This is a genomic window from Photorhabdus hainanensis (assembly GCF_018448965.1).
GTDB lineage: Bacteria > Pseudomonadota > Gammaproteobacteria > Enterobacterales > Enterobacteriaceae > Photorhabdus > Photorhabdus akhurstii.
Genome location: NZ_RCWD01000018.1, coordinates 1 through 57671, shown reverse-complemented (window position 1 = coordinate 57671; position 57671 = coordinate 1). Strand labels below are relative to the sequence as shown.

The window sequence follows — 57671 nt, the reverse complement described above, 5'->3', positions numbered from 1 at the left end:
AGTCTCTTTTAAGCCATTACTGAACTTCCTCGTCACCCCCCTCCGCCAACGCCATATTTAAAGCCTGAACTAAAACAGCTCTATCCTCATTATTCTCCAACATACTAAAATGGTTACCCGAAATTGGAATTAACCGAAGCGAAGAATCAGGCAATATCCGCGCCCAGCCTAACGACATATCCCTGTTTAAAGGCGGTGATTCAACATCCATAACTTTAGTATCCATAGCATTAGTTTCCATAACAACAGATACAGGTGGAGAAGGCTCCATTGCGTAGAATTGATGCAGTGTTATCGCCGATACTTGCGGCTCATAGTTTTTAACTATTTGTGCATAATTTGCTATCTGTTCCCAACGTCTTGCGATTAAATCAGCACGCAGATTTGCCGGATATAACGCCAATTTCTGCGCCATTTCGATAAATTGCACCAAATCTAATTCATCAATTTGTTGGTACAGTGCCGTAATTTCTTCAATATGTCCGTCTTCTGCTTGTCTTGCCAACTCGATAAAAAATTGGAATTTTGGCGGCGTTATCCGCGGCCTGTAATAATGAGGAACTGGCGTATCTATCAGACCAAGGAAATTAACCGCTTCACCAGAATACAGAAGTTGCTGGACAATCGCGTAAGCCAATATGCCACCGGAAGAGTAACCACATATCCGATATGGGCCTTCCGGTTGAACCACTTTCATAAAGTTGATCATTCTTGACGCTTGTTCTTCCATTGTTAACATCCGCTCTTCACTAATGGATGGCCAAGGCAATGCATAAATTGGGTAGCCTGAATGAAGCTGCTGAGACAACCCGAACACATAGGAATAATCACCCATCCCGCTAGGCACAAAGAATAACGGCAGACCTACTCCACCCGATCGCACTGATATTGCACTGTTTCGCGGTTGAGACAACGTATCTGATGTCATTTTTGCTGCCAGTTCAGACAGTACAGGGAATTGAAACAGATCATTCAATGTGCAAAGAAGACCATGATTAGCGGTAAGGTTTATCATCCGCATAGCCAACAGTGAGTGACCGCCCAAGGCAAAGAAATTGTCATACCGGCTGACCTGCTCAACGCTCAGTAATTCATACCAAATAGCCGCCAATACGGTTTCCGTTTCTCCTTGCGGCGCTTCATAAACCTGCCGGGCAAAAGCTTCATTGTTTGGGGCAGGTAGTGCATGACGATCCAATTTACCGTTAGGGGTCAACGGAAAATCATCCAGACGTACAAAAGCCGACGGCACCATATAATCCGGTAAAATGGCACTCAGATAAGTACGCAAGCTATTAGCCAGTCTCTCATCTTGCTGTGCCACAACATAAGCGACCAAACGTTTGTTCTGTCCCTCCCCTGGCACCAACACCACGGCCTCTTGTACCGTTGGGTATTCCACTAATCGAGCCTCAATCTCACCCGGCTCAATGCGGAAGCCGCGGATTTTAATTTGCTGATCGTTACGGCCAAGGAACTCCAAATTACCATCCGGCAGGTAACGGGCTAAATCCCCGGTCCGATACATGCGGGCATCAGGTAAATCACTAAAGGGATCAACAAGGAAGCGTTCAGCCGTCAGTTCAGGACGATTGAGATAACCACACGCTACACCTGCTCCCCCAATATACAACTCCCCTACTACCCCCAGAGGTACCGGCTGACCATAGACATCCAGCAAATAAACCCGCGTGTTAGCTATCGGTCGACCAATGGGGATCTGGGTCATCCCCGATGATAATGCCGTGATGCGGTAGGTAGTGGTAAAAGCGGTCCCCTCACTTGGTCCATAACCATTCAATAACTGTTGAGGCGGGCTATCACGCAGAACCTGCGCAATCACATGCGGGTCCAGTACATCGCCGCCGACAATCAGGATCTTAAGTTGCGCAAGAGCCGGAGCCAACTCTGTCGCCAACCGGTTAAACAGCCCGACACTCAGCCACATCACGGTGATTCGATAAACTTGTAATGCTTGGACAAACTCTTTAGGCGTCAACACAGTCTCGTGATCAATCACCACCAAAGTTCCGCCATTTAGCAATGGCGTCCAAACTTCAAAGGTGCTGGCATCGAAAGCCGGGTTAGCTTCAAACGCCACCCGATCATCCGGCCCGATTTCAGCATACCCATTATTAATAACCAATCGAACCACCGCCTGATGCGGCACCATTACTCCTTTTGGCGTACCGGTCGAGCCGGAGGTATACATGATATAAGCCAGCTCGATATTGGACCGAGGTAAGTTAAGATTGAGGTAATCCTCCTCTTCGATATCACTCATCTCATCAGCAAAGCAATACAGGGGAATATCCAAGTTAACCGGAATATCTGTAAGCAACAATTTGGCTGAACAATCGTTTATCAACCAATGCTGCCGCTCATCCGGCACTCGGGGGTCGATAGGCACATAAACGGCCCCGGCTTTAAGGATTGCCAATTGAGCTACCACCAGTTCGATAGAACGCTCTAACAGCACCGCCACGCGATCGTCTGACCGTATCCCCTGCCTAATTAACCGGCGGGCCAGCCGGTTAGCACGGGCATTTAATACCGCATAGCTGAGAATATGTTCTTCATACATCAGTGCTATCGCATCAGGGGTTTTCTCTGCCTGTTGTTCAAACAACCAGTGAATACAATACTGGTCAGGATATGGCGCCTGAGTCGCATTCCAGGTCTCCAGCAACAGCCGCTTTTCTGCTGCCGGCAAAATATTCAGTAACCGTACTGGAGCCTCCGGCTGCTGTTCAAGCGCCGCTGCCAGACTTTCCAGCGCCTGTTGCATATAACCGCATACCCTCTCCGGATCAATCGGTTGAACGATTTGCGTCGTCAACCCCAGTGCATTACCAAAATCCTCCACCGACAAAACAAACGGATAGTTAGTGCGCTCTTGCCCGCCATGAAATTCAATGCCGCTGATAACTTCATCCGTGGCGATTATTGGCGCATTATGTCGGTAGTTCAATAAAGCACTAAAGAGTGGAATTTCATTTTGTACCCCACTGCAACGTTGGGCCAATGCCAGTGAAGCGTGCTCATGTTCCAGTAATCCAGTCAGCCGGACATGTGCTGCCCGTACACTGTCCTGCACCGAGGTATCATCCATATCCAGTCGTAACGGCAAGGTGTTGATAAACAGTCCCATGCCGCTGTCACCCCCTTCCCCTGCCTGCATTCGCCCAAACAGCACGGTGCCGAATACCACTTTCTCCTGTCCGCTGGTACGTGACAATACCTGCGCCCAAGCCAGATGGCATAATGCAGCCAAACTGACTCCCAGACGCCGAGCCTGACTACGCAAGCGGTCATTCAACATGGCAGGCAACATCCGGTGTGATTGGGCTACCTGCGAACCATCCCGATGTACTTCCATCAATCCGAATGGCAACGTCGGTTGATCCACCTCTGCCAACATATCGGTAAAAAAACGAGTATGTTCAACCTGACTCACCCCCAACCGGGCCTCAGCTATCAGATTGCGGAAAGGAGCCGGAATAGGCAAGCTATCCCCCAGCCCGACGAGGTACGCCTGAACTTCGCGGTTCATCACCTCCATTGCAGTATGGTCACCAATCAAATGATGCTGCAACTGCAATACGATCCAACGACCATCCGTTTCTTGTGCAATAACAACACGTAACAGCGGTGCTTGACCTAAATCAAGACGATGCTGACGCGGATCAAAACGTTGAGCCAGTTGTTCATAAACCGGTCCATCTGCGGACTCCAACGTCAACTCAGTCACTGATAACAGCGCCTTACGCCAGACTACCTGAGCCGGAACTGATAATCCTTGCCAAACAAAGGCAGTACGCAAAATATCATGGCGATCAATCACCTGTTGCACCGCCGTCAAATAACAATCCAGCAACGAACGATCAGCAAAACTCATAGGATAGGCCAGCAGATATGGATCGCCCTTGTTTGCTAATAAATGGTGGAATAGGATGCCATCTTGTAACGGTGACAGGGCATAGATATCCTGAATATTAGCCACTCCCCCCGGTACTTGTTCCACAATATGGTCAATCTCAAGTTGGGTCAGCTCAATTAACGGCAACATCTCAGGCGTGAGTGCTGTAGCCGCCGGAGTGATGACGTTCGCCGGTACCACCACCGCTTGAGACTGTCCTACTGTTTGGGCAAATGCGGACAGCACCGGAGATTGGAACAGATCACGCACCGCCAACGTTAACCCCGCACTACGCAGACGCTCAATCATCTGTATCGCCAACAATGAATGACCACCCAACGCAAAGAAACTGTCATGCCGACTGACTTGTTCAATACCCAACAACTCGCTCCAAATAGCGGCCAATGTGGTTTCTGTCACCCCTTGCGGCGCTTCATAAACCTGCCGGGCAAACGCTTCTTCTTCCGGTGCCGGTAACGCCCGACGATCTAACTTGCCGTTTGGCGTCAGCGGGAAGGAATCCAGACGGACAAACGCTGCCGGCACCATATAATCCGGCAAAATGGCATTCAGATGAGTACGCAAGTGATTAACTAACTCTTCATCCGCTTCTGCCTCCACATAAGCCACCAACCGTTTGTCCTGACCGTCACCTAGTATCAATACAACCGCTTCACTCACCGCCGGATGTTCCATTAGCCGAGCCTCGATTTCCCCCGGCTCAATGCGAAAACCACGGATTTTCACCTGTTGATCATTGCGGCCCAGGAACTCTAAATTGCCATCCGGTAGGTAACGGGCCAAATCCCCGGTTCGATACATGCGAGCATCTAGTTCACCACTAAATGGATCAGGCAGAAAACGTTCTGCGGTCAGTTCAGGACGATTGAGATAGCCACAAGCAACGCCATCTCCACCGATATAAATCTCACCGGTTACTCCCTGTGGCACAGGCTGTCCATAAACATCCAGCAGATAAACTCGCGTATTGGCTATCGGTCGACCAATAGGTATCCGAGTCATTCCCGATGGCAACGTCGTAATACGATAGGTGGTGGTAAAAGTGGTGCCCTCACTCGGTCCATAACCATTCAATAACTGTTGAGGCGGACTATCACGCAGAACCTGCGCCATCACATGGGGATCAAGGACATCACCGCCAACAATCAGAATCTTGATTTGTGGCAACACCGGAGACAACGCTGTCACCAACCGGTTAAACAGCCCGACACTCAACCACAGCACCGTAATACGATAACTCTGTAGTGTTTGGACGAATTCTTTAGGCGTCAGTAAGGTGGCATGATCAATCACCACTAATGAGCCGCCATTTAACAACGGCGCCCAGACCTCAAAAGTGCTGGCATCAAAAACTGGGTTAGACTCAAACGCCACCCGATCATCCGGCCCGATTTCCGCGTACCCATTATTAATCACCAGCCTAACCACAGCACGATGCGGCACCATCACCCCTTTAGGCGTGCCGGTCGAGCCGGAGGTATACATGATATAAGCCAGCTTGGTACTGGAACGAGGTAAGTCTGGATTGTGGTAATCCTCCGCCCTGATAATGCCCATCTCATCAGCAAGACAATACTGGGGAATAGTCAAATCAACCGGGATATCAGTGAGCAATAATCTGGCTGAACAATCGTTTATCAACCAGTTTTTCCGTTCGTCCGGTATGCGGGGATCGATCGGCACATAAACAGCCCCGGCTTTGAGAATAGCCAACTGAGCCACAACCAGCTCAATAGAGCGTTCTAACAGCACTGCAACTCGATCATCCGACCGTATCCCCTGTTCGATTAACTGGCGGGCCAGCCAGTTGGCACGGGCATTTAATTCCACATAGCTGAGAATCTGTTCTTCATACACCAGTGCTACTGCATCAGGGGTTTTCTCTACCTGTTGCTCAAACAGCCGGTGAATGCATAACTGGTCAGGATACGGCACCTGGGTTGCATTCCAGGTTTCCAGTAACAGCTTGCGTTCCGCCTCGGTCAGGATATTAATTTTCCCGACCGGCTGTTGTGGGTTAGCTGCCATCTCTCTCAGTACGGTATGGAGATATCCCACCTGTCGCTCAATGGTGAGTTGATCAAACAGGGCAGTGGCATAATTCAGATAACCGACAATTCTGCCATCCATCTCGGATAAACTCAGCTCAAGATCAAACTTAGCCCCATCAAAAGTTTGTCCAACAGGTGAAACGTCCAGTCCGGGTAACGTCCAACCCTTGTTTTCATTGCTCTGCCAAGCAAACATCACTTGGAACAATGGGGTATGCGCCAGTTGACGCAGTGGTTGTACGATTTCCACCACCTGTTCAAACGGCAGATCCTGATGCTCCTGTGCCGCCAGCGCGGTTTGCCGCACACGAGCCAACAATTCCGTTACATTGGGTGCACCGGATAAATCCATCCGCAACGCCAGCGTATTCACAAAGAAACCGATCAACGATTCCACTTCCTGTCGACTGCGGCCTGCACTTGGTGTACCGATAACCAAATCTTCCTGACCGGACAAACGAGATAGAACTGTCGCCCAGGCAGCCAACAGGGTCATAAATAGCGTGACACCCTGCTGTTCACTCAGGAGTTTGAGGGATTGGGTTAACTCCGTATTCAGACTGACGGGCAATAAAGCCCCGGCAAACGACTGCTGAGGCGGACGTGGCCGGTCAGTAGGTAAATCCAACAGTACCGGCGCATCAGCCAGCCTTGTGCGCCAATAGTCAGATTGGGACTGTATGCGTTCAGCCGACAGCCACTGATGCTGCCAAGCGGCGTAATCAGGATATTGAATCGTTAACGGTGGCAATGGATCTGATTGCCCCGCCAGAAAAGCGGTGTAAAAGGTGTTCAATTCACGCATCAACACGCTGACAGACCAGCCATCGAAAACAATATGATGTAGAGTCAGCAAGAAAACGTGGTCATCGTCGGCCAGTTGTACCAGACTAGCGCGAATTAATGGGCCGCAAGCAAGATCAAACGGCGCCTCGGCTTCCTGAGTAGACAGAAACGCAAGCTGCGCATCCCTATCAGGTGTATCCCGCAGATCATATTTTTTCATCAGTAAGCCTGATTCCGCCGGCAACAACTCCACCTGTGGCTGACCATCAACAGCAACGAAGATAGAGCGTAACGCTTCGTGGCGGGCAAACAGCGTATTAAGCGCTTGCTGCCAAGCAGCGATGTCCAGCCGACCACGTAAACGCAATGCCACCGGAATATGGTAAGTTTCACTCACTCCTTCAAACTGAGCCAGGAACCACAGACGCTGTTGCGCAAATGACAACGGCAATTTACCCTCACGGGATAGCGGGATAATAGCTGGTAATTTGCTGCTCTGCTCATCAAATCGAGTATTCATCGCTTCAGCAAAATCGGCTAAGGTCGGGAATTTAAACAACGTAGACAGCGGTAATTCAATCCCCAACGCCGCTATCCGGTTCATCATCCGCACTGCCAACAGCGAATGGCCGCCTAAAGCGAAAAAGTTGTCATACCGGCTAATCCGATTAACACCGAGTAATTCACGCCAGATAACCGCCAATGTGGTTTCCATCTCTCCTAACGGCTCAGCGTAAATCTGCCGGGCAAAAGCCTCTTCCCCCGGTATCGGTAATGCCAGACGATCTAGCTTACCGTTTGGGGTCAGCGGGAAGGCACTCAGACGTACAAAAGCCACCGGCACCATATAATCCGGTAAAATTGCGCTCAAGTGTGTTTGCAGACGATTAACTAGCTCCTCATCCGCTTCTGCCACCACATAAGCCACCAACCGTTTGTCCTGCTCATCACCTAGCGCCAACACGACAGCCTCTTGCACAGTTGGGTATTCCATCAGGCGGGCTTCAATTTCCCCCGGTTCAATACGGAAACCACGTATTTTGACCTGTTGGTCATTGCGGCCCAAGAATTCCAGATTGCCGTCTGGCAGATAACGGGCCAAATCCCCGGTCCGATACATCCGCGCATTAGGCATCTCACTAAATGGGTCAGCTAAGAAGCGTTCAGCCGTCAGTTCAGGACGATTAAGGTAGCCACGCGCCACCCCCGCACCACCCACATACAATTCACCCACAGCCCCCAATGGCACTGGCTGGCCGTAGGCATCCAACAGATAAATCTGGGTGTTAGCCGTCGGATGGCCGATAGGCACTAACGTATCCATGTAGTCTGGCGGACAACGCCAGGTCGTCGCACACACCGTGATTTCTGTCGGGCCATAGGCATTAAACACCGTCGCCCGACGACTCAGTGCCTGAAGCAGCATTGCGCTAGGCGCCTCACCACCGAGTATCACCGTAGGTCTTATCGACATTTCCGGTAAATCGAGCCTTTCCCGGAGCAAGGCCGGGGTCAGACAGGCATGGGTCACTGCCTGTTGCTCCAGATAATGCCAGAGACGAAGCGGGTCCTGACGGACGATATCGACAGCAATCACCAGACAAGCCCCACTCCCCAACGCCATCATGATTTCCCAAACACTGGCATCAAAACTCAATGAGGCAAACTGCAACATCCGGCTACCCGAGTGAATATCAAACTGGGCGATTTTATCCTGAACAAGATTGACCAGCCCACGATGCTCAACCATCACGCCTTTTGGCGTGCCAGTTGAACCGGAGGTATAAATCACATACGCCAAATGCTGTGCAGTCAGTGCGGTCACTTGCGGGTTACTGTCCGGTTGATCAGGCAAAATATTCGGGTCCAGCACAGTGAGTCCTGCCAGTGCCTCCTCACCTAGTGCGATACATCCGACATTATCCGCCAGCACAATAGCCGGTGCCGCATCAGTCAAAATATGTGCCAAACGTTCCCCCGGATAAGACGGGTCCAATGGTACATAGGCTCCACCCGCTTTCAACACCGCCAGCAAGCCCACGACCATCGTCAGTGAACGTGTAACACAAATCGCTACTCGCTGGTCTGGCGCAATACCCAGCGCAATCAGTTGATGGGCCAGTCGGTTAGCTCGGGTATTCAGTTCCGCATAGCTGAACGTCTGTTCTTCATACACCAGTGCCGTAGCATCAGGATTTTTCTCCACCTGTTGTTCAAATAATTGATGGATACATAACTGCTCAAAGTAGACAGTTTCAGTCGCATTCCAAGTTCTTAGCAACAACCGGCGTTCCACTTCTGGCAGAATATTCAATGTCCGTGTTGGTGTTTCCGGCGCCTGTTCAAGTGCTTCCGCCAAACTCTCCAGCGCCTGTTGCATATAGCCGCATATCCGTTCCGGCTCAAATGGTCGTACTACTTGAGCCGTCAGCCCCAGAGCATCACTAAAATCTTCCACCGACAAAACAAACGGATAGTTGGTACGCTCCTGTGCGCCAAGAAACTCAATACCGTTCAGAGTTTCATCCGGGGCTGCTGGCAACGCATTATGCCGGTAGTTAAGCAACGCATTGAACAACGGTGTACCACTGGCAACCCCACTGCAACGTTGAGCCAGCGCCAGTGAAGCGTGTTCATGCTCTAGCAATCCGGCTAACTGGGTATGGGCTAATCGTACACTGTCCTGCACCGGGGTATCATCCATATCCAGCCGTAACGGCAAAGTATTGATAAACAACCCCATGCCGCTGTCAGCCCCTTGTCCTGCCTGCATCCGCCCAAACAATACGGTACCGAATACCACTTTCTCTTGTCCGCTGGTACGCGACAATACCTGTGCCCAAGCCAAATGGCACAAAGTCGCCAAACTGACGCCCAAACGCCGGGCCTGACTACGCAAGCGGTTATTCAATATGGCAGGCAACATCCGGTGTAACTCTGTCACCTGCGAACCATCTCGATGTACCTCTGTCAATCCGAATGGCAACGTCGGTTGATCCACCTCGGCCAACATATCGGTAAAAAAGCGGATATGCTCGGTTTGACTCACTCCCAATCGAACCTGAGCCACCAGATTGCGGAAAGGGATCGGCGCAGACAATCTGTCTTCTTGCCCAGTAAGATACGCCTGAACTTCGCGGTGCATTACTTCCATTGCGGTATGATCGCCTATCAGATGATGCTGCAATTGCAATGCAATCCAGCGACCATCCGTTTCCTGCGCTACCATAAAGCGCAGCAAGGGAGCCTGACTTAAGTCGAGGCAATGCTGACGCGGACCAAAACGTTGAAGCAATTGTTCATAAATCGGTCCATCAACGATATCCAACGTCAATTCAGTCACTGATAGCGGCACCTGACGCCAAACCACCTGAACCGGTGCGGATAATCCTTGCCAGATAAAAGCAGTACGCAAGATGTCATGGCGGTTAACCACCTGTTGCACTGCCGCCAAATAACTGTCCAACAGAGATCGGTCAGCGAAGGACATCTGACTGACCAATAGGTACGGGTCCCCCTTATTCGCCAACAAATGATGGAACAGAATACCGTCCTGTAACGGCGACGGGGCATAAATATCCTGAATATTAGCCACTCCGCCCGGCACTTGTTCGACGATATGGTCAATCTCAGACTGAGTTAGATCAGTCAATGGCAACATATCAGGTGTGATTGCCGTGGTTGCCGGGGTGATGACATTCGTCGGCACTACCACCGCTTGTGACTGTCCCACTGTTTGAGCAAATGCGGACAACACCGGGAATTGGAAAAGGTCACGCACCGCTAGTGTTAACCCCGCGTTACGTAGACGTTCAATCATCCGCACCGCCAGCAATGAATGACCGCCCAGGGCAAAGAAACTGTCATGCCGACTGATCTGTTTAATGCCTAACAACTCACTCCAGATAGCGGCCAATAGGGCTTCTGTCTCCCCTTTCGGCGCGGCATACATCTGGCGTGCAAAGGCATCTTCCCCCGGTGCCGGTAGCGCACGGCGATCCAGTTTACCGTTCGGTGTCAACGGGAAGGCATCCAGACGCACAAAAGCAGCAGGCACCATATAATCCGGTAAAACCGTACTTAAGTGAATACGCAGGCGATTAATTAACTCCTCATCCATTTCGGCCACCACATAAGCCACCAGCCGTTTATCCTGACCATCATCTAACGCCATCACAACCGCTTCACTCACCGCCGGGTATTCCATCAGCCGGGCTTCGACTTCCCCCGGCTCAATGCGGAAACCTCGGATTTTCACCTGTTGGTCATTTCGGCCCAGGAACTCCAGATTGCCGTCCGGCAGATAGCGGGCCAAATCCCCAGTGCGGTACATCCGGGCATCTGGAATATGACTAAACGGGTCTGCTAAGAAACGTTCCGCCGTCAGCTCAGAACGATTGAGATAACCCCGTGCCACGCCGGCCCCGCCAATATATAACTCACCTACAGCGCCTAACGGTACTGGCTGACCATACTTATCCAATAAATAAAGGGTTAAGTCCGGGATACGCGTACCAATAGGACTGGTTGTCTGTTCTGCATCATAACGGCCCAGCGCCCGGTAAGTGACGTGAACCGTGGTCTCGGTGATACCGTACATATTCACCAACCGAGGCAACGTCTCCTCACGCAGAGCGTACCACGGCTTCAAAATACTCGGATCGAGGGCTTCCCCGCCAAAGATGACATAGCGCAAACAGTCCGGTAACGGATTGGCGACATAACTGGCAATAAAGGCTTTGAAGGCACTGGGGGTCTGATTCAACACCGTGATGCCGTGCTGACACACGAATTGATGCAGCTCCTCGGGTGAACGGGCAATCGCGTGCGGAACCAGCACCAGTTTAGCGCCGTAGCGTAACGCTCCCCATAATTCCCACACCGAGAAGTCAAACGCAATGGAATGGAACAGGCACCAAATATCTTGCCGGTTAAAGTGATACCAGGATTCAGTCGCGTCAAACAAACGCAGGATATGACGATGTTCGACCATTACCCCTTTCGGCGTACCGGTCGAACCCGAGGTGTAAATCACATAGGCCAGATGCTGTGCCGTCAATTCTGGCGCTTCCGGGTTACTGTCCGGCTGATCTGGCAAATTATTCGGGTCAAGTACCGTCAGCCCTGCCAGCGTACTCTCTCCCAGCGCATCACGCCCGATCTTATCCGCCAGCAAAATAGCGGGGGCAGCATCGGTCAGGATATGTGCCAAACGCTCACCGGTATACACCGGGTCCAGCGGCACATAGGCGCCTCCGGCTTTCAACACCGCTAATACCCCCACCACCATTGCCGGTGAACGTGACACGCAAACCGCCACCCGTTGGTCCGGAGTGACCCCCAACGTTATCAGTTGATGCGCCAGACGGTTGGCGCGGGCATTGAGCTCGGCATAGCTGAGGATCTGTTCTTCATACACCACAGCCGTCTCATTAGGCGCATTCTCCACCTGTTGTTCAAATAATTGATGAATACATAACTGATTAGAATATGTTGTTTCAATTACATTCCAGGTTTCGAGCAATAGTCTGCGCTCTGTCACTGTCAGAATATCGATTTTTCCGACCGGTTGTTGAAGGTTAGTCACCATCCCTCGCAGTACGGTATGGAGATATTGCATATGCCGTTCAATGGTCGGTTGGTCAAACAGTGCGGTGGCATAATTCAGATAACCGACAATCCTGCCCTCTATCTCAGACAAGTTCAGCTCAAGATCGAACTTAACCACATCAAAAGCTTGCTCGACAGGTGAAACTACCAGTCCCGGCAACCGCCATTCCGTGTTCTCATTGTTCTGCCAGGCAAACATCACTTGGAACAATGGGGTATGCGCCAGTCGGCGTGGCGGTTGCACGATTTCCACCACCTGTTCAAACGGCAGATCTTGATGTTCCTGTGCCGCTAACGCGGTTTGTCTTACCCGCGCCAGTAATTCCGCCACATTGGGTTCACCGGATAAATCCATCCGCAACGCCAGCGTATTCACAAAAAAGCCGATCAAGGATTCCACTTCTTGCCGACTGCGACCGGCACTCGGCGTACCGATAACCAGATCTTCCTGACCTGACAAACGCGATAGAACCGTTGCCCAAGCCGCCAACAGAGTCATAAATAACGTGACGCCCTGTTGCTCACTCAGGCGTTTAAGGGATTGGGTTAACTCCGCATCCAGACTGACAGGCAAGATATTTCCGACAAATGACTGCTGAGATGGACGTGGCCGGTCAGTAGGCAAATCCAACAGAACCGGCGCATCAACCAGATTGGTACGCCAATAGTCAGATTGGGACTGTATCTGTTCTGCCGACAGCCATTGGCACTGCCAGGCGGCGTAATCAGGATACTGAATCGTCAACGGTGGCAATGGATCCGGCTGTTGGTTCAAATAAGCCGAATAAAGCGTCTCTAGCTCTGATTTCAATACCCCTAAAGACCAACCATCGGAAACAATATGGTGCTGAGTCAGTAAGAAAACGTGATCATCATCAGCCAGTTGTACCAGACTGGAACGAATTAATGGGCCACAAGCAAGGTCAAACTGTGCCCCGGCTTCCTGAGCAGAGAGAGAGGCAAGTTGGGCATCTACATCCGGTACGTCACGTAGATCATATTTCTTCATCGGCAGCCCTAATGCCGCCGGCAACAATTCCACCTGCGGCTGGCCGTCAACAGCAACAAAAACAGAACGCAACGCTTCATGACGGGCAAACAGCATATTAAGCGCCTCCTGCCAAGCCACAATATCCAACTGACCATATAAACGCAGGGCCAGCGGAATATGATAGGTCTCACTCACCCCCTCAAACTGCGCCAGGAACCACAGGCGCTGTTGCGCAAATGACAACGGCAATTGGCCCTCATGAGACAGCGGAATAATAGCGGGCAATACCTCGCCTGATTCATCAAACCGGGCACGCATCGCCTCAGCAAAGGCCATCAAAGACGGGAATCTAAACAGCGTGGACAGCGGTAATTCAATCCCTAACGCCGCTATCCGGTTCATCATCCGCACCGCCAATAGCGAATGGCCGCCCAGTGCGAAAAAGTTGTCATACCGGCTAATCCGCTCAACACCCAGTAACTCACGCCAGATAGCGGCCAATGTGGTTTCCATCTCCCCTGATGGCGCGGCGTAAATTTGCCGGGCAATAGCCTCTTCCCCCGGCGCTGGTAGCGCCCGGCGGTCCAGTTTACCGTTCGAGGTCAGCGGGAAGGCATCCAGACGGACAAACGCGGCCGGCACCATATAATCCGGTAACACCGCACTTAAGTGAGTACGCAGACGATTGACCAACTCTTCATTCACTTCTGCCACCACATAAGCCACCAGCCGTTTGTCCTGCCCATCGTCCAGCACCAGCACAGCAACCTCATTCACCGCCGGGTGTTCCATTAATCGGGCTTCGATTTCCCCCGGCTCAATGCGGAAACCACGGATTTTCACCTGTTGGTCATTACGACCCAGAAATTCCAGATTGCCATCCGGCAGATAGCGAGCCAAATCCCCGGTCCGGTACATCCGGGCACCCGGTTCATCATTGAACGGATCCGGCAGGAAACGTTCAACGGTCAATTCAGGGCGATTAAGATAGCCACAGGCAACTCCATCTCCGCCAATATAAATTTCCCCTTCCGCCCCCAACGGTACTAACTGACCATTGGCATCCAACAGATAAACCCGCGTATTGGCTATCGGTCGGCCAATGGGAATTCTCGCCACTCCCGACGGTAACGCGGTAATACGGTAGGTAGTGGTAAAGGTGGCGCCCTCACTCGGTCCATAGCCATTTAATAACTGTTGCGGCGGGCTATCACGCAGAACTTGCGCCATCACATGCGGGTCAAGCACATCGCCGCCGACAATCAGGATTTTGAGCTGCGAGAGAGCCAGAGACAACTCTGCCGCCAGTCGGTTAAATAGCCCGACACTCAGCCACAGTACGGTAATGCGATAAGTCTGTAATGCCTGGGCAAACTCTTTGGGCGTTAGCACAGTAGCGTGATCAATCACCACCAGCGTACCGCCATTCAACAAAGGCGCCCAAACTTCAAAGGTGCTGGCATCAAAAGCCGGGTTAGCTTCAAACGCCACCCGATCATCCGACCCGATTTCAGCGTAGCCGTTATTGATGACCAATCTAACCACAGCCCGATGCGGCACCATTACCCCTTTAGGCGTGCCAGTCGAGCCGGAGGTATACATAATATAAGCCAGCTCAGTACTGGTGCGGGACAAGTCAGGATTAAGGTAATCTTCCGCCTTGATAGCGCCGCTCTCATCGGCCAGGTCAACCGGGATATCGGTAAGCAATAATTTGGCTGAACAGTCGGTTATCAGCCAGTGCTTCCGCTCATCCGGCACTCGAGGATCGATCGGCACATAAACGGCCCCGGCCTTGAGGATAGCCAACTGAGCCACCACCAGTTCAATAGAGCGTTCTAACTGCACAGCGACCCGGTTATTCGGCAATATCCCCTGTCCAATTAACCAGTGAGCCAACCGGTTGGCGCGAGCATTTAATTCCGCATAGTTGAGAATGTGTTCTCCATACACCAGCGCTACCGCATGCGGGGTGCTTTCTGCCTGTTGTTCAAACAGCCGGTGAATACAACACTGGTCAGGATATGGCGCCTGGGTCGCATTCCAACTCTCCAGCAACAGCCTTTTTTCCGCTGCCGGCAAAATATTCAGTAACCGTATTGGAGCTTCCGGCTGCTGCTCAAGCGCTTGTATCAGACTTTCCAGCGCTTGTTGCATATAACCACATATCCGCTCCGGATCAATCGGTTGAACGATTTGTGCCGTCAACCCCAAAGAGTGACCAAAATCCTCCACTGAGAGCACCAACGGATAGTTCGTGCGCTCTTGCCCGCCCAAGAATTCAATGCCGCTGATGATTGCATCCGTGGTTATCGCCGGCGCATTATGCCGGTAGTTCAACAAAGCGCTAAAGAGAGGAATTTCATCTTGCACCCGACTGCAACGTTGAGCCAGCGCCAGTGACGCATGTTCATGCTCCAACAATCCGGCTAACCGGGTATGCGCTAACCGTACACTCTCCTGCACCGGGGTATCATCTATATCCAACCGTAACGGCAGAGTGTTGACAAACAATCCCATGCCGCTGTCAGCCCCTTCTCCTGCCTGCATCCGGCCAAACAGCACGGTGCCAAACACCACTTTCGTCTGTCCGCTGATACGTGACAACACCTGTGCCCAGGCCAGATGGCATAACGCAGCCAAACTGACATCCAGACGCCGGGCCTGGCTACGCAAGCGGTCATTCAGATCAGGCGTCAACATCCGGTGCGATTCCGCCATTTGTGAACCATCCCGATGCACTTCCGTCAACCCGAATGGTAACGTCGGTTCATCTACTTCAACCAACATGTCAGTAAAGAAACGGGTATGCTCGGCCTGACTCACCCCCAACCGGACTTGTGCCACCAAATTGCGGAAAGGGACCGGCGCGGGCAAGCTCTCTTCCTGTCCGGCAAGATAAGCCTGAACTTCACGGTTCATCACTTCCAACGTCGTATGGTCGCCAATCAAATGATGCAACAATTGCAATACACACCAGCGGCCATCACTCTCCTGAGCTATTACAAAATGCAGCAAAGGCGCTCGTTGCAGATCAATACGATAGAGGCTCGGATCAAAACGTTGAGCTAACTGGTCACGGACCGACCCATCAATCGGGTTCAATGTCAGTTCGGTGATTAATAATTGAGCCTGACGCCAAACCACCTGAACCGGCGTGGGTAATCCCTGCCAGATAAAAGCCGTACGCAGAATGTCATGACGGTCAATCACCTGTTGCATGGCCGCCAAATAGCAGTCCAACAGAGCGCGGTCAGCAAAGACCATCTGACCGGCCAGCAAATATGGATCGCCTTTATTCGCCAGCAAATGGTGAAACAGGATGCCGTCCTGCAACGGTGACAGGGCATAGATATCCTGAATATTAGCCATTCCACCCGGCACTTGTTCCACAATATAGCCAATCTCAAGCTGGGTCAGCTCAATCAACGGCAACATCTCAGGTGTGAGCGCCGTGGTCGCCGGGGTAATGACATTTGCCGGCACTATCACCACCTGTGATTGCCCTACTGTTTGGGCAAATTCAGATAACACGGGGGATTGAAATAAATCACGTACCGCCAGGGTTAACCCGGCATTACGCAGACGTTCAACCATCCGCACCGCCAGCAACGAATGACCGCCTAGGGCAAAGAAGCTGTCATGCCGGCTAATCTGTTCAATACCCAATAATTCGCTCCAGACTGCGGCTAATAGGGTTTCTGTCTCCCCTTGCGGCGCTGCATAAACCTGACGGGCAAAAGCTCCCTCCCCCGGCGCAGGCAACGCCCGACGATCCAGCTTGCCGTTCGGCGTCACCGGGAAAGCATCCAGACGCACAAAGGCCGCCGGTATCATGTAATCCGGCAAAATGGCTCTTAGATGAGCATGCAAGCTGTTAACCAACCGGTCATCCGCTTCTGCCGCCACATAAGCCACCAGTCGTTTATCCTGATCGTCACCCAACGCCAGCACCAGTGCTTCGCTCACCGACGGATATTCCATTAGTCGGGCTTCGATTTCCCCCGGTTCAATACGGAAACCGCGGATTTTCACCTGCTGGTCATTACGGCCCAGAAATTCCAGATTGCCATCCAGCCGATAGCGGGCCAAATCCCCGGTCCGGTACAAACGGGCATCAGGTTCACCACTAAACGGATCGGCCAGAAAACGCTCCGCCGTCAAGTCAAGCCGGTTGAGATAGCCTCGCGCAACACCCACGCCGCCAATATACATCTCTCCAACCGCGCCTAACGGCACCGGCTGGCCGTTAATATTTAGCAAATAAATTCGTGTGTTAGCTGTCGGACGCCCAATCGCAATGACGCCCTCAGTGTAGTCTGACGGACAACGCCAGGTAGCCGCACACACTGTAATTTCTGTTGGTCCATAGGCATTAAACACCGTTGCCCGACGACTCAGGGCCTGAATCAGCGCCGCGCTGGGCGCCTCACCACCGAGTATCAACGTCGGTCTTATTGTCATCTCCGGCAGATCGACCCCCTCCCGGAGCAAGGCTGGGGTCAAACAAGCATGGGTTATCGCCTGTTCTTCCAGATAATGCCAGAGATAACGAGGTTCCTGACGAATCATGTCGGCCGGGATCGCCAAAGCGGCCCCACTGCACAACGCCATCAGGGTTTCCCAGACACTGGCATCAAAGCCAAATGAGGCAAACTGCAACATCCAGCTCCCCGGATGAATATCAAACTGAACAATTTTTTCCTGAATCAGGTTAACCAGCCCACGATGTTCGACCATCACTCCTTTGGGTATACCGGTCGAACCGGAGGTATAAATCACATACGCCAGATGGCGTGGAGTTAATGCCGATATCTGCGGGTTGCTATCTGTCTGGTCAGGCAATGAATTCGGATCCAACACGGTCAGTGCCGCCAGTACTTTTTCGCCTAACGCGGCACGTCCAGCATCATCCGCCAGTACAATAGCTGGCGCAGAATCGGTTAAAATATAAACCAGACGTTCCCCCGGATAAGCCGGGTCTAGCGGTACATAAGCACCACCCGCTTTCAGTACTGCCAGCAGCCCCACTATCCGCGCCGGCGAACTCGCGACACAGATTGCCACCCGCTGATCCGGTACCACTCCTAACATAATCAGTTGATGCGCCAACCGATTAGCACGGGCATTTAATTCGACATAACTGAGGACTTGCCCTGCATACATCAGCGCCGTGGCATCCGGAGTTCTCTCTGCCTGTTGCTCAAACAGCCGGTGAATACAACAGTGAGCAGAATACGGCATTCCAGTTGCATTCCAGGATTCCAATAACAGCTTGCGCTCCGCCACAGTCAGGATATTAATTTCCCTGACCGGCTGTTGAGGGTTAGCCGCCATCGCCCACAATACGGTATAGAGATAGCCCACCTGCCGCTCAATGGTCGCTTGATCAAATAGAGCGGTGGCATAGTTCAAATAACCAACAATCTGGCCTTCAACTTCAAACAAATTTAGCTCAAGATCGAACTTAACCACATCAAAAGCTTGCTTGACCGGTGAAACCTCCAGTCCCGGCAGTTGCCATTCCGTGTTCTCGTTGTTCTGCCAGGCAAACATCACCTGAAACAGCGGAGTGTGCGCCAGTCGGCGCGGCGGTTGCACAATTTCCACCACTTGTTCAAATGGCAGATCCTGATGCTCCTGTGCCGCCAACGCGGTTTGTCGCATCTGCGCCAGCAATTCCGTCACATTCAGCCCACCGGATAAATCTATCCGCAACGCCAACGTATTCACAAAGAAACCAATCAAGGATTCCACTTCCTGCCGACCACGACCGGCACTTGGCGTACCGATAACCAGATCTTCCTGACCTGACAGGCGTGATAGCACAACTGCCCAGGCAGCTAATACAGTCATAAATAACGTGACGCCCTGTTGCTCACTCAGGCGTTTAAGAGATTGAGTTAACTCCACATCCAGACTGACGGGCAATAAGGCCCCGATAAATGACTGCTGAGGCGGACGTGGCCGGTCAGTAGGCAAATCCAGCAGAACCGGCGCATCGACCAGTCTCGTGCGCCAATAATCAGACTGGGACTGTACGCGTTCAGCCGACAACCATTGATGCTGCCAGGCGGCGTAATCAGGATACTGAATCATCAGCGATGGTAGCGGATCTGACTGCCCCGCCAGAAACGCGGTATAAAGAGTGCTCAATTCACGCATCAACACGCTGACAGACCAACCATCGAAAACAATATGATGCAGGGTCAACAAGAAAACGTGATCATCATCAGCCAGTTGTATCAGACTGGCACGAATTAATGGACCACGGGCAAGATCAAACGGTGTTTCAACTTCCTGAGCAGAGAGAGACGCAAACTGCGCCTCCACATCAGGCGTGTCACGCAGATCATATTTTCTCATCGGCAAGCCTGATGCCGCTGGCAACAACTCCACCTGCGGTTGACCATCGACAGCAACAAAGACAGAGCGCAACGCTTCATGGCGGGCAAACAGTGTATCAAGCGCCTGTTGCCAGGCGGCGATATTCAACCGACCATGTAGACGTAAAGCCAGCGGAATATGATAGGTCTCACTCACCCCGTCAAACTGGGTCAAGAACCACAGACGCTGTTGCGCAAATGACAACGGCAATTTACCCTCACGGGATAGCGGAACGATAGCGGGCAATACCTCGTCTGACTCATCAAACCGGGTGCGCATCACTTCAGCAAAAGCCATCAAAGACGGGAATTTAAACAGCGTGGACAATGGCAATTCAATCCCCAGTGCCGCTATCCGGTTCATCATTCGTATTGCCAACAGCGAATGACCGCCTAAAGCGAAAAAGTTGTCATACCGGCTAATCCGCTCGACACCCAGTAATTCACGCCAGAGAGTCGCCAATGTGGTTTCCATCTCTCCTAACGGCGCAGCGTAAATCTGCCGGGCAAAATCTTCTTCCCCCGGCACCGGTAATGCCCGCCGATCCAGTTTGCCGTTCGGCGTCAATGGGAAGGCATCCAGACGCACAAAAGCAGCCGGCACCATATAATCCGGTAAAATCGTACTTAAGTGAGTACGCAGACAATTGACCAATCCCTCATCCACTTCCGCCGCCACATAAGCCACCAGCCGTTTATCCTGACCGTCATCCATCACCCGCACAACAGCTTCACTCACTGCCGGGTGTTCCAGCAATCGGGCTTCGATTTCCCCCGGCTCAATGCGGAAACCACGGATTTTTACCTGCTGGTCATTTCGGCCCAGGAACTCCAGATTGCCATCCGGCAGGTAACGGGCTAAATCCCCAGTGCGGTACAAGCGGGCATCGGGTTCATCACTGAATGGGTCCGGCAGGAAACGTTCCTTCGTCAGTTCAGGACGATTAAGATAGCCACAAGCAACGCCATCTCCGCCGATATAAATCTCACCGGTTGCTCCCTGCGGTACCGGCTGACCATAAGCATCCAACAGATAAACCCGCGTATTAGATATTGGTCGACCAATGGGGATTCTCGCCACTTCTGGCGATAATGCCGTGATCCGATAGGTGGTGGTAAAGGTAGCGCCCTCACTCGGTCCATAGCCATTCAACAACTGTTGTGGTGGGTTATCGCGCAGAATTTGCCTAATCACATGTGGATCTAGCACATCGCCGCCAACAATCAGGATTTTGAGCTGCGAGAGAGCCGGAAGCAACTCTGCCGCCAGCCGGTTAAATAGCCCGACACTTAGCCATAGCACGGTAATGCGATAAGCCTGTAATGCCTGAACAAACTCTTTAGGCATCAGCAACGTGGCGTGATCAATCACCACCAGTACGCCACCATTGAGCAACGGCGACCAAACTTCAAAGGTACTGGCATCGAAAGCCGGGTTAGCTTCAAACGCTACCCGATCATCCGGCCCGATTTCGGCGTACCCATTATTAATCACCAGCCGAACTACTGCCCGATGCGGTACCATCACTCCTTTAGGCGTGCCAGTCGAGCCAGAGGTATACATAATATAGGCCAGTTCAGTACTGGAGCGTGGCAAGTCAGGATTACGGTTATCTTCCTGCCTGATAGCACCCATCTCATCGGCCAGACAAAACCGGGGGATCGCCAAATCAATCGGGATATCGGTAAGCAATAACTTAGCTGAACAGTCGCTTATCAGCCAATGCTTCCGCTCATCCGGTACCCGGGGATCAATCGGCACATAAACGGCCCCGGCTTTGAGGATAGCCAATTGAGCCACTATCAGCTCAATAGAACGCTCTAACAGCACAGCGACCCGGTTATCCGGCTGCACCCCTTGCCCAGTTAACCAGTGAGCTAATTGGTTGGCGCGAGCATTTAATTCCGCATAGTTGAGAATGTGTTCTCCATACACCAGCGCTATCGCATTAGGAGTATTTTCTGCCTGTTGTTCAAACAATTGGTGAATACAATTCTGGTCAGGATATGGTGCCTGAGTCGTGTTCAAAGTTGCCAATAACAGTTTCTTCTCTGCTTCTGACAAGATATTCAGTGCCCGTACTGGTGTCTCCGGCCGTTGCTCAAGCGCCTCTGCCAGACTTTCCAACGCCTGTTGCATATAACCGCACACGCGTTTCGGATCAATCGGTTGAACAATTTGCGCTGTCAGCCCCAGTGCGTGACCAAAATCCTCCACCGACAAGACAAAAGGATAGTTAGTACGCTCTTGTCCGCTAAGGAATTCAATACCGCCGATGGTTGCATCCGTGGTAACCGGCTGCGCACTATGCCGGTAGTTCAGTAACGCGCTAAAGAGGGGCATTTCCCCCGGCACCTCACTGCAACGTTGAGCCAGCGCCAGTGAAGCATGTTCATGCTCCAGCAATCCGGCTAACCGAGTATGGGCTAATCGTACACTGTCTCGCACCGGGGTATCATCTATATCCAGTCGCAACGGCAAAGTATTGGTAAACAGCCCCATTCCATTGTCAGCCCCTTGTCCTGCCTGCATCCGTCCGAACAGCACGGTGCCGAACACCACTTTTACCTGTCCGCTGGCACGCGACAACACCTGTGCCCAAGCCAGATGGCATAAAGTCGCTAAACTGACGCCCAGACGCCGGGCCTGACTACGTAGACGATCATTCAGTTCAGGCGTTAACATCTGGTGCGATTCCATCACCTGTGAACCATCCCGATGGACTTCCGTCAACCCGAACGGCAGTGTCGGTTCATCCACTTCAGACAACATGTCAGTAAAGAAGCGGGTATGTTCGGCCTGACTCATCCCCAACCGGACTTGAGCCACCAGATTGCGGAAAGGGACCGGCGCAGGTAAGTTCTCTTCCTGTCCGGCAAGATAAGCCTGAATCTCGCCATGCATCACTTCCATTGTGGTATGGTCGCCAATCAGATGATGCTGCAATTGCAGTACGCTCCAACGGCCATCGTCCTCCTGCGCCACCGCAAAGTGCAACAGTGGCGCTCGTTGCAGATCAATACGATAGCGACGCGGATCAAAATGTTGAGCTAACTGGTCATAGACTGGCCCATCAACCGAGTCTAGTGTCAGTTCAGTGACTAACAATTGAGCCTGACGCCAAACCACCTGAACCGGCGCTGATAATCCTTGCCAGATAAAAGCGGTACGCAAAATATCATGGCGATTAACCACTTGTTGTACTGCCGCCAAATAGTTGTCTAATAAGACACGGTTAGCAAAAACTATCTGACCAGCCAGCAGATACGGATCGCCTTTATCCGCCAGTAAATGGTGGAACAGAATACCGTCCTGCAACGGTGATAAACCATAGATATCCTGAATATTGGCAACCCCACCCGGTATTTGAGTAATAATATGGTCAATCTCAGATTGAGTCAGATCAGCCAACGGCAACATATCAGGTGTGAGTACCGTGGTCGCCGGGGTAATGACATTCGTCGGCACCACCACCGCCGGTGATTGCCCTACTGTTTGGGCAAATGCCGATAACACCGGGGATTGGAATAAATCACGCACTGCCAGCGTTAACCCCGCGTTACGCAAACGTTCAATCATCCGAACCGCCAACAGCGAATGTCCTCCCAGTGCAAAGAAGCTATCATGCCGACTGATCTGTTTAATGCCTAACAACTCGCTCCAAATCGCGGCTAGCAGCGTTTCTGTCTCCCCTTGCGGCTCGGCATAAACCTGACGGGCAAAGGCATCTTCCCCCGGTGCTGGTAACGCCCGCCGATCCAGTTTTCCGTTCGGTGTCAACGGGAAGGCATCCATACAAACAAAAGCGGCTGGCACCATATAATCCGGTAAAATCGCACTTAAGTGAGTACGCAGACGATTAATTAACTCCTCATCCATTTCTGCCACCACATAAGCCACCAACCGTTTCTCCTGACCATCATCTAGCGCCAGCACAACCGCTTCACTCACCGCCGGGTGTTCTATCAGCCGGGCTTCGATTTCCCCCGGCTCAATGCGGAAACCACGGATTTTCACCTGCTGGTCATTACGGCCCAGGAACTCCAGATTGCCATCCGGCAGGTAACGAGCCAAATCCCCGGTGCGGTACATCCGGGCATCTGGAATATGACTAAACGGGTCTGCTAAGAAACGTTCCTCGGTCAGCTCAGGACGATTGAGATAACCCCGTGCCACGCCGGCCCCGCCAATATATAACTCACCTACAGCGCCTAACGGTACTGGCTGACCATACTTATCCAATAAATAAAGGGTTAAGTCCGGGATACGCGTACCAATAGGACTGGTTGTCTGTTCTGCATCATAACGGCCCAGCGCCCGGTAAGTGACGTGAACCGTGGTCTCGGTGATACCGTACATATTCACCAACCGAGGCAACGTCTCTTCACGCAGGGCATACCACGGCTTTAAAATACTCGGATCAAGGGCTTCCCCGCCAAAGATGATATAGCGCAAACAGTCCGGTAACGGATTGGCGGCATAACTGGCAATAAAGGCTTTGAAGGCACTGGGGGTTTGATTCAACACCGTGATGCCGTGCTGACACACGAATTGATGCAGCTCTTGAGGTGAACGGGCAATCGCGTGTGGAACCAGCACCAGTTTAGCGCCGTAGCGTAACGCTCCCCATAATTCCCACACCGAGAAGTCAAAGGCGATAGAATGGAACAGGCACCAAACATCTTGTCGATTAAAGTGGTACCAGGATTCAGTCGCGTCAAACAAACGCAGGATATGACGATGTTCCACCATTACCCCTTTCGGCGTACCGGTCGAACCCGAGGTGTAAATGACATACGCCAGATGCCGTGCCGTCAATGCCGGCACTTGCGGGTTACTGTCCGGCTGATCTGGCAGACTATTCGGGTCAAGTACCTTCAACCCTGCCAGCATATCCTCTCCCAACGCATCACACCCGACATTATCCGCCAGCAAAATAACGGGGGCCGCATCAGTCAGGATATGTGCCAGGCGCTCACCGGTATAGATCGGGTCCAGCGGCACATAGGCGCCGCCGGCTTTCAACACCGCTAATACCCCCACCACCATCGCCGGTGAACGTGACACGCAAACCGCTACCCGTTGGTCCGGCTTAACGCCCAACGCTATCAGTTGGTGCGCCAGACGGTTGGCGCGAGCATTAAGCTCGGCATAGCTGAGGACCTGTTCTTCATACACCAGCGCTACGGCATCCGGACTTTTCTCTGCCCATTGTTCAAACAGTCGGTGAACACAATCGTGATCTGGATATGACGTTTCGGTTGCATTCCAGGTTTCCAGCAACAGTTTTCTCTCCGCTGCCGGCAAGATATTCAGTGTTCGTACCGGTGTCTCCGGACGCTGTTCAAGGACCTCTGCCAGACTCTCCAGCGCCTGTTGCATATAATCACATATCCGTTCCGGATCAATCGGTTGAACAATTTGCGCTGTCAATCCTAAAGCGTGACCAACATCCTCCACCGACAAGACAAACGGATAGTTAGTGCGTTCTTGCCCGCCCAGAAATTCAATACCGCTGATAATTGCATCCGTGGTAACCGACTGCTCACTATGTCGGTAGTTCAACAAAGCGCTAAAGAGGGGCGCTTCCCCCGGTACTCCACTGCAACGTTGAGCCAGCGCCAGTGAGGCGTGCTCATGCTCCAGCAATCCAGCTAACCGGGCATGCGCTGCCCGTACACTCTCCTGCGCCGAGGTGTCATCCATATCCAGTCGCAACGGCAAAGTATTGATAAACAGCCCCATGCCGCTGTCACTTCCTTGCCCTGCCTGCATTCGTCCAAACAGCACGGTGCCGAATACCACTTTCGTCTGTCCGCTGGTACGTGACAAGACTTGCGCCCAAGCCAGATGGCACAAAGTCGCCAAACTGACGCCCAGACGCCGGGCTTGACTGCGCAGACGATCATTCAACTTAGTGGGTAACATCCGGTGCGATTCCGTCACCTGCGAACCATCCCGATGTACCTCCGTGAACCCAAATGGTAGTGTTGGTTCATCCACCTCAGCCAACATATCGGTAAAGAAACGGGTATGTTCAGCCTGACTTACCCCCAGACGCGCCTGAGCCACCAAATTGCGGAAAGGGAGCGGCGCTGGCAAGTTCTCTTCTCGTCCGGCAAGATAAGCCTGAACTTCGCCATGCATCACTTCCATTGCGGTATGATCGCCAATCAGATGATGCAGTAATTGCAGTACGCTCCAACGGCCATCGTCCTCCTGAGCCACCACAAAGTGCAACAGTGAAGCTCGTTGCAGATCAATACGATAGCGACGTGGATCAAAATGTTGAGCTAACTGGTCACGGATCGGCCCATCAACCGAGTCCAATGTCAGTTCAATGATTGACAATTGAGCCTGACGCCAAACCACCTGAACCGGCGCTGATAATCCTTGCCAAACAAAGGCGGTACGCAGAATATCGTGGCGATTAACCACCTGTTGCACCGCCGCCAGATAACGATCCAACAATGAACGATCAGCAAAAACCATTTGGCTGGCTAATAGATACGGGTCACCTTCACTCGCCAACAGATGGTGGAACAGAATACCGTCCTGCAACGGTGACAAGGCATAGATATCCTGAATATTAACCACCCCACCCGGTACTTGTTCCACGATATGGTCAATTTCAAGTTGGGTCAGCTCAATCAGCGGCAACATCTCAGGTGTGAGTGCCGTGGTCGCCGGAGTAATGACATTCGCCGGCACCACCACTGCCGGTGATTGCCCTACTGTTTGGGCGAATGCCGACAACACCGGGAATTGAAACAGCTCACGCACCGCCAGCGTTAGTCCGGCATGGCGCAGACGTTCAATCATCCGCACTGCAAGCAGAGAATGACCGCCCAAGGCAAAGAAACTGTCGTGCCGACTGATCTGTTTAATACCCAACAATTCGCTCCAGATAGCAGCCAATAGGGTTTCTGTTTCTCCCTGCGGTGCTTCATAAACCTGTCGGGCAAACGCTTCCTCCCCCGGCACCGGTAATGCCCGCCGATCCAATTTGCCGTTTGGCGTCAACGGGAAAGTATCCAGACGTACAAAGACCGCCGGCACCATATAATCCGGTAAAATGGTACTCAGGTGGGTATGCAGACGGTTAACTAACTCCTCACTGGCTTCTGATACCACATAAGCCACCAACCGTTTATCCTGACCGTCGCCCAGCACTTGCACAACCGCTTCATGCACTGCCGGGTGCTCCAGCAATCGGGCTTCGATTTCCCCTAGTTCAATCCGGAAACCGCGGATTTTCACCTGCTGGTCATTACGACCCAAGAACTCCAAATTGCCGTCTGGCAGGTAACGGGCCAAATCCCCGCTCCGATACAGGCGGGCATCCGGCTTATCACTAAACGGATCTGGCAGAAAACGCTCCGCAGTTAGTTCAGGGCGATTGAGATAACCACAAGCAATCCCATCTCCACCAATATAAATCTCACCAATTACCCCCTGCGGCACTAGCTGACCATAGGCATCCAACAGATAAACTCGCGTATTGGCTATCGGTCGACCAATAGGGATTCGAGTTATTTCTGGCGATAATTCTGCAATAAGGTAGGTGGTGGTAAAGGTCGTCCCTTCACTTGGCCCATAACCATTCAATAACTGTTGCGGCGGGCTATCACGCAGAACCTGCGCCATCACATGGGGATCAAGGACATCACCGCCAACAATGAGAATTTTGATTTGCGGCAACACCGGAGACAACTCCGCGGCCAGCCGGTTAAACAACCCGACACTCAACCACAGCGCCGTAATGCGATAAGTCTGTAATGCCTGAACGAATTCTTTAGGCGTCAGTAACGTGGTGCGATCAATCACCACCAGCGTACCGCCATTGAGCAATGGCGCCCAGACTTCAAAGGTACTGGCATCGAAAGCTGGGTTGGCCTCAAACGCCACCCGATCATCCGGCCCGATTTCCGCGTACCCGTTATTGATGACCAGTCGAGCCACAGCACGATGCGGTACCATTACCCCTTTTGGCGTGCCGGTCGAGCCGGAAGTGTACATAATATAAGCCAACTCGATACTGGACCTAGGCAAGTCAAGATTACGGTAATCCCCCTCCCTGATAGTACCCATCTCATCAGCAAGGCAATACGTGGGAATAGCCAGATCAATCGGGATATCAGTGAGCAATAATTTGGCTGAACAATCGCTTATCAGCCAGTTTTTCCGCTCATCTGGCACACGGGGATCGATTGGCACATACACGGCCCCGGCTTTGAGAATTGCCAATTGAGCCACGACCAGCTCAATAGATCGTTCTAACAACACCACAATCCGATCATCCAACTGTACCCCTCGCTTAATTAACTGGCGGGCCAGTCGGTTGGCACGAGCATTTAATTCGGTATAACTGAGAATGTGCTCTTCATACACCAGCGCTACCGCATCAGGGATTTTCTCCGCCTGCTGTTCAAACAACCGATGAATGCATGTCTGGTCAGGATATCGCGTCTGGGTTGCATTCCAAGTTTCCAGTAACAGCTTGCGCTCCACCACGGTCAGGATATCGATTTTCCCAACTGGCTGTTGAGGGTTAGTCGCCATCTCTCGTAGTACGGTATGGAGATAGCCCATCTGCCGCTCAATGGTAAGTTGATCAAATAGCGCAGTGGAATAATTCAGATAACCGACAATTCGACCATCCACCTCAGACAGGCTCAACTCAAGATCAAATTTAACAATATCAATGTATTGATCGGCCGGTGAAACCGTCAGTCCCGGCATCCGCCATTCCATGCCTTCATTGTTTTGCCAGGCAAACATCACTTGGAACAGCGGAGTATGCGCCAGGTGACGTGGTGGTTGTACGATTTCCACTACCTGTTCAAACGGTAGATCCTGATGCTCCTGTGCCGCCAGCGCAGTTTGTCTCACACGCTCCAGCAATTCTGCCACATTGGGGACGCCGGATAAGTCCATACGCAACGCCAATGTATTCACAAAAAAGCCGATCAGGGATTCCACTTCCTGCCGACTACGACCGGCACTTGGCGTACCGATAACCAGATCTTCCTGACCTGATAGGCGTGATAAGACTGTTGCCCAAGCAGCCAGCAACGTCATAAATAACGTGACGCCCTGTTGCTCACTCAAACGTTTAAGAGATTGGGTTAATTCCGCATCCAGATTAACGGGTAATAAAGCCCCGGCAAACGACTGCTGAGATGGACGTGATCGATCAGTAGGCAAATCCAGTAGAACAGGCGCGTCTGCCAGACTCATTCTCCAATAGTCAGATTGGATTTGTAACCGCTCCGCCGACAGCCACTGACGCTGCCAGGCGGCATAATCAGGATACTGAATTGCCAGTGGCGGCAACGGATCTGGCAGCCCCATTGAAAAAGCGGTATAGAGGGCGCTTAATTCGCGCATCAATACGCCAGCCGACCAGCCGTCTGACACAATATGATGCTGAGTCAGCAAAAAGACGTAATCATCGTCAGCCCGTTGTATCAGACCCGCTCGGATTAACGGACCACCAGCAAGATCAAACGGCGCCTCCGCTTCCTGTACACATAAACGCTCAAACTGTTTATCTGCATCAGACACTTTGCGCAAATCGTGTTTGCTCATCGGCAAACCCAATTCAGCCGGCAACAATTCGACTTTAGGCTGACCATCCACCGAGATAAAGATGGAACGCAAAGCCTCGTGACGGGCAAACAAGCGATTCAGCGCCTGCTGCCAGGCGACGATATCCAACTGACCATGTAAACGCAGGGCCATTGGGACATGATAGGTCTCGCTAACCCCCTCAAATTGCGCCAGGAACCATAGACGCTGTTGAGCAAATGACAAAGGTAATGCGCCGCCCTCGCGGGATATCGGTACCATAGCAGACACGCTATTGTTCTGTTCACCAAGCTGAATCCCCATTACCTCAGCAAAGGCTGCCAATGTCGGTGATTTAAACAACGTGGTCAGCGGCAATTCAATGCCTAAAGCCGCTATTCGGTTCATCATTCGCACCGCCAACAACGAATGGCCTCCTAGGGCAAAGAAGCTGTCATACCGCCCCACCTGTTCAATCCCCAATAATTCACACCAGATAGCCGCCAGCGCTATCTCTGTTTCGCCTTGTGGTGCTTCGTAAATCTGACGGGAAAATGCTTCTTCGTCCGGTGCCGGCAACGCTAGACGGTCCAGTTTTCCATTTGGCGTCAACGGCAGTGTATCCAAACGGACAAAAGCCGCCGGCATCATATAATCCGGCAAAACTGTGCTCAGATGAGTACGCAGGCTATTCGCCAACTCATCGTTTTCTTCTGCCGCCACCCAGGCTACCAAACGCTTATCGTGCCCCTGACCCAGCGCTAATACCACCGCTTCACGTACCGCCGGGTACTCTATTAATCGGGTCTCAATTTCACCCGGTTCAATCCGGAAGCCCCGAATTTTAATCTGCTGGTCATTACGACCAACAAATACTAAATTGCCATCTGGCAGATAACGGGCCAAATCCCCGGTCCGATACATCCGCGCATCCGGCATCTCACTAAACGGGTCATCTAAGAAGCGTTCAGTCGTCAGTTCAGGACGATTAAGGTAGCCACGCGCCACCCCCGCACCACTGACATACAACTCACCCACAACCCCCAATGGCACAAGCTGGCGGTAGGTGTCCAACAAATAAATCTGGGTGTTCGCCGTCGGATAGCCGATAGGCACTAACGTATCCGTGTAGTCTGGCGGACAACGCCAGCTCGTCGCACACACTGTGATTTCTGTCGGGCCATAGGCATTAAACACCGTCGCCCGACGACAAAGTGTCTGAAATAGTGCAGCACTAGGTGCTTCACCGCCTAATATCACTGTCGGTGTTATCGTCAGCGCAGGTAAATCTCCCCCATCCCGAAGCAAAGCCGGGGTCAAACAGGCATGGGTCACTGCCTGTTGTTCCAGATAATGCCAGAGGCGAAGCGGGTCCTGACGGACGATATCGACAGCAATAACCAGACAGGCCCCACTTCCCAACGCCATCATGATTTCCCAAACACTGGCATCAAAACTCAACGAGGCAAACTGCAACATCCGGCTATCCGAGTGAATGCCAAACTGAGTGATTTTATCCCGGATAAGATTGATTAGCCCACGATGCTCAACCATCACACCTTTTGGTGTGCCAGTTGAACCCGAGGTGTAAATCACATACGCCAGATGCTGCGCAGTCAGTGCGGTCACTTGCGGGTTACTATCCGGCTTATCCGGCAAAGTATTCGGATCCAGTACAGTGAGTCCTGCAAGCGCTTTCTCACCCAGTGCGATACATCCGGCATTATCCGCCAGCACAATAGCCGGTGCTGCATCAGTCAAAATATGTGCCAAACGTTCCCTCGGATAGGCCGGGTCCAATGGAACATAGGCTCCCCCCGCTTTCAATACAGCCAACAAGCCCATGACCATCGTCGGTGAACGTGTAACACAAATCGCCACTCGTTGGTCTGGCGCAATACCCAGCGCAATCAATTGATGGGCCAGGCGGTTAGCGCGAGTATTCAATTCCGCATAGCTGTACCTTTGTTCTTCATACACCAGTGCCGTGGCATCCGATTTTTTCTCCACTTGTTGTTCAAATAATTGATGGATATACAACGGATCAGAATAGGCAGTTTCAGTCGCATTCCAGGTTTTTAATAACAATGCGCGTTCAGACTCGGGCAAAATTTCCAATGTCCGTACCGGCGTTTCCGGGGCCAGCTCAAGTATTTCTGCCAAACTTTCCAGCGCTTGTTGCATATAACCGCACACCCGTTCCGGATCAAATGGCTGAACAATTTGCGCTGTTAGCCCCAGCGCATTACCAAAATCCTCCACCGATAGAGTCAGCGGATAGTTGGTACGTTCCTGCGCGCCAAGAAATTCAACGCCATTCATGATTTCATTCGAAGTCGCGGATAACGCACTGTGCCGGTAGTTCAACAAAGCACTAAAGAGTGGAACTTCACCTTGTACCCCACTGCAACGTTGAGCCAGCGCCAGTGAAGCGTGTTCATGCTCCAGTAATTCGGCTAACCGGGCATGTGCCGCCTGTACACTCCCCCGTACTGGGGTATTATTCATATCCAGCCGTAACGGCAAGGTATTGATAAATAGCCCCATACCGCTGTCAGCTCCTTGCCCTGTCTGCATCCGCCCAAACAATACGGTGCCGAATACCACTTTCTCCTGTCCGCTGGTACGCGACAATACCTGCGCCCAAGCCAGATGGCACAGCGCCGCCAGACTGACCCCCAAACGCCGAGCCTGACTACGCAAGCGGTTGTTCAGTATCGCGGGCAACATTCGGTACGATTGGGTCATCTGAGAACCATCCCGATGTACTTCCGTCAATCCGAACGGCAACGTCGGTTCATCCACATTTGCCAACATGTCAGTAAAGAAACGGGTATGCTCTGCCTGATTCACCCCAAGACGAACCTGAGCCACCAGATTGCGGAAAGGGACCGGTGCCGGTAAGCTCTCTTCCTGCCCGGCAAGGTACGCCTGAACTTCGCGGCTCATCACTTCCAATGCGGTATGATCGCCAATCAGATGATGCTGTAATTGCAGCGCAATCCAGCGACCATCCGTTTCCTGTGCAATAACAAAACGTAACAGTGGCGCCTGGCCCAGATCGAGACGATGCTGACGCGGATCAAAACGTTGAGCCAATTGCTCATAAACCGGCCCGTCAGCAGGATCTAATATCAGTTCCACAACTGATAACGGCGCCTGACGCCAGACTACCTGAACCGGCGCAGATAATCCTTGCCAGATAAAAGCAGTACGTAGAGTATCGTGGCGATTAACCACCTGTTGCACTGCCGCCAGATAACGATCCAACAATGAACGATCAGCAAAGACCATCTGGCTGACCAATAGATATGGATCGCCTTCATTACTTAATAAGTGGTGGAACAGAATCCCGTCCTGCAACGGTGACAAAGCATAGATATCCTGAATATTAGTCATCCCACATGGTACTTGTGCAATGATATGGTCAATCTCAGTTTGGGTCAGCTCAACCAACGGCAACATTTCAGGTGTGAGTGCCGTGGTGGCCGGTGTGATGACATTCTCCGGCACCACCACCGCTTGTGACTGCCCTACTGTTTGGGCAAATGCGGACAACACCGGAGATTGGAACAGATCATACACCGCCAGCGTTAATCCCGCGTTACGCAGACGTTCAATCATTCGCACCGCAAGCAGAGAATGGCCGCCCAAGGCAAAGAAACTGTCATGCCGACTGATCTGTTCGATACCCAACAACTCGCCCCAGATAGCGGCCAATAAGGTTTCTGTTTCCCCTTCCGGCGCTGCATAAACCTGACGAGCAAAGGCATCCGCCCCCGGCGCTGGCAGTGCTCGGCGATCCAGCTTACCGCTTGGGGTCAGAGGGAAGGCATTCAGGCGTACAAAAGCGGCCGGCACCATATAATCAGGCAAAATGGCGCTCAGATATTCACGCAGGCTCGCCGTCAATCCGTCATCGGGCTCTGCCACCACATAAGCCACCAGCCGCTTGTCCTGCCCGTCACTTAACGCCAGCACCAACGCGCCACTTACCGCAGGATGCTCCGTCAGCCGCGTTTCAATTTCTTCCGGCTCAATACGGAACCCCCTGATTTTAACCTGCTGATCGTTACGGCCAACGAATACCAGATTGCCGTCCGGCAGGTAACGGGCTAAATCCCCGGTGCGATACTGGCGGGCATCAGGTTCATTACTAAACGGATCTGTTAGGAAACGTTCAGCGGTCAACTCAGGACGATTGAGATAACCACGAGCAACACCCACGCCACCGATATACAATTCCCCCACTGCCCCCAACGGTACCGGCTGACCATAAGCATCCAGCAGATAAACCCGTGTGTTGGTTGTTGGGCGTCCAATAGGAACCCATGCATCCGTATAGTCTGATGGGCAAGACCAAGAGGTGGCGCAAACCGTAATTTCCGTCGGGCCATAATCATTGAATAAATTTGCCCGATCACACAACGTCCGGAACAGGGTTGAACCTGGCGCTTCTCCTGCAAATATTAACGTAGGCTTTATCGTTATTACCGGTAAATCGCTCTCTTCCCGGAACAGAGCCGGTGGCAGGAAAACGTGCGTTACTGCTTGTTTTTCGAGATAAGACCAAAGACGACGCGGATCATGACGGATGATATCGGTAGGAATAACCAGACAGGCCCCGCCACTTAACGCGGTCATGATTTCCGAAACACTGGCATCAAAACCCGATGAAGCAAATTGCAATATCCGACTGGTTTCATTAACGCTAAATCGGGTAATTTGAGCCAGAGCCAAGTTAACTACCCCGCGATGTTCGACCATCACCCCTTTCGGCGTGCCGGTCGAACCTGAGGTGTAAACCACATAGGCCAAATGTCGTTCAGTCAATTCAGGTATCTGCGGATTACTGTCCGCCTGGTCAAACTGAATATTCGGATCGAGCATAATCAGGTCTGCAAGCGCTTTCTCACCCAACGCAGCACGTCCGGTATTATCCGCCAACAAAATAGCCGGCTCGGCATCAGCCAGAATATGCCCCAGACGCTCGCCAGAATAAGTCGGATCCAGTGGCACATAGGCGCCCCCGGCTTTCAGCACCGCTAACAACCCGATTATCATTGCTGGCGAACGTGCCACACAAATCGCCACTCGCTGATCCGGCATTACACCCAACGTAATCAGTTGATGCGCCAGCCGATTAGCACGCGCATTTAATTCAGTATAACTGAGGATGTGCCGCTCATAGACTAGCGCCGTGGCATCCGGATTTTTCTCTGCCCATTGCTCAAACAGTCGGTGAATACAACTGTGATCTGGATACGACATTTCGGTCGTGTTCCAAGTTTCCAATAACAGTTTGCGTTCCGCCACGGTCAGGATATCGATTTTCCCGACCGGCTGTTGAGGGTTAGCCGCCATCGCCCGCAGTACGGTATGGAGATAGCCCACCTGCCGCTCAATAGTCGCTTGATCAAATAGCGCGGCGGCATAATTCAGATAACCGACAATTTGGCCGTCCACCTCAGACAGGCTCAATTCAAGATCAAATTTAGCGATATCGATGAGTTGCTCGACAGGTGAAACCGTCAATCCCGGCAGCCGCCATTCCGTGTTCTCATTATTCTGCCAGGCAAACATCACCTGAAACAGCGGGGTATGCGCCAGTCGACGTGGCGGTTGCACGATTTCCACCACCTGCTCAAAAGGCAGGTCCTGATATTCCTGTGCCGCCAGCGCGGTTTGTCTCACCCGCGCCAGCAATTCCGCCACATTCAGCGCACCGGATAAATCCATACGCAACGCCAGAGTATTCACAAAGAAACCAATCAGAGATTCCACTTCCTGCCGACTACGACCGGCACTCGGCGTACCGATAACCAGATCTTCCTGGCCTGATAGACGCGACAGAACCGTCGCCCAAGCCGCTAACAGGGTCATAAATAACGTGACGCCCTGCTGCTCACTCAAACGTTTAAGGGATTGAGTTAACTCCGCATCCAGACTGACGGGCAAGATATTTCCGGCAAATGACTGCTGAGGCGGACGTGGCCGATCAGTAGGCAAATCCAAGAGAATCGGTGCATCGATCAGTCTCGCACGCCAATAATCAGATTGGGACTGTATACGTTCAGCCGATAGCCATTGACGCTGCCAAGCAGCGTAATCAGGATACTGAATCGTCAACGGAGACAATGGGTCCGGTTGCCCGGTAAGAAAAGCGGTGTAAAGGGTGTTCAATTCACGCATCAATACGCTGACAGACCAGCCATCGAAAATAATATGATGCTGAGTCAGCAGGAAAACGTGTTCATCATTAGCCAGTTGTACCAGAGCGGAACGAATTAACGGGCCACGAGCAAGATCAAACGGCGTACCAATTTCCTGAACAGAGAAAGACGCAAGCTGCGCCTCCACATCAGGTGTGTTACGCAGATCATATTGCTTCATCGGCAAGCACAATGCCGCCGACAACAATTCCACCTGCGGCTGGCCGTCAACAGCAACAAAAACAGAACGCAACGCTTCGTGACGGGCAAACAGCGTATCAAGCGCCCGTTGCCAAGCGGCGATATCCAGGCGACCCTGCAAACGCAAAGCTAGCGGAATATGATAAGTCTCACTCACCCCCTCAAACTGCGCCAAGAACCACAGACGCTGTTGCGCAAATGACAACGGCAATTGGCCTTCACGGGACAGCGGAATGATAGCAGGCAATGCCTCGCCTGATGCATCAAACCGGGCACGCATCGCCTCAGCAAAGGCCATCAACGACGGGAATCTAAACAGCGTGGACAGCGGTAATTCAATCCCTAACGCCGCTAGCCGGTTTATCATTCGCACCGCCAACAGCGAATGGCCGCCCAGTGCGAAAAAGTTGTCATACCGGCTAATCCGCTCAACACCCAGTAATTCACGCCAGATAGCGGCCAGTGTGGTTTCCATCTCCCCTGACGGCTCGGCGTAAATTTGCCGGGCAAAATCTTCTTCCCCCGGTACCGGTAGCGCCCGACGATCCAGCTTGCCATTCGGCGTCAGCGGGAAAGCATCCAGGCGGACAAAAGCGGCCGGCACCATATAATCCGGTAACACCGCACTTAAGTGAGTACGCAGACGATTGACCAACTCTTCATTCGCTTCTGCCGCCACATAAGCCACCAACCGTTTGTCCTGACCATCGCCCAACACCAGAACAACGGCTTCACTCACCACCGGATGTTCCATCAGCCGGGCTTCAATTTCCCCCGGTTCAATGCGGAAACCACGAATTTTCACCTGCTGGTCATTACGGCCCAGGAATTCCAGATTGCCGTCCGGCAGGTAACGGGCCAAATCCCCGGTGCGGTACAGGCTGGCATCGGGTTTATCACTAAACGGATCAGCCAGGAAGCGCTCTGCGGTCAGTTCAGGACGATTAAGATAGCCACAGGCAACCCCATCTCCACCGATATAAATTTCCCCTTCCGCACCCAACGGTACTGGTTGACCACTTGTATCCAACAGATAAATTCGCGTATTGGCTATCGGTCGACCAATAGGGATTCTCACCACTTCCGACGGTAACACGGTAATACGGTAGGTGCTGGTAAAGGTGGTCCCTTCACTTGGTCCATAAGCATTCAATAATTGTTGAGGTGGGTTATTACGCAGAACCTGCTTAATCACATGTGGCTCCAACACATCGCCGCCGACCATCAGGATTTTGAGCTGCGGGAGAGCCGGGGACAACTCTGCCGCCAGCTGGTTAAACAGCCCGACACTCAGCCACAGTACGGTAATGCGGTAAGTCTGTAATGCCTGAGCAAACTCTTTAGACGTCAACAAAGTCGCATGATCAATCACCACCAGCGTACCGCCATTGAGCAACGGCGACCAAACCTCAAAGGTGCTGGCATCGAAAGCTGGATTAGCTTCAAACGCCACCCGATCATCCGGCCCAATTTCGGCGTACCCGTTATTGATGACCAGTCTAACTACCGCCCGATGCGGTACCATTACCCCTTTGGGTGTACCAGTCGAGCCGGAGGTATACATAATATAAGCCGGCTCAGTACTGGAGCGGGGTAAGTCAGGATTGCGGTAATCCTCCGTCCTGATAGCGCCGCTCTCATCGGCCAGGTCAACCGGGATATCGGTAAGCAATAATTTGGCTGAACAGTCGGTTATCAGCCAGTGTTTTCGCTCATCCGGCACTCGGGGATCGATCGGCACATAAACGGCCCCGGCCTTGAGGATAGCCAACTGAGCCACCACCAGTTCAATAGAGCGTTCTAACTGCACAGCGACCCGGTTATCGGGCTGGACCCCCTGCCCAATTAACCAGTGAGCCACCCGGTTGGCGCGAGCATTTAATTCGGCATAGTTGAGAATGTGTTCTCCATACACCAGCGCTATCGCATCCGGGGTGTTTTCTGCCTGTTGTTCAAACAGCCGGTGAATACAACACTGGTCAGGATATGGCGCCTGGGTCGCATTCCACGTCTCCAGCAACAGCCTTTTTTCTGCTGCCGGCAAGATATTCAACAACCGTACTGGAGCCTCCGGCTGCCGCTCAAGCGCCTCCGCCAGACTTTCCAGCGCCTGTTGCATATAACCACATATCCGCTCTGGATCAATCGGTTGAACGATTTGCGCCGTCAATCCCAGTGCGTGACCAAAATCCTCCACCGACAAGACAAACGGATAGTTCGTGCGCTCTTGCTCGCTAAGGACTTCAATACCACTGATGATTGCGTCTGTGGTAATTGGCTGCGCACTATGCCGGTAGTTCAGTAACGCGCTAAAGAGAGGAACTTCCCCCGATACCCCACTGCAACGTTGAGCCAGCGCCAATGACGCATGCTCATGCGCCAGCAACCCAGCTAACCGGGTATGGGCTAACCGCACACTCTCCTGCACCGGGGTATCATCCATATCCAGCCGCAACGGCAAGGTATTGATAAACAGCCCCATGCCGCTGTCAGCCCCTTGCCCTGCCTGCATCCGCCCAAACAGCACGGTGCCGAACACCACTTTCGTCTGTCCGCTGGTACGTGACAACACCTGCGCCCAAGCTAGATGGCATAACGCAGCCAAACTGACGCCCAGACACCGGGCCTGACTGCGTAGACGATCACTTAACGTAATGGGTAACATCCGGTGCGATTCCGTCACTTGCGAACCATCCCGATGCACTTCCGTCAACTCGAACGGCAGCGTTGGCTCGTCCACTTCAACCAACATGTCAGCAAAGAAGCGGGTATGTTCAGCCTGGCTCACCCCCAACCGGGCCTGAGCCACCAAATTACGGAAAGGAACCGGCGCGGGCAAGCTCTCTTCCTGTCCGGCAAGATAAGCCTGAACCTCACGGTTCATCACTTCCAGCGTCGTATGGTCGCCAATCAGATGATGCAGCAATTGCAGTACGCACCAGCGGCCATCCTCCTCCTGCGCTACCGCGAAGCGCAACAAAGGTGCTTGGTTCAGGTCGAGACGATGATGACGCGGGTCAAAATGTTGTGCCAACTGGTCACGGACCGGCCCATCAACCGGGTTCAATGTCAGTTCAATGACTGACAATTGAGCCTGACGCCATACCACCTGAGCCGGAACCGATAACCCTTGCCAAACAAAGGCGGTACGTAGAACATCGTGACGATTAATCACCTGTTGCACTGCCGCCAGATAACGATCCAACAAAGAACGATCAGCAAAGATCATTTGGCTGATCAATAGATACGGATCTCCTTTATTCACCAACAAATGGTGAAACAGGATGCCGTCCTGCAACGGTGACAGGGCATAGATATCCTGAATATTGGCAACCCCACCCGGTACTTGTTCAATGATATGGTCAATTTCAAGCTGAGTTAGATCAATCAACGGCAACATTTCGGGTGTAAATACTTTGATCTCCGGGGTAATGACATTTGCCGGCACTATCACCGTCTGTGATTGCCCTACTGTTTGGGCAAATTCAGATAACACGGGGGATTGGAATAAATCACGGACCGCCAGGGTTAACCCGGCATTACGCAGACGTTCAACCATCCGTACCGCCAGCAACGAATGACCGCCCAGAGCAAAGAAGCTGTCATGCCGACTGATCTGTTCAATACCCAACAACTCGCTCCAGACAGCGGCCAATAAGGTTTCTGTCTCTCCTTGCGGCGCGGCATAAACCTGACGGGCAAAGGCTTCCTCCCCCGGCGCTGGCAACGCTCGGCGATCCAGTTTGCCATTTGGCGTCAACGGCAAGGTATCCAAGCGTACAAAGGCCGCCGGTACCATATAATCCGGCAAAATGGCGCTCAGATAGGCACGTAAGCTGTTAACCAACCGGTTATCTGTTTCTGCCGCCACATAAGCCACCAACCGTTTATCCTGATCGTCACCCAAAGCCAGCACTAGCGCTTCACTTACCGCCGGGTGCTCCAGCAATCGGGCTTCGATTTCCTCCGGTTCAATACGGAAACCGCGGATTTTCACCTGCTGGTCATTACGGCCCAGGAATTCCAGATTGCCATCCGGCCGATAGCGGGCCAAATCCCCAGTGCGATACAGGCGGGCATCTGGCTCACCACTAAACGGATCGGCCAGAAAACGTTCTGTCGTCAAATCAGGGCGGTTGAGATAACCTCGTGCTACCCCCACACCGCCAATATACATCTCTCCAACCGCGCCTAACGGCACCGGCTGGCCGTTAGTATTTAGCAAATAAATTCGTGTGTTAGCTGTCGGACGCCCAATAGCAATGACGCCCTCAGTGTAGTCCGACGGACAACGCCAGGTAGCCGCACACACCGTGATTTCTGTTGGTCCATAGGCATTAAACACCGTTGCCCGACGACTCAACGCCTGAAGCAGTGTTGCACTCGGCGCCTCACCACCGAGTATCAACGTCGGTCTTATTGTCATCTCCGGCACATCACTCCCTTCCCGGAGCAAAGCAGGAGTCAGGCAAGCATGGGTTATCGCCTGTTCTTCCAGATAATGCCAGAGATAGCGAGGCTCCTGGCGAACCATGTCAGCAGGGATAGTCAAAGCGGCCCCACTGCACAATGCCATCAGGGTTTCCCAGACACTGGCATCAAAGCCAAATGAGGCAAACTGCAACATTCGGCTCCCCGGATGAATATCAAACTGAACAATTTTTTCCTGAATCAGGTTAACCAACCCACGATGTTCGACCATCACTCCCTTTGGTATGCCGGTCGAACCGGAGGTATAAATCACATACGCCAGATGGCGTGGGGTTAATGCCGGTACCTGCGGGTTGCTCTCCGGGTAGTTGGGCAATGAATTTGGGTCCAGTACAGTTAACGCCGCCAGTACTTTTTCGCCTAACGCGGCACGTCCAGCATCATCCGCCAGCACAATGGCCGGCGCCGAATCGGTTAAAATATGAACCAGACGTTCCCCCGGATAAGCCGGGTCTAGCGGTACATAAGCACCACCCGCTTTCAGTACTGCCAGCAGCCCCACTATCCGCGCCGACGAACTCGCGACACAGATTGCCACCCGCTTATCCGGTACCACTCCTAACGTAATCAGTTGATGCGCCAGCCGATTAGCACGGGCATTTAATTCGACATAACTGAGGGCTTGTCCTGCATACACCAACGCTGTGGCATTCGGATTTCTCTCCACCCATTGTTCAAACAATCGGTGAATACAACCGTGATCTGGATACGACATTTCGGTCGCGTTCCAAATTTTCAATAACAACTTGCGTTCCGCCACGGTCAGGATATCGATTTTCCCGACCGGCTGTTGAGGGTTAGTCGCCATCGCCCGCAATACGGTATGGAGATAGCCCACCTGCCGCTCAATGGTCGCTTGATCAAATAGAGCGGTGGCATAGTTCAGATAACCGACAATTCGGCCGTCCGCCTCAGACAGGCTCAATTCAAGATCAAATTTAGCGATATCGATGAGCTGATCGGCAGGTGAAACCGCCAGTCCCGGTAGTTGCCATTCCGTGTTCTCGTTGTTCTGCCAGGCAAATATCACTTGGAACAGCGGAGTGTGCGCCAGTCGGCGCGGCGGTTGCACAATTTCCACCACCTGTTCAAATGGCAGGTCCTGATGCTCCTGTGCCGCCAACGCGGTTTGCCGTACCTGCGCCAGCAATTCCGTCACATTCAGCCCACCGGATAAATCTATCCGCAACGCCAGCGTATTCACAAAGAAACCAATCAAGGATTCCACTTCCTGCCGACCGCGACCGGCACTTGGCGTACCGATAACCAGATCTTCCAGACCTGACAGGCGTGACAGTACTACTGCCCAGGCCGCTAACACGGTCATAAATAGCGTAACGCCCTGTTGCTCACTCAGGCGTTTAAGAGATTGGGTTAATTCCGCATCCAGACTGACGGGCAATAAGGCCCCGGCAAATGACTGCTGAGGCGGACGTGGCCGGTCAGTAGGCAAATCCAATAGAACCGGCGCATCAATCAGTCGCGTACGCCAATAATCAGACTGGGACTGTACGCGTTCAGCCGACAACCATTGATGCTGCCAGGCGGCGTAATCAGGATACTGAATCATCAGCGGTGGTAGCGGATCTGACTGCCCCGCCAGAAACGCGGTATAAAGGGTGCTTAATTCACGCATCAACACGCTGACAGACCAACCATCGAAAACAATATGATGCAGGGTCAACAAGAAAACGTGATCATCATCAGCCAGTTGTATCAGACTGGCACGAATTAATGGACCACGAGCAAGATCAAACGGTGTTTCAACTTCCTGAGCAGAGAGAGACGCAAGCTGCGCCTCCACATCAGGCGTGTCACGCAGATCATATTTTCTCATCGGCAAGCCTGATGCCGCCGACAACAACTCCACCTGCGGTTGACCATCGACAGCAATGAAGACAGAGCGCAACCCTTCATGACGGGCAAACAGTGTATCAAGCGCCTGTTGCCAGGCGGCGATATTCAGCCGACCACGCAAACGCAGGGCCAACGGAATATGATAGGTCTCACTCACCCCGTCAAACTGGGCCAAGAACCACAGACGCTGTTGCGCAAATGACAACGGCAATTTACCCTCACGGGATAGCGGAACGATAGCGGGCAATACCTCGCCTGACTCATCAAACCGGGTACGCATCGCCTCAGCAAAGGCCATCAAAGACGGGAATCTAAACAGCGTGGACAATGGCAATTCAATCCCCAACGCCGCTAGCCGGTTCATCATCCGCACTGCCAACAACGAATGACCGCCTAAAGCGAAAAAGTTGTCATACCGGCTAATCCGCTCGACACCCAGTAATTCACGCCAGAGAGTCGCCAATGTGGTTTCCATCTCTCCTAACGGCGCAGCGTAAATCTGCCGGGCAAAATCTTCTTCCCCCGGCACCGGTAATGCCCGCCGATCCAGTTTGCCGTTCGGCGTCAACGGGAAGGTATCCAGACGCACAAAAGCAGCCGGCACCATATAATCCGGTAAAATCGTACTTAAGTGAGTATGCAGACGGTTAACCAATGCTTCATCCGTTTCGGCCACCACATAAGCCACCAGCCGTTTATCCTGACCATCATCTAACGCCAGCACAACCGCTTCACTCACCGCCGGGTGTTCCATCAGCCGGGCTTCGATTTCCCCCGGCTCAATGCGGAAACCTCGGATTTTCACCTGTTGGTCATTTCGGCCCAGGAACTCCAGATTGCCATCCGGCAGGTAACGAGCCAAATCCCCGGCGCGGTACATCCGGGCATCTGGAATATGACTAAACCGATCTATTAAGAAACGTTCCGCAGTCAGCTCAGGACGATTGAGATAACCCCGTGCCACGCCGGCCCCGCCAATATATAACTCACCTACAGCGCCTAACGGTACTGGCTGACCATACTTATCCAATAAATAAAGGGTTAAGTCCGGGATGCGCGTACCAATAGGACTGGTTGTCTGTTCTGCATCATAACGGCCCAGCGCCCGGTAAGTGACGTGAACCGTGGTCTCGGTGATACCGTACATATTCACCAACTGAGGCAACGTCTCCTCACGCAGAGCGTACCACGGCTTCAAAATACTCGGATCAAGGGCTTCCCCGCCAAAGATGACATAGCGCAAACAGTCCGGTAACGGATTGGCGACATAACTGGCAATAAAGGCTTTGAAGGCACTGGGGGTCTGATTCAACACCGTGATGCCGTGCTGACACACGAATTGATGCAGCTCCTGGGGTGAACGGGCAATCGCGTGCGGAACCAGCACCAGTTTAGCGCCGTAGCGTAACGCTCCCCATAATTCCCATACCGAGAAGTCAAACGCAATGGAATGGAACAGGCACCAAATATCTTGCCGGTTAAAGTGATACCAGAATTTGGTCGCGTCAAACAAGCGCAGGATATGACGATGTTCGACCATTACCCCTTTCGGCGTACCGGTCGAACCCGAGGTGTAAATCACATAGGCCAGATGCTGTGCCGTCAATGCCGGCACTTGCGGGTTACTGTCCGGCTGATCAGGCAAGCTATTCGGATCAAGTACCGTCAGCCCTTCCAGTGCGTCCTCTCCCAACGCATCGCACCCGACGTTATCCGCCAGCAAAATAGCGGGGGCCGCGTCGGTCAGGATATGCGCCAGGCGCTCACTGGTATAGACCGGGTCCAGCGGCACATAGGCGCCGCCGGCTTTCAACACCGCTAATACCCCCACCACCATTGCCGGTGAACGTGACACGCAAACCGCCACCCGTTGGTCCGGTGTAACGCCCAACGTTATCAGTTGGTGCGCCAGACGGTTGGCTCGAGCATTGAGTTCAGCATAGCTGAGGATCTGTTCTTCATACACCAGTGCTGTGGCATCTGGACTTTTCTCTGCCCATTGCTCAAACAGTCGGTGAATACAACCGTGATCTGGATACGACGTTTCAGTTGTATTCCAGGTTTCCAACAACAGCTTTTTTTCCGCTGTCGGCAAGATATTCAGTGCTCGTACCGGCATCTCCGGATACTGTTCAAGCGCCGCGGCCAGACTTTCCAGCGCCTGTTGCATATAACCGCATACACGTTCTGATTCAAATGGCCGCACCACCTGAGCGGTCAATCCCAACGTAGAACCGCCGTCCTCTACTGACAGCACAAACGGATAGTTAGTTCGCTCCTGTGCGCCCAAGAATTCAATACCCGGTACTACTTTATTTGGGAGCGTCGGTTGATCATTATGTCGATAGTTCAGTAAGGCACTAAAAAGCGGAGTTTCTCCTGGTACTCCACTGCAACGCTGAGCCAATGCCAGTGAGGCATGTTCATGATCCAACAATTCCGCCAGCCGGGTATGCGCAGCATGTACACTGTCCTGTACCGAAGCATCATTTATATCCAGTCGTAACGGCAATGTATTGATAAACAGCCCCATACCGCTGTCAGCGCCTTGCCCCGCTTGCATCCGACCAAACAATACGGTACCGAACACCACTTTCGTCTGTCCGCTGGTATGTGACAACACCTGTGCCCAGGCCAGATGGCACAAAGTCGCCAAACTGACGCCCAGACGCCGGGCCTGGCTGCGCAGGCGGTCATTCAACTTAGTGGATAACATCCGGTGCGATTCCGTCACCTGCGAACCATCCCGATGCACCTCCGTCAACCCGAATGGCAGCGTCGGTTGATCCACCTCATCCAACATGTCAGTAAAGAAGCGGGTATGTTCAGCCTCACTCATCCCCAATCGGGCCTGAGCCACTAGATTACGGAAAGGGATCGGCACAGGTAAGTTCCCTTCCTGCCCGGCAAGATAAGCCTGAATTTCACCATTCATCACTTCCAGCGTCGTATGGTCGCCAATCAGATGATGCAGCAATTGCAGTACGCTCCAACGACCATCCTCTTCCTGCGCTACCGCAAAGTGCAATAAGGGTGCTTGGTTCAAATCAAGGCGATAATGTTGTAAGTCAAAATGTTGAGCTAACTGATCACGGACCGGTCCATCAATCGGGTCTAGCGTCAGTTCAGTGACTGATAATTGAGCCTGACGCCAAACCACCTGAACCGGCGCTGATAATCCTTGCCAAACAAAGGCGGTACGCAGAATATCGTGACGGTTAACCACCTGTTGCACTGCCACTAAATAACTGTCCAACAGGGCGCGGTCAGCAAAGATCATCTGGCTAACAAATAGATACGGGTCACCCTTATTCGCCAGCAGATGATGGAACAAAATACCGTCCTGCAATGGTGACAGGGCATAAATATCCTGAATATTGGCAACCCCACCCGGTACCTGGGCCACAATATGGTCAATCTCAGTCTGAGTTAGATCAATCAACGGCAACATTTCGGGTGTAAGTACCGAGGTTGCCGGGGTAATAACATTCGCCAGCACCAATAGCGCCGGTGATTGCCCTACTGTTTGGGCAAATTCAGATAGCACCGGGGATTGGAATAAATCACGTACTGCCAGTGTTAACCCCACATTACGCAGACGTTCAATCATTCGTACCGCCAGCAACGAATGACCACCCAAGGCAAAGAAACTGTCGTGCCGACTGACCTGTTCAATGCCCAACAACTCACTCCAGACAGCAGCTAACAGAGTTTCTATCTCCCCTTGCGGCGCGGCATAAACCTGACGGGCGAAGGCTTCCGCCCCTGGCGCGGGCAACGCTCGGCGATCCAGTTTGCCGTTTGGCGTCAACGGAAAGGTATCCAAGCGTACAAAGGCTGCTGGTACCATATAATCCGGCAAAATGGCGCTCAGATAGGCACGCAAGCTGTTAACTAGCCCGTCATCTGCTTCTGCCGCCACATAAGCCGCCAGCCGTTTATCCTGACCATCGTCCAGAGCCAGCACCAGTGCTTCGTTCACCGCCGGGTGTTCCAGCAATCGAGCTTCAATTTCCCCCGGTTCAATACGGAAACCACGGATTTTCACCTGCTGGTCATTTCGGCCCAAAAATTCCAGATTGCCATCCGGCAGGTAGCGGGCCAAATCCCCGGTCCGGTACAGACGGGCATTGGGTTCACCACTAAACGGATCGGCCAGAAAACGTTCCGCTGTCAAATCAGGGCGGTTGAGATAGCCTCGTGCTACCCCCACACCGCCAATATACAGCTCACCGACCGCGCCTAACGGCACTGGCTGGCCGTCAGTATTCAACAAATAAATCTGTGTGTTAGCTGTCGGACGTCCAATCGCAATGACGCCCTCAGTGTAGTCTGACGGACAACGCCAGGTAGCCGCACACACCGTGATTTCCGTTGGACCATACGCATTAAACACCGTTGCCCGACGACTCAGTGCCTGAATCAGCGCCGCGCTAGGCGCCTCACCACCGAGTATCAACGTCGGTCTTATTGTCATCTCCGGCAGATCGACCCCCTCCCGGAGCAAGGCTGGGGTCAAACAAGCATGGGTTATCGCCTGTTCTTCCAGATAATGCCAGAGATAACGAGGTTCCTGACGAATCATGTCGGCCGGGATCGCCAAAGCAGCCCCACTGCACAATGCCATCAGGATTTCCCAGACACTCGCATCAAAACCAAATGAGGCAAACTGCAACATCCGGCTCCCCGGATGAATATCAAACTGAACAATTTTTTCCTGAATCAGATTAACCAGCCCATGATGTTCGACCATCACTCCCTTTGGTATGCCGGTCGAACCGGAGGTATAAATCACATACGCCAGATGGCGTGGGGTTAATGCCGGTACCTGCGGGTTGCTCTCCGGGTAGTTGGGCAATGAATTCGGATCCAACACGGTCAGTGCCGCCAGTACTTTTTCGCCTAACGCGGCACGTCCAGTATCATCTGCCAGTACAATAGCTGGCGCAGAATCGGTTAAAATATGAACCAGACGTTCCCCCGGATAAGCCGGATCTAGCGGTACATAGGCGCCTCCGGCTTTCAGTACTGCCAGCAGACCCACTATCCGCGCCGACGAACTCGCGACACAAATTGCCACCCGCTGCTCTGGTGAGACTCCCAACGTAATCAGTTGATGCGCCAGCCGATTGGCGCGGGCATTTAATTCGGCATAGTTGAGAACGCGTTCTTCATACATCAGCGCTATAGCGTCAGGAGCTTTCTCCACCTGTAGTTCAAACAGCCGATGAATACATAACCGGTTAGGATATACCGTTTCAGTCGCGTTCCAGGTTTCCAGCAGCAGCGTGCGTTCAGCGTCAGGCAACAAATTAAGTTGCCAGATGGGAATGTCATTCCGTTCTTCTGCCGATAATGCCAACACCTGTAAATGTTCACTCATCCGCTGAACCACTTCCGCACTCAAACGGTTTATATCGTAAATCCAGCGAAAACCACCCTGAGTATTTATCTGGAGTGTCAGCAATTCACCTAATGCATTCTGCTGCCACGGTTTGTCATCCGGCATGAAAGAGACGGCAATTCGCCACGGGCGACTTGTTGTTAATGCCGGGATAACACACAGGGAAGGAGAACGAGAAAGGAGATCACGGCAAAATGTACGATGCTGCGTCAGCCGTACAAGCTCATCCTCCATCCAATTCGCTACCGCATACCACGGTTGATCAAACTCCACCTTAACAGTCATTGGCACCACTGGCGCCAAAACAGACAACACATCCGATTCATCTTTTACCCTATCCACACACCAGCCGATTTGGAACTCGGTTTGATGCGTCAAGCGTGCAAGATAGATAGCAAATGTCTGTAACAGTGTCTGCAATGGTCTTTTTTCACCATTTTCTAACTTTTCACCATTTTCCAACAACGGAGATTGCCAGGCACTTAATGCCCAGTCCGGTGCTACCGACTTCCCGGCAGTTTCGAAAGGTAATTGAAGCGGCAGAAAAGAGGCAAGACACTCACGCCAGAATGATTCACTAGGCGCAAGCGCCTGGAGGATATCTTTTACATTCTCAGTCTGTTGCGAAGAAAATAGAGGCAACTGCTTGCCGGGCCTGAGTTCTGATATATCGGCAAGTTCCCCGGCGGAAAGTAATTTACCTTCAAGTGTGGCAAACCCTCCGATCCTAACATCCTCACTTCCGGTTGTTACCTGCCAGGCATCCTCCTCTACAGCAATCAACGTACCGGGCGCCCCTTCAGAATAGTGATTCATCCGTTGAAGCCAGGAAATTCGTACTGTGCCCCATTTCAGTAACAATTTCGGGCAACCCAGTGGATTTAAATAATTTTCGCCAAAATCTAATGCCCGTACTAAAGCTGAAAGTGCTTCACCCGGCTGCTGCCAACACAGATACCCCCCACCATCTGGACGACGAGATTGAGCATAAAAACTCCGTTGTGTCAGATCCTGCGGATAAGTCGCCAACTTTTCCTGCTCAAGATCCCGAAGCAATTTGATAAACCCTTCCTGAGCTGCCTGATAACATTTCAGATTCAATGAAAATGCATTATCGTGCTCCTCAATAGATACCGGCCATTGCACCGCTATATCACCAGTGTCCACCCCCGCCTCAATACAATGCCACGAAATGGCGTAATGCGCCTCCCGCGCTAACAGTGCCCAAGAAGTTGCATGACTGCCTGCATAACGTGGCAAGGGGCTATTGTGATAGTTAAAAGCACCGCAGCGAATTTGCCCAATCAGCGACATAGGCAGGATAATCGGATTAACAATTGAGAAAAGCCAATCCACAGGGTGTTGTGCAATTTGCTCTTGTAATGCCTCGACAGAGTTCACACAAATAATCCCTTGCCGGGTAGCCCATGTTTGCAGAACGGTATCGGTAGTCAGTATTGCTTGTATCGTATGCCCGGCTGCTTGAATTTGTTCAGCACAGAATATTGCAAGGGTCGTTCCCCCGACCACGACGCAACTACGTGACAGAGAAGGTATATTCTTTACGTTATTGGTTATATTTTCTGATGTCTGAGAAAGAAGTTCGGCTTTAAAGATACTTTCCGCTTTTTTAGTAATGTTATCTTTCATTTACTACCTCAATAAATCTGTTAGATATTTGGCAACTATCATTCTTGGCAATCATCACAAGCGTTTTTTTATTTTTGCCCCACTTATCCTGGGCGGAATAAAAATGGGTATGTTAAACATCAACTAAAATACTCAGGCAATGTTTTCTCTCTGGAATTGAATATAAATAACTTATTTATTAGCAATTCTGTGATGATAACTTTCCTAAAACCTAGAAATGGTCATTTATGAAACGTAAATATATGTTCTATTTCATCCTTATTTTTTTGATAAGAAATTTTGGTTGATACTTAATTCAATTGTTAGCACGAAAAAACTTCGATAATTTATTGAAAAATAACGCCTCACCTTTTTAAACAAGGAGCGGGTAAAATGCCACATCGAATACAACCCATTAAACATTCACAAATATACCCTGTATATTTAATTACTTTAAAATATAATATATTGACAAAATTAATATTATTACATAATAATAATCTTATTAAATTAATATGAAGATTTACTATCTTTATATTCATAAGAAAATAATTTACAATTAAGATCAATATTAGTGTAATACCGTATTGTTCATAAGAAACATAAGATATGAATTATCGGATATCAGATGATATTTACCATCGCATGATGTAAATTGAAATGAAGTCTTATACCGTTTAACTTGTAAACACTAGTGAACACATATATTAAAATCCCCTCCTCCACAAGTACCAAAGGAGGGATCATTTTATTTCCCAGAATCCACTACAGATTAAGACAAGCCCTTCACAGTTAAATGTAGCAAAAACCGCCGAAAACCTTCGTCCAATGCAAGGCTGTCGCAAATGGAATCGTCATTTTTATCAGCAACTCAATCTGCCATTACTAACGAATGATAAGCCTTTTTTACCTTCCATAAATAGCGTGGAGCCTGAGGTGCTGGATGATTATCCTGAACATACTGATAAAATTCATCCGGCGTCATGCGGTTTATTTTATTAACGGCTAATTGACGATCCACACTAAAAGTACGCAAAAGAGCACCCGCACCATTTACGTAGGCAACAATAGTGGCATAGTAGAGGGTCTCAGGGTTATCAATACCTGCCAGATGTCGCTCTTTCAGAATACTGATATAAGCAGTGCCAAGATCGATATTAGTTTTAGGATCTTTCAACTCACTAGTTGTCGGCTGACCAAGACGCCCCTTCTGTCGATACACATCCCGCCCTGCTGTCGATGCTTTAATCTGCATAAGACCAATCGCATTCGATTTACTGACCGCATCAGGGCGAAAACCGGATTCAACTTGAATAATCGCTCTGATTAACGTTTCATCAACGCCGTACCGATTGGATGCCTGTTGAATAAATGTGTCAAAAGGCGTTGGCGGGAAAGAAGAAATTCTAGCTGCGTTAGCAGTATTGCCACTAAGCATACGTTGCTGACCGGACTGTTTACCCGCATTTGTTTGCTGAACATTTCTCTCAGCGCAACCGACTAACAGCACGATCAGTGCCATAAAGCTCAGTCTTAATTTCACCCTATAATCCTCTGGATCAAATTTTACTAAAGCGCAGCATATACAATTTCGTTTACAATCTAAAAATATTTTTACTTAACTTTTCACTGTATTCGTGTTCATATTCATATGGAATAACTATCACAACAATCACTGTTCCCAAATTTTATAATCTTGACTTTACTTAGATGATATTGATAATCGTTATCATATATATACTTATAACAAGTAAGGTTTGAATTGATGAAGAAAAAACTTTCTCTGCTTTTACTTTCCCCTTCTGTTCTGGGAATTATGTTGATTCTCTTATCCACAATTTTATTTAGCCATCAGGTAGCTGCCGCCAAACAATTTAAAGTCGTCACTACCTTCACTATCATTCAAGATATCGCACAAAACGTAGCAGGTGATGCGGCGATTGTTGAATCAATTACTAAACCTGGCGCCGAAATCCATGATTACCAACCTACCCCCAAAGATATTATAAAATCTCAACACGCAGATTTGATCCTTTGGAATGGGCTAAATCTAGAACGCTGGTTTGAACGCTTCTTTGAAAACCTTAAAGATGTACCTGCCGTTGTTATTACTGACGGCATTGAACCACTACCTATCCGTGAAGGACCATACAACGGGAACCCTAATCCTCACGCCTGGATGTCACCCACAAATGCTTTGGTCTATATCGAAAATATCCGCCATGCGTTTGTGAAATACGATCCTGAAAATGCAGAAATTTATAATAGGAATGCCAAAGCCTACGCTGAAAAAATCGCCCAACTAGATTCTCCACTGCGAGAACGTCTTTCCCGGATTCCACAGGATCAACGTTGGTTAGTCACCAGTGAAGGGGCTTTTAGCTATTTGGCTAAAGATTACCAATTCAAGGAAGTTTATCTATGGCCGATTAATGCGGAAGAACAGGGTTCACCACAACAAGTTCGTCATGTCATTGATACTGTAAGGGCAAACAAAATCCCAGTTGTATTTAGCGAAAGTACAATTTCAGATAAACCAGCCAAACAAGTCAGTAAAGAAACAGATGCCCGTTATGGTGGCGTTCTTTATGTAGATTCACTCTCCGGCAGTGACGGCCCAGTACCAACTTATATTGATTTACTGAACAAAACTGTAGATACAATCGCAAAAGGATTTAATCAATGAATAGCAATATGCTGTTTGAACGTCCTCATCTAGTCGTCGATGACGCCACTGTGACTTATAACAACGGTCACACAGCTATTTATGATGCAAGTTTTTCTATCACCGGTGGAACTATCTGTGCGTTGGTGGGCATTAACGGTAGTGGTAAATCCACACTGTTTAAGACCATCATGGGGCTGGTAAGCCCATCTCAGGGAAAAGTAACTCTGAGTGATATGCCAGTCAAAAATGCTTTGAAGAAAAATATTATTGCATATGTCCCTCAAACAGAAGAAGTCGACTGGAACTTTCCCGTATTGGTTTCTGATGTTGTTATGATGGGCCGCTATGGGAAAATGGGATTCCTGAGAATCCCAAGTAAAAAAGATCACCAAGCTGTTGATAAAGCACTTGAACGTGTCGGCTTAACAGCCCTACGCAACCGGCAAATTGGGGAACTCTCCGGCGGGCAAAAAAAACGGGTTTTTCTTGCAAGAGCTTTAGCTCAGGAAGGTAAAGTCCTATTGCTGGATGAACCTTTCACTGGTGTTGATGTAAAAACAGAAAATGCCATCATTGACCTACTATGTGATTTACGTGATGAGGGCCATCTGGTTCTGGTTTCCACACATAACCTTGGTAGCGTGCCTGAATTCTGCGACCATGTTATCTTAATCAACCGGACTGTTCTGGCAAGCGGCCCAACAGAAACAACGTTCACCCAAAAAAATTTAGAGATGACTTTTGGTGGAGTGCTTCGCCATATTAATCTATCCGGCCGGGAATTACATGACGATGATGACCCACGCTCCTTGACGGTTATTACTGATGATGAACGCGCAGCCGTATTTTATGGTCATGATCACCATGTTCCGCCGCGGCAGAGTCAGCATAAGGAGAAGCGCCAATCATGACAGAACTTTTGCTGCAACCTTTTCACTACAATTACATGGTAAAAGCCATCTGGGTTAGTGCTATCGTCGGTGCCGTCTGTGCTTTCCTTTCCTCCTACCTGATGCTAAAAGGCTGGTCATTGATGGGAGATGCTCTTTCTCACTCAGTTGTACCTGGCGTCGCTGGTGCTTACGCACTGGGTCTCCCTTATGCAGGTGGTGCTTTTTTTACCGGAATGCTGGCAGCTCTGTCTATGACCTTGGTTCGTCATATCACTCGTTTACGCGAAGATGCGGTGATTGGGTTCATTTTTTCCACTTTCTTTGCAGCCGGCTTATTAATCGTTTCTCTCAATCCTACTTCCGTTAACGTACAAACCATTATTTTCGGCAATATCCTTGGCATCGCTGATGAAGATGTTCTCCAAGTTGAAATCATTATCGCAATTTCATTTATCGTACTCATGTTTATCTGGAAAGATTTGCTCGTTGTCTTTTTTGATGAAACGCACGCACGCTCTATCGGCTTATCTCCCTTGCGGATGAAAATCATTTTTTTTACTTTGTTGAGTGCTTGTACTGTCGCAGCCTTACAAACTGTCGGCGCTATTCTGGTGATTGCAATGGTAGTCACTCCAGGCGCGACAGCTTACTTATTAACCGATCGTTTTAAGCATCTGCTGATCATTGCCGTCGCTATTGGTTCTCTGACCAGTGCATTTGGAGCTTACCTAAGTTTCTTCCTTAACGGCGCTACTGGTGGTGTCATTGTCACACTGCAAACCGTTATTTTCCTACTGGCATTCTTCTTTGCGCCAAAACATGGGCTATTCGCTTCACGTATACGCGCCAAAAAAGAATCCTCAGCATTGGCTCAGGAGACACAACCATGAATGAGTTAATACAGTTTCTCACTGAGCCGTTTATGTTTCCATTTATGCAACGAGCGATATTCGCCGCGATTGTAACAGGTGCGGTATGTGCAATGCTTTCTTGTTATCTGGTTCTTAAAGGCTGGTCGTTAATGGGAGACGCCATTTCTCACGCTGTATTGCCAGGTATTGTGCTGGCTTTCGCCGCCGGTATACCGCTCGCGATTGGCGCATTCCTTTCCGGTATTTTTTGTGCTGTTGCAACGGGATATCTGAAAGAACATAGCCGGATAAAAGAAGATACTGTCATGGGAATTGTCTTTTCAGGCATGTTTGCCTTCGGTTTAGTTCTTTTTGCCCGTATGGATACCGACCAACATCTCACTCATATTCTGTTCGGAAATATACTAGGGATCACTAAAGATGAGTTGAACCAAACATTATGGATTACCAGTATCACTATGGCGGTGGTACTGCTAAAGCGCAAAGACTTTATGCTTTACTGCTTCGATCCGAACCAAGCACGCGTTGTGGGATTACCTGTTAAGCTTTTACATTATGGTTTGCTTTGCCTGCTGTCCATGACCATCGTCGCTTCCCTGCAAGCAGTGGGAATGATTTTAGTTATTGCAATGTTGATATCACCAGGCATTATCGCTTTCATGCTATGCCGCAGTTTTGACCGAATGTTAATTGTCGCTATCATTGCATCGGTCAGTTCCTGCGTCCTGGGTACTCTGATCAGTTTCCACATTGATGGCGCAACGGGGCCATGCATTGTTATTGTTCAGGCTATCTTCTTTACACTAGCACTGGCTTACAATCAGATAAAACTTGTAAGAACAAAATCTAAACGTAAAACGTATCAAGCTGCTCTACAAATCTCTAACGAACCCAACCAATAACAAAAAGGGTTATATCTGTTTTGAGATATAACCCTGTTAATCATATTTTTTACCTGATCATATATTTTCTCTGACTATAATTGTTCATAAAGTAATTGACGACGTAGAGAGGTGAACCATGTGGCAAGCAATAAATCGTTTGTTAAACGAACATTTCGGTGTTGCTGAAATTCACGATAAAACTGAGTTAGCCGGAGGGGACATCCACCAAGCTTGGCGAATCACACATGGAAAACGACAAGTTTTTGTCAAATCAAACCTGCGGGAAATGCTCCCTGTCTTCAAAGCAGAATCAGAACAACTTGAACTCTTGGCACGCAGCCAGACTATCCGTGTTCCAACTGTTTATGGTATCGGCAACACCCGTGACCATAGCTTTCTATTGCTTGAATTTCTGCCTTTAAAATCTTTTGACCCTCACAGTGCCTATTGCTTCGGTCAACAACTGGCAAAACTTCATCAATGGAGTGAGCAACCTCAATTCGGCTTTGATTTTGACAATATGCTGGCAACGACACCACAACCCAATGGCTGGCAACGACGTTGGCACCAATTTTATGCGGAAAAGCGGGTTGGTTGGCAATTACAAATCGCAGCAGAAAAAAACATGATATTTGGCGACATTGATAATATCGTTCAAGCCATAAGCAACAAACTTCAACACCATCAACCACAACCCTCTCTTTTACATGGCGATCTCTGGCCTGCTAATTGTGCTTCGTTAGATGATCAAACCGTTGCCTTCGACCCAGCCTGTTATTGGGGAGATCGTGAATGTGATTTCGCTATGTTACCGTTATACCCTGATTTACCGATGCAAATTTTCGATGGCTATCAGAGCGTATGGCCGCTCCCTGCCAACTTCATCGAACGACAACCCGTGTACCAGCTTTATTATTTGCTTAACCGGTGTAATCTGTTTGGTGGTGATAATCTTATTGCGGTTCAGAATATTATTGATAATATTTTGATTGAAAATAACTAATCAGTAGGTAATCAAGCTGCGAAACCCTTATTCCGCAGCTATAGCCAACCGGAGAGTCTACCAGCCTAAGATTTTCAATAGAAAATAAAAAATTGCACCGATAATTACCGGTGAAATATATAAGATATAAATCTGACTGAACAGTGTATGACGAGGAAGTTTAATTTTTAATTCAATCTGTTCTCTCGTCAGTCCATTATTGCCTTTAGCTTTTTCAATAATAAGCTGATCTTCAATATTTTCGCGTACAAACTTTACTTGCCTGTACATACGTTGACCTGATGCATTCATGGCAAGGCCGAAAAAAATAAGAAAATAGATAATCAGGAAACCAAGTGTTGACCCGGTAAAGTCGGCCAGATGATCAGGTGTTGGCGAATTTTTCCAGAAGAAATCCAGAAATGGAGTATTAAAACGCACCATTTCAGCCATCATTTTCAGCAAATCATCCAAAACAGCATTGATACCATCACCTTTAATACCATGCAACCAGGCAAGATTGATCACAGAAACAATGGTCGATAAAAGTGCCGGAATAAAAATCATCCAACCTAAAACTCGCTTAATAATAGCGATGTATCCGGCTTTTTGGTAAGTCATCGATATCCCTCATAGCAATCAGCAGATTTTATTTTTGGCTAATCATAGCCCATCAATCACCAAATTTAACTTTATATTTAATTAACTAAGGATTTCTTACCATGTTCCCGATCAGGAAAAGATTTCATCTACTGAGATTGTTACAATCAGCTCTCGCTAACTGTCTGACCAGAGAGAGATAGTGACTGCTCCCGGCCGTAAACGGCGAGGCTTCCCACTTCTCCGACCGCCACCGTCTTTATGACGGATTTACGCTGGCCTCCGTGGGCAGAAACGACGAGTCCCGCCGCCTGTAATTCCTGTATGCCCTTGCGCTGGATGTTGAGCGCCGCATTGATATCGCGGTCATGTTCGACTCGACAGCAAGGGCATGGCCAGATCCGCTTACGCAGCGGCATTTCCGGCATTTTGTGACCGCAGCAATGGCAGGTTTTCGAACTGGCAAACCACTGATCCAGTTTGACCAGATGGACGCCCGCCGCTGCGGCTTTATATTCCAGTTTCTTGATGAAGCCATGCCAGCCCGCATCCCCGATAGCGCGGGCAAGGTGGTGATTCTTCATCATGTTGGCCGATTTCAGTGTCTCAACAATTATCGCTTGGTTTTCGTCAACTATTGTCCGAGAGAGTTTGTGTTGAAAATCGGCGCGGGCATGGGCTACCCGCTCATGGACGGCCGCCAGACGTAATCGGGCCTTGCCGCGGTTAGCACTGCCCTGTTGTTTGCGGGACAGTGATTTCTGTTTACGACGCAGGTTACGGGCGGCGTTGATAAGGTGACGGGGGTTATTGACCTTCTTCCCGGTCGACACGATAAGATAGTGGGACAAACCCATATCACACCCGGTCACGCAGGTGATAACGCCCGGCTTTTCCGGCGCCTCCCTGCCATCGTCACACAGGATAGCGGCGAAATATTTTCCCGTGGCGGTGCGAGAGAGCGTAATGCTCTTCACTTTCCCTTCAATTTTTCTGTGTATGCGGGCCTTTATCGGTGACAATTTCGGGATCTTCACCGCGCCCTCCAGCACTTTCACCCCAACACAGTGATAGCTGGATTGCTTGCCCCATTTGCGTTTGAACGTGGGAAATTGGGCGCGCAACTTCGGGTTGAAGAAATTATCAAATGCAGTATGCAGATTGATCACCGCCTGCTGTAACGCGATAGAATCATATGCCCTGAGCCAGGCATACTTGCGGGATTGCTTCGCGACCGCCAGTAACGGTTTGAGGTCTTTGCGCGGATTTAAATTCACGCCGTGACGTTTGTAGGCATGCTTTTTGATGTGCAGCGCCTTGTTGTACGCAAAACGGACCGCCCCGAACTGACCGTTAAGATACTCGGCCTGTTCGGGTGTGGGGTAGATGCGGATCTTGGTCGCTCTTAACATATTCAGCGCTCATTGATAAAGTGCATTCATTTTAGCCTGTTTTACCGGCAGATATCCATTCATTCAGGAGACGTCGCAGTAGCCAGACCTAAAGCCCAAAGGGCTTTCAGATTATTGACAAAGTGCTGGTTTTTTATCCGGCACTTTGTTTTAATTAAGTTCCGTTCACTCAACGGAGCTTGCCGCCATGTTAAGAACACCCCCTCTCCAGACTTTCCCGCCAGAAACGCT

9 protein-coding genes are annotated in these 57671 nt (G+C 50.9%); 5 read left to right on the top strand and 4 right to left on the bottom strand.

Translation table 11 applies throughout. The annotated features are described in order from the left end of the window. Nucleotides 1-16: 16 nt before the first annotated feature. The gene (locus EAE92_RS12610; protein ID WP_214068332.1) at nt 17-49150 is read right to left on the bottom strand and encodes a non-ribosomal peptide synthase/polyketide synthase; all 49134 of its coding nucleotides are present in this window, start codon (nt 49148-49150) and stop codon (nt 17-19) included. Between the two features lie 850 nt (nt 49151-50000). Further along, nucleotides 50001-50672, bottom strand: coding sequence for a transglycosylase SLT domain-containing protein (locus EAE92_RS12605; RefSeq protein WP_339959378.1), 672 nt, complete (start codon nt 50670-50672; stop codon nt 50001-50003). 222 nt (nt 50673-50894) lie between these two features. Between EAE92_RS12605 and EAE92_RS12600 the strand changes: the two genes are divergently transcribed. From EAE92_RS12600 to EAE92_RS12580, 5 genes are all read left to right on the top strand, one after another. Continuing rightward, entirely contained in the window at nt 50895-51815 is a 921-nt protein-coding gene (locus tag EAE92_RS12600) for a metal ABC transporter substrate-binding protein (protein WP_214068331.1), read from the top strand. Then, nucleotides 51812-52708, top strand: coding sequence for a manganese/iron ABC transporter ATP-binding protein (locus tag EAE92_RS12595; RefSeq protein ID WP_065391449.1), 897 nt, complete (start codon nt 51812-51814; stop codon nt 52706-52708). Before EAE92_RS12600 ends, EAE92_RS12595 begins: the two co-directional genes overlap by 4 nt. Further along, nucleotides 52705-53580 carry a metal ABC transporter permease gene (locus EAE92_RS12590; RefSeq protein WP_214068330.1) on the top strand — a complete coding sequence of 292 codons (876 nt, stop codon included), beginning with the start codon at nt 52705-52707 and terminating at the stop codon, nt 53578-53580. Before EAE92_RS12595 ends, EAE92_RS12590 begins: the two co-directional genes overlap by 4 nt. Next, the gene (locus EAE92_RS12585) at nt 53577-54464 is read left to right on the top strand and encodes a metal ABC transporter permease (RefSeq protein ID WP_046397550.1); all 888 of its coding nucleotides are present in this window, start codon (nt 53577-53579) and stop codon (nt 54462-54464) included. Before EAE92_RS12590 ends, EAE92_RS12585 begins: the two co-directional genes overlap by 4 nt. Before the next feature lie 118 nt (nt 54465-54582). Continuing rightward, on the top strand, nt 54583-55449 hold the full coding sequence (locus EAE92_RS12580; protein WP_214068329.1) for a fructosamine kinase family protein: 867 nt from the start codon (nt 54583-54585) through the stop codon (nt 55447-55449). A gap of 57 nt (nt 55450-55506) precedes the next feature. Here the strand turns inward: EAE92_RS12580 and EAE92_RS12575 are convergent, their stop codons facing one another. Beyond that, nucleotides 55507-56049 (bottom strand): YniB family protein, encoded by a 543-nt coding sequence (locus tag EAE92_RS12575; RefSeq protein WP_214068328.1) that lies wholly within the window; start codon nt 56047-56049, stop codon nt 55507-55509. Between the two features lie 146 nt (nt 56050-56195). After that, nucleotides 56196-57440 (bottom strand): RNA-guided endonuclease InsQ/TnpB family protein, encoded by a 1245-nt coding sequence (locus tag EAE92_RS12570; protein WP_214068327.1) that lies wholly within the window; start codon nt 57438-57440, stop codon nt 56196-56198. Between the last annotated feature and the right edge of the window lie 231 nt (nt 57441-57671).

Coding starts and splice junctions, on each gene's coding strand:
- EAE92_RS12570 (WP_214068327.1), bottom strand. CDS start 57,440: ATGTTAAGAGCGACCAAGATCCGCATCTACCCCACACCCGAACAGGCC.
- EAE92_RS12600 (WP_214068331.1), top strand. CDS start 50,895: ATGAAGAAAAAACTTTCTCTGCTTTTACTTTCCCCTTCTGTTCTGGGA.
- EAE92_RS12575 (WP_214068328.1), bottom strand. CDS start 56,049: ATGACTTACCAAAAAGCCGGATACATCGCTATTATTAAGCGAGTTTTA.
- EAE92_RS12580 (WP_214068329.1), top strand. CDS start 54,583: ATGTGGCAAGCAATAAATCGTTTGTTAAACGAACATTTCGGTGTTGCT.
- EAE92_RS12610 (WP_214068332.1), bottom strand. CDS start 49,150: ATGAAAGATAACATTACTAAAAAAGCGGAAAGTATCTTTAAAGCCGAA.
- EAE92_RS12595 (WP_065391449.1), top strand. CDS start 51,812: ATGAATAGCAATATGCTGTTTGAACGTCCTCATCTAGTCGTCGATGAC.
- EAE92_RS12585 (WP_046397550.1), top strand. CDS start 53,577: ATGAATGAGTTAATACAGTTTCTCACTGAGCCGTTTATGTTTCCATTT.
- EAE92_RS12590 (WP_214068330.1), top strand. CDS start 52,705: ATGACAGAACTTTTGCTGCAACCTTTTCACTACAATTACATGGTAAAA.